Source organism: Mycobacterium sp. 852002-51057_SCH5723018, assembly GCF_001667035.1.
In the GTDB taxonomy this organism is placed as follows: Bacteria; Actinomycetota; Actinomycetes; order Mycobacteriales; family Mycobacteriaceae; genus Mycobacterium.
The window spans coordinates 1-46516 of record NZ_LZIR01000125.1 but is presented as its reverse complement, the minus strand read 5'-3'; the positions used below and the strand labels follow the sequence as shown (position 1 = coordinate 46516).

Genomic DNA, 46516 nt, shown 5'->3' with positions numbered 1-46516 from the left:
GCATGGGGGGGGCGCGGGCCGGTGCCCCGCCGGGCAGGGGGCCGCTCATCGCGCCAATCGCCCCGGACAGCGCCGCCACTGCTGGTCAGCCCGCGCAGCACCGCGTAGGCGTGATGCCCGTCGCGGGGCGCAATGGGGCAATTCAGCTGCGGCATGTGGCGGTGCCAGGCGTCGTTGGTGGCATCCCAGCCGAGCGCCGGATCGGGCGGCTGGTCGGGCAGTGCGCGCTCGGAGAACTCGAGCACCAGGTCGTGCTCCTGCCCCTCGTCGACGGTGATCTCGCAGCTGAGCACTTCTCTGCCGCCGTGTCCGGAGCGCACGGCGCGGGCGTCGCAGCCGCCCAGCCACCGCCAGCGCAACTTTCCCGACCGGCCGCTCCAGACCCCGTTATCGAGGGTCAGCCGCCCGGGGCCGTGGCGGCCGAACCCGGCGCTCGGTTGCAACAGCACGCGTAGCCGCGTCGCGCCGCGGCAGCCCACGATGCGCCGCAGCAGCACCGCCCGGTCGGGGTCGCCGGGAAAAGACAGCGCCTCGCGGCACTCCACGGTGCTGTCACGGGTGATCCACCGGTTGCGCCAGATCAGCGTTCCCGGCTCGTAATAGCCGCCCCACACATGCCGCACTTCGGTCGGGGTGATCGCGTACACCCCGTCGCCGCCGATCAGGTTGGAGAAGACGGCGTCGGAATCCCAGCGCGGCGCGCACAACCATGCCACGTCGCCCCGTGGGCCGATCAGCGCGCCGCGCTCCCCGTCGGCGAGCAGCGCGTACTCGCGCAGCACTCGCGGCGGGAAGGCCGCCTCGACGTCGATCGTCTCGTCAGCCACGCGCCCCCGCTTTCGAAGACCGCCGGGCGGCACCGCCCGCGTGGGTGCGGATCTTCCCGCTCGCCATCCGTTCGGCCAGCCGGGAGGCCAGCGCCATGATCGTCAGCGCCGGATTGGCCGAACCCTGGGTGGGACACACCGACCCGTCGGCCAGAAACAGGTTCGGCACGCCCCAGACGCGCTGATCGGAGTCGACCACCGAATTCTGCGGGCTGGTGCCCATCCGCGCGCCGCCGATCAGGTGGGCGAACCGCTGGATGGTCAGCACGTCCTGGGCATCAGCCGCGTGCAGGATTTCACCGATCACTTTGGTGGAGTAGGCCATATTGGCCTTGTCGTTATCGCACAGGGTGTAGTCGAAGCGGGCCACCGGGAGGCCGTACGGGTCCGTCTCGGCTGCGAGCGTGACCCGGTTGTCCGGCCGCGCCAACAGCTCGTTGAGCACGCCGATGGTCGCCCAGTGGTTGTAGTCGCGCATGTACTCGCGCAGGGCGCGGCCCCAGTGCCCGTCGGCCAGCACGTGTTCGGCCCAGCCGATGGGCAGCGGCGACACGGTCTGGATGGAAAAGCCGCGGGCGAAACCGCGCGACGGGTCGGTCTCGTAGAACTGTTCGGAGGACACCTCCGGCGGGGGAGCCTTGTACATCCGGACCTCGTCGGACCACCTGCCGGCCGACTGTGTGGCGCCCTGCACCATGACGTAGCGCCCGACCTGATCGTCGCTGTTGCCCAGCCCGTTTGGGAAGCGGGCGCTGACGGAGTTCAGCAGCAGGCGCGGGGTTTCGATCGAATACCCGGCGACCGCAACTGCTTTGGCGCGCTGTAGCCGTTCGGTGCCGCCGGATTCGTCGTAGTACACCACCCCTCGGGCGGCGCCGGTCTCGTCGAGTTCGACGCGGGCGGCCATGGAGTTGGCGCGGATCTCCACGCCGTGGGACAGCGCGTCAGGCAGGTGCGTGACGTACGGGCTGGCCTTGGCGTTGACCTTGCAGCCCTGCAGGCAGTAGCCGCGGTAGATGCAGTGCGGCCGGTTACCGAAGGTGCCGTTGACGATGCCGACGGGCCCGACGCGCATCTTGATGCCGAGCCGCAGCGCACCCTCCCACAGCCTGGCGGCCGCACCCGAAATCGGGTGCGGCGAAAAGGGATAACGGTGGGGGTAGCCCCACGGCCAGTTCTGGCCGGCCACCGGCAACTCGAGCTCGAGCTGCTCGTAGTGGGGTAGCAGGTCCTCGTAGCCGATGGGCCAGTCCGCGCCCACCCCGTCGAGGGTGTAGGTCTGCAGGTCGCTGGGGTGGAAGCGCGGCGTATATCCGGCGTAGTGCACCATCGAGCCGCCCACGCCGCGGCCGGAGTTGTTCTTACCCAGCTCGATCGGGTCCGAGCCGCCGATGATGCGCTTCTGCGTCCAGTACAGCGCGTGCGAGCCGGCCTCGTCGGAGACCCAGTCCTCGTCGGGGTGCCAGAACGGGCCGGCCTCGAGGATCACGATGCGCCAGCCCGCGCGGGCCAGCCGCTGCGCGAGCACCGAGCCGCCCGCCCCGGCCCCGACGACCACCAGGTCCACCGCGTCGTCGTCGCGGTAGCGGCGCATGGTCTTTTCGCCGGGCAGGTCACGCGAATGCACGTCGAGCAGGAACCGCGAATCGTTGTCCCTTGGCCCGACCGCCCCCTTCAGCAGGCCACGCAGTAGATCGCCCATCACACGTCACCGCTTTGCACGACGCGGACCGGGTCCTCCTCGGTGGCGCCGGGGGTTTCGTACGGCTCGCGTGCCGCGGCCGGGCCGGTGGCGCCGCCGAGACGCATGAACCCGCGCGGATATGCCGGGCCGCCGAAGCCGATCTCGTTCCAGGCCCACGGGTGCGAGTAGAAGCCCGACAGCACCATCCGCATGCATACCGACCACGCGCGTTTGACGTTGAGCCGGTCCCACGTTCCGCCCTCCAGCAGGCCCTGGGAGAACTGGTCGATGATGGCCTCACGGGTTTCGGCCTCGGCGTCGGCGAACGACGCCTTGCCGTAGCGGCGCGACGCGGTCTCGTCGAGCGCGCGCAGCACCAGCCGCCAGGTGTCGCGGTCGTCGGGCATGTCGGCGTACTGGTAGCCGTCGAGCTTCCCTTCGGCGAGCTTGTTGTCGACGGACTCGGCCACCGGCACCCGCGGCTCGGTGTCCTGCGCCAGCACCGTGTCACAGAACGCGCGTAGGCACGGCTCCTCGTCCTCGCTGAAAAAGCGCAGCGGCCCAGGCGGTTCCAGCCGGGCCAGCACCACCTTCCTGGTGGCTTCATCCCACGAGTCGGCGGTTTCCAGCACGTCGAAGTCGGGGTATCGCCCGATCATCTGCGGCGTGGTGCCGCGGCGTTGTTTCGGCAACCAGGACGGGTGCGGGGGCTTGCCGCCCTCGCGCAGGTTGGGCAGGTGGTCAGGGCGGGAGGTCATCGTGACGGTCCCTCAGCTATCGCCTGAACCGTTCGCGGCGCAGGGCCGAGGCCAGCAGCCCCATGCCGCCGACCATGCACATCAGTCCGGGTGCCGCGACGGGCGGGCCCATCGGGACGTTGTAGGACGCGTTCTTCCACCCGCCCGGCTTGCGCCCGACGCCGCGGATGTGCAGGTACTCGCCCAATAACCCGTTGGCGGTGTAGACGGCGGCGGTGATCGGCAGCCAAAGCTTGGCCCACCGCCGCGAGAACACCCCGCCGATTCCGGCGACAACCACCGGCGGGGTCACCACGATCGGGCTCCACATCCATTTGTTGCCGAAGCTGGCCTTGTAGTGCTCGAAATAGATTTCCGCCGTCGTGACGAGGGCCGCTACCGCGGTCAGACCGGACAGCGAGCGTTCGAAGCGACCGTGCGCGACGTCGTACAGCGCCCGCTCAGCCAGATGTTCGGCCTCGCGCCCGCCGCGCCGTCCGCCGTTGCCTAGCAACAACATTTCCCTTCCCTTTCCTGACGTCGGTCGGGCGTCACTGGCCCCGCCTGAATTCCTTGCTGAACCGTTGCGGGGCATCGACGCCCCGCGCCAAGAGCCGCTTGGGGAGAAAGTCCGCCGCCGTTTTGCCCATCGGGCCACCTCACTCCCGCAAGGAAACACGCTTGAGCAGCCACCCCGGACGACCCGGTCACATAAACGAGTCGAGATGCTGCCAGCGAACTGGCTATGCGCCCAGCTGCGTGTTTCAACCGAGGTGGTCCTGACGGCATGCAGGCATGCGCCGCGAACCATGCGCTTCGGTGAAGTACCCCCATCCAGGGGGGTTAACCATCGAATTCGCTGAGGTGCTGCTCGCGGTGCGTACTACCATGCGGTGCAACGCAAATCGGCACCATGGCGCGGGCGCCGACGCGCCGGTCGCGGCGCAGCCACCCCAGGCACCCGCCGGCGGACGGATCCGTCGCCGGCGACCGGTTTGCGCCGCGGGGATCGGGAGACGGCGGCTCGCCACCGCCGGCTCGCCCCAGGCGATCGGCTGATGGCTGCGTGGCTGCGCGAGATGGCGGAAATTGACGCGACGGACAGTACTGCCGGGCCGCCGCGGCGTCACCAGGCGGCCGCCCGGGCAAACGCCCTGACCAAAACCGCTCGGCTCGCTGATGTGCCATGATGTCGGAGCTGTCAAGAGTCAGGGAGCAGCGGTGGATCTCAATATTTCGATGGTCACACGACCGGTCGGGCGTCTGATCGCCACGGCACAGAACGGGCTGGAGGTCTTGCGGCTGGGGGGCTTGGAAACCGGTAGTGTCCCGTCGCCCTCCCAGATCGTCGAGAGCGTGCCGATGTACAAGCTTCGGCGGTACTTCCCCCCGGCCAACCGGCCCGGGCAACCGCCGGTGGGACCGCCCGTGCTGATGGTGCACCCGATGATGATGTCGGCCGACATGTGGGACGTCACCAGGGAAGACGGGGCGGTGGGCATCCTGCACGCCAATGGGCTGGACCCCTGGGTCATCGACTTCGGCTCGCCCGACAAGGTCGAAGGCGGCATGCGCCGCACCCTGGCCGACCACATCGTCGCGCTCAGTCAGGCCATCGACACGGTCAAGGACACCACCGGCAGCGACATCCATCTGGTCGGGTATTCGCAGGGTGGCATGTGGTGCTACCAGGTCGCCGCCTACCGGCGTTCGAAAAGCCTGGCCAGCATTGTCACTTTCGGCTCGCCAGTGGACACCCTGGCCGCCCTGCCGATGGGCATCCCGGCAAACTTCGCCGCGCCGGCCGCCAACTTCATGGCCGACCACGTCTTCAGCCGGCTGGCCATCCCAAGCTGGATGGCGCGCACCGGCTTTCAGATGCTCGACCCGCTCAAGACCGCCAAGGCGCGGGTGGACTTCGTGCGCCAATTGCACGACCGCGAGGCACTGCTGCCGCGCGAACAGCAGCGCCGGTTCCTCGAACGCGAGGGATGGATCGCGTGGTCGGGCCCGGCGATCTCCGAGCTGCTCAAGCAGTTCATCGCCCACAACCGCATGATGACCGGCGGTTTCGCCGTCAACGGGCAGATGGTCACGCTCACCGACATCACCTGCCCCGTCCTGGCGTTCGTCGGCGAGGTCGACGACATCGGGCAGCCCGCCTCGGTGCGCGGCATCCGCCGGGCGGCGCCGGACGCCGAGGTGTACGAAAGCCTCATTCGCACAGGTCATTTCGGGCTGGTCGTCGGATCAAAGGCGGCTCATCAGAGCTGGCCGACGGTGGCGAAGTGGGTGAAATGGCTTTCCACCGGGGGCGACAAACCGGAAGGCATCGACCTGATGGCCGACCAGCCCGAGGAGCACACCGACAGCGGTGTCGCGCTGAGCTCCCGGCTGGTGCACGGCATCGGGGAGGTCTCCGAGGCGGCGCTGGGCGCCGTGCGCGGCGCGGCCAACACCGTCGTCGCGGCTAACAAGTCGGTGCGCACCCTGGCGGTGGAGACGGCCCGGACGCTGCCGCGGCTGGTGCGGCTCGGTCAGATCAACGACCACACCCGCATCTCGCTGGGCCGCATCATCGAGGAGCAGGCCCACGACGCCCCGCAGGGCGAATTTCTGTTGTTCGACGGGCGCGTGCACACCTACGAGGCCGTGAACCGGCGCATCAACAACGTGGTTCGGGGCCTGATCGAAGTCGGGGTGCGCCAGGGCGACCGGGTGGGCGTCTTGATGGAGACCCGGCCCAGCGCGCTGGTGGCCATCGCCGCGTTGTCGCGGCTCGGCGCCACCGCGGTGGTGATGCGGCCCGACGCCGACCTGGCCGCGTCGGTCCGGCTCGGCGGCGTCAGCGAGATCCTCACCGACCCCACCAACCTGGACGCGGCGCGCCAGCTGCCGGGCCAGGTGCTGGTGCTCGGCGGCGGCGAGTCGCGCGATCTGCACCTGCCCGAGGACGCGGACGTCATCGACATGGAGAAGATCGACCCCGACGCCGTCAAGCTGCCGGCGTGGTACCGGCCCAACCCCGGACTAGCCCGCGACCTGGCGTTCATCGCGTTCAGCGCGGCCGGCGGCGAGCTGGTGGCCAAGCAGATCACCAACTACCGCTGGGCGGTGTCGGCCTTCGGGACCGCCTCGACCGCCGCGCTGGACCGCCGCGACACCGTCTATTGCCTGACTCCGCTGCACCACGAGTCCGCGCTGCTGGTCAGCCTGGGCGGCGCCGTCGTCGGGGGCACCCGCATCGCGCTGTCGCGCGGCCTGAACCCGGCCCGGTTCGTCCAGGAGGTGCGGCAGTACGGCGTCACGGTGGTGTCCTACACCTGGGCCCTGTTGCGCGACGTCGTTGACGATCCCGCGTTCGTGCTGCACGGCAATCACCCGGTGCGGCTGTTCATCGGTTCCGGCATGCCGACCGGCCTGTGGCAGCGGGTCCTCGACGCGTTCACGCCCGCCCACGTCGTCGAGTTCTTCGCCACCACGGATGGACAAGCGGTGCTGGCCAACGTGTCCGGCGCCAAGATCGGCAGCAAGGGCCGCCCGCTGCCCGGCGTCGGACGGGTCGAGCTCGCCGCCTACGACGCCGAGCACGACCTGATCCTGGAGGACGACCGCGGCTTCGTTCAGGTCGCCGAACCGCACCAGGTCGGTGTCCTGCTTGCCGCGTCCAAGGGGCCGATCGATCCGAGCGCGTCGGTCAAACGGGGTGTCTTCGCGCCGGCCGACACCTGGATCTCCACCGAGTACCTGTTCTACCGCGACAACGACGGGGATTACTGGCTGGCGGGCCGGCGCGGCTCGGTGGTCCACACGGCGCGCGGCCTGGTGTTCGTCGAGCCCGTCACCGACGCGCTGAGTTGCATCAACGGCGTCGACCTCGCGGTCACCTACAACGTGCCGGTCGGTGCGCACCAGCTGGCCGTGTCGGCGGTGACCTTGCTGCCGGGGGCCAGCATCACCGCCGCCGACCTGACCGAGGCCGTCGCGAATATCCCCATCGGGGTGGGACCCGACATCGTGCAGGTGTGCCCGGAGCTGACGCTGAGCGCCACCTACCGGCCCACCGTCAGCGCCCTGCGGGCGGCCGGGATTCCCAAGGCGGCTCGCCAGTCGTGGTATTTCGACGCCGGCAGCAACGAGTTTCGCCGGCTGACCCCCGGGGCGCGGTCCGAGCTGAGCGGCGCGAGCGATGATTGACGATGCGCTGCTGAGCATCCTGGTGTGCCCGGCCGACCGGGGCCCGCTGGAGCTCGTCTCCCAAGAAGACGGGGCCGAGTTGCTCTACAACCCGCGGCTGCGGCGCGCCTACCGGCTCGAGGACGGCATCCCGGTGTTGCTGATCGACGAGGCCCGCGACGTCGACGAGGACGAGCACGCGCGGCTCATGGCGCGAGCCCGTCCGGCAGATCCCCGGTGAGGTAGCGCTGCAGGGTCGGCGCGATCGTTTGCGCGATCCGCTCGGCCGGCAGGGTCGCGAACGGCTCCAGCTGCAGGATGTAGCGGGCCATCACCACGCCCACCAGCTGTGACGCGACGAACTGGACGCGGATGACCCCGCTCCCCGGCGGGTCGTCGACGCGAGTACCCACTTCGACCGCGATCACGTCCTGGATGAACGTGCGAAACAGGTTGACCTCCGAGCCGGCGAGGACCGACCGCAGCGTGGCGATGAACGCCGTGCCGATCTCTGAGTCCCACAGCGGCAACAACGTTGACGGCAGCCGGTAGCCGAGTTCCTCGACCGGCACCTCGCGCAGCGGGCCGATGACCTCCATCGGGTCGATCGGGATCTGGACGGCCGCGGCGAACAGCCGTTCCTTGGTGCCAAAGTAGTGATGCACCAGCGCCGAATCGACGCCGGCCGCCGCGGCCACCGCCCGTATCGACGTGTTGCGAATCCCGTTGCGGGCAAACAGTTCCCGCGCACCGGCCAGGATCCGCTCGCGGGTGTCGGAGTTGCCGGCCGGTCGTCCGGGCCGCCTGCGCCGGTCGTTGGTGGTCGTCACCAGGACTCTCCGTGGCGACCCGCTGCGCCCGGCTCCGCGGGGGTACCCCCAGCGCCCGGCTGCGGCGCGCTTGCGATCACCACTGGGACCCTCCTGCGCCCGGCTGCGCCGCGCTGGCGATCGCCACTAGGGCGTCCGCCGCCGCAGCGTCGCCGCGGCCAAACACAGCGCCGCTAGCGCGAAGCCGAGCACGACGACGATGTCGCGCACCGCGGTGTAGGTGAGCTCGGGGTGCGCGCCCACCTGCTGCAGCGCCTCCAGCGCGTAGCTGGCCGGCAACACGTTGCTGATCCATTGCAGCCAGTGTGGCATCAGCGCCCGGGGCACGATGATGCCGGCCAGCAGCAGCTGGGGGACCATCACCAGCGGGATGAACTGCACGGCCTGAAACTCGGTGCGCGCGAACGCACTACACAGCAGGCCCAGGCCGACGCCCAGGATGGCGTTGACGATCGCGATCACGAACACCCACATCGGGCTGCCGGCCGTGTCGAAGCCGAGCAACCAAAACGACACGATGCATGCCAGGATCGCTTGCGCCGCAGCGGCGATCGAGAACGCGGTGCCGTAGGCGATCAGCAGGTCGAGCCGGCGTAGGGGAGTGGTCAGGATGCGCTCCAGCGTTCCCGAGGCGCGTTCGCGCTGCATCGTGATCGACGTGATGATGAACATCACGAAGAGCGGGAAGAGGCCCAGCAGGATCAGGCAGGCGTTGTTGAACGGCGTCGGGCCGCCCGGTCGGTGCGGGGCGTTTTCGAACATGAAGTACATCAGCGTGATGACCAGGATGGGCACCACCAGGATCAGCGCGATGCTGCGGTGATCGGCGGCCAACTGGCGGAGGATCCGCGTCGTGGTGGCCGCATAGCCGCGCAGGCCTATCCGGCTTTGGGACCGGCCTTTTGCGTCGTGCTGCGCTTGATGATGGACAGAAACGCGTCCTCCAGTGACGTGCATCCGGTGTCCTCTCGTAGTTGGGTCGGGGTGGTGTGGGCGACCAGGTCGCCCTCGCGCATCAGCATCAGGTCGCCGCAGTGGTCGGCCTCGTCCATCACGTGGCTGGAGACCAGCAGTGTTGTCCCGCCGCGGGCCAGGTCGGTGAACTGCTCCCACAGGTCGACGCGCAGTACGGGGTCCAGACCCACCGTGGGTTCGTCGAGCACCAGCAGGTCGGGCTGGCAGACCAGGGCGCACGCCAGCGATGCCCGGGTGCGCTGGCCGCCGGAGAGGTTGCCGCAGTACGCGGTTCGGTGGTCGGTCAACCCGACCCGCTCGATGGCGGCGTCGGCTGCGCGGTTGTCGAAGCCATACAGCGAGGCGAAGTAGCGGACATTGTCGACGATCCGCAGGTCGTTGTAGATCGTCGGGTCCTGGGGCATGTAGCCCACGCGGTGGCGCAGCGCCGGGCTGCCGGCCGGCCGGCCCAGCACGGTCACGGTGCCGGAAGACACGATCTGGGTGCCGACGATGCAGCGCATCAGCGTGGTCTTGCCGCAACCCGACGGGCCGAGGATGCCGGTGATGGTGCCTTGCGCTATCTGCACCGAAAGATCATGCAGCACAGGGCGTTTGAAACGGGTGACGCGCAGGTGCTCGATGTCGACGGCCGGAGCGCGGCCCTGGGCCAGTAATTCATCGCTTGATGAACTCATCATGTGATGAATATCCGCCCTTGACGCGGGGTTGTCAAGAGTCCAGCCGCTACCGACAGCGCAGCGAGTGCGCGATTCGCGACGCGACACGCCGCTATGGCGTCGTGGATTTCACGCTGGGCCGGGGCGTACTGCCGGCGGGTTAGCTCAGCGCCCGTCGGATCCGGGGCGGCGTTGTGGCAGATGCCCGTGCACGCCTTCGGCGTAGGCGGTTTCGGCGTGCTGAGTCAGGTCGATGCCGGTGGTCTCGTCTTCCGCGCTGAGCCGGAAGCCCATGACGCGGTCGATCACCTTGGCGATGACGAGCGACACCGTGAACGCGTAGAGCGCGACGACGACGATCGCGAGCGCCTGCTTGCCCAGTTGGGTGAAGCCGCCGCCGTAGAACAGGCCCTGCGGACCCGACGTCATCACCGCCGTGGCGAGCAGCCCGATCAAGGACACGCCGACCACGCCGCCGACGAAGTGCACACCGACCACATCGAGCGAATCGTCGTAGTTGAAACGGAATTTCGCGCCCACCGCGAAGGAGCACACGATCCCCGCCGCGAGGCCGACGATCGCCGCGCCCAGCGTGTTGACGGTGCCGCACGACGGCGTGATGGCGACCAGGCCGGCCACCACACCGGAGGCGGCGCCGAACGTGGTCGGCTTGCCGTCGCGGACCTGTTCGACCGAGAGCCACCCGAGCATGCCCAGGCAGCCGGCGACGAGCGTGTTGAGGAAGATCGCCGCGGCGGCTCCGTTGGCCGCCAACGCTGACCCGGCGTTGAAGCCGAACCAGCCGAACCACAGCAGCCCAACGCCGAGCAGGACGAACGGCAGATTGTGCGGCCGCATGGCGTCCTTCTTGAAGCCGATGCGGGGCCCGAGCACCAGCGCCAGGGCCAGGGCCGAGGCGCCGGAGACGATCTCGACGACGAGGCCGCCCGCATAGTCGAGCACGCCCATCTTGGCCAGCCAGCCACCCGGCCCCCATACCCAGTGCGCGACAACCGAATACACCGCGATCGCCCACACCGGTACGAATACCATCCAGGCCGCGAACTTGGCGCGGTCAGCGATCGCGCCGCTGACCAGGGCGGCGGTGATGATCGCGAACATCAACTCGAACGTGGCAAACAGCAACTCGGGAACGGCGCCGCGACCGGTGTCGGGGCCGATGCCGAGCATCCCGATGTGGCCGAGATTCCCGACGAACCCGCGCGCCCCGTCTTGGGAGAACGCGATGGTGTAGCCGACCAGTAGCCACGCCACCGTGACCAGCGGAATGGAGATGAAGCTCATCATGATCATGTTGAGCACACCGGTGGTGCGGACCATGCCGCCGTAGAAGATGGCCAGACCTGGGGTCATCAGCAGAACCAACGCCGTGCTGGCCAGCAGCCATGCGGTGGCCGCGGGGTCGATCGCATGCATTGTTTGGGCTCCTTCGCCACGCGAGCAACCGGATCCTGCCATGCTCGCGGCCCCGGTAGGTTCGGTGGGTGGCTGCAGACGAGCTGGTGGTCGACCCGGTCGCGGCCGCCCATCGACTTCTCGGCGCCACCCTCACCGGGCGCGGCGTGCGCGCAGTCGTCGTCGAGGTCGAGGCGTACGGCGGCGTCCCGGACGGTCCGTGGCCGGACGCCGCGGCCCACTCGTATCGCGGCCTGTCCGGCCGCAACGCCGTGATGTTCGGGCCGCCCGGGCGGCTCTACACCTACCGCAGCCACGGCATCCACGTGTGCGCCAACGTCTCCTGCGGGCCCGACGGCACCGCCGCCGCGGTCTTGCTGCGCGCCGCGGCCATCGAGGAGGGCACCGACGCCGCGCGCGGCCGCCGCGGCGAGCTGGTCCGAACCGCGGCGCTGGCCCGCGGCCCCGGCAACCTGTGCTCCGCGCTGGGAATCACCATGGACGACAACGGAATCGACCTGTTCAATCGCCGCAGCCCGGTCAGCCTGGAGCTGCACGCGCCGCTGAGCGCCGTGTCGGGTCCGCGCGTCGGGGTCAGCCAGGCTGCCGACCGACCCTGGCGGTTGTGGCTGGCCGGTCGGCCGGAGGTCTCGGCATACCGGCGAAGTCCGCGGGCGCCCGCCCCCGGGACCAGCGACTAGCCGCGCCGAACGTCGAGTTGTCGGGCCAAACGCGCCCAATCCGCACAACAAGTCGACGCTCGTCGCCCCCCGGCGCCGTTCTGGAAGACTCCTACACCATGATCCTCGACGAGCTGGGCTGGCGCGGGCTGATCGCCCAGTCCACCGACCTCGACGCGCTGGCCGCCGAGGCGAAGCGCGGGCCGATGACGGTCTACGCCGGCTTCGACCCGACCGCGCCCAGCTTGCACGCCGGGCACTTGGTGCCGCTGCTGGCGCTGCGCCGCTTCCAGCGCGCCGGGCACCGCCCGATCGTGCTCGCCGGCGGCGCCACCGGGATGATCGGCGACCCGCGCGAGATCGGCGAGCGCAGCCTGCACGAGGCCGACACGGTCGCCGACTGGACCCAACGCATCCGCGGGCAGCTGGAGCGCTTCGTCGACTTCTCGGACGCGGGGACCTCACCGACCGGGGCCCTCGTCGTCAACAACCTGGACTGGACGGGCCCGATGTCGGCGATCGAGTTCCTGCGCGATGTCGGCAAGCACTTTTCGGTCAACGTGATGCTGGACCGCGACACCGTCCGGCGGCGCCTCGAGGGGGAGGGCATCTCCTACACCGAGTTCAGCTACATGCTGCTGCAGGCCAACGACTACGTCGAGCTGCACCAGCGCCACGGCTGCACGCTGCAGATCGGCGGCTCGGACCAGTGGGGCAACATCATCGCCGGCGTCCGGCTGGTCCGCCAGAAGCTCGGCGCGACGGTGCACGCGCTGACGGTCCCGCTGGTGACCGCCGCCGACGGCACCAAGTTCGGCAAATCCACCGGCGGCGGCAGCCTGTGGCTGGACCCCCAGATGACCAGTCCGTATGCCTGGTACCAGTACTTCGTCAACACCGCCGACGCCGACGTCATCCGCTACCTGCGCTGGTTCACCTTCCTGTCGGCCGACGAGCTGGCCGAGCTGGAACAGGCGACCGCCGAGCGGCCCCAGCAGCGCGCCGCGCAGCGCCGGCTGGCCCGCGAGCTGACCGTGCTGGTGCACGGCGAGGCGGCCACCGAGGCCGTCGAGCACGCCAGCCGCGCGCTCTTCGGGCAGGGCGAACTGGATCGCCTGGACGAGGCGACGCTGGCCGCCGCGCTGCGCGAGGCCTCGGTCGCCGAGCTGAAACCCGGCGCCCCGGACACGATCGTCGACCTCCTGGTGGCCAGCGGCCTGTCGGCCAGCAGGGGCGCCGCGCGGCGCACCATCGGCGAAGGCGGCGTCTCGGTCAACAACGCGCGCATCGACAGCGAGGCCTGGGCGCCGCAGCCCTCCGACTTTCTGCACGGCCGGTGGCTGGTGCTGCGCCGCGGCAAACGCAACATCGCCGGGATCGAAAAGGTGTAGGCCTAACCTTTATCGCGCCGTGTCGTCGACGTGACCGTGGCTGACCACTGTGGTCACGGTGGAATTCCCGACACGTGTACAGCAGACCGCCCTTCGGCTGGTGGCGGTGAGCGCCGGCCTGGCGGGCCTGGTCGCGCTGCCGACCGCGCCCGTGCACGCCGACCTGATGGGCAACGCGTTCCTGCGGGCCCTCACCAACGCCGGGGTTCCGGTGCCGGAGCCGGCCGGCGCGACGGCACTGGGCCAGTCGGTCTGCCCGATGCTGGTGGCGCCCGGCGGGTCGTTCGACTCGGTCTTGGCCGCGATGGCCGAGGGCAGCGGTATGTCCCGCGACGTGGCGGGCGTGTTCACGGTCATCGCGATCGCGACCTATTGCCCGGCGGTGATGGCGCCGCTGCTGTCTGACCGGGGCCCGGCCTAGCGCGGCCCGTATTCTTTCGAGAGTGGTCGACGACAGGCAGAGGCAAGGCGGGGGACGACGACCGCGTTCGGCGGCCAGCCCGTGGTCGGGACCCGGCCGGGCGCGCCCGTCGCAGCCGAGGACCCCCGACGGCGATCGCGCCCCGCAGGATGCGCCCCCGATACCGCCCGGGGTGGAGGCAAGGCAGCTGGCACCGGAGGTCCGGCGCGAACTGAGCACCCTGGACCGCGCGACGGCCGACGCGGTGGCCCGTCACCTGGTCGCCGCCGGTGAGCTGATCGACGAGGACCCGCAGGCCGCGCTGAGCCATGCCCGCGCGGCCCGGGCCCGCTCCAGCCGGATCGCCGCCGTCCGCGAAGCCGTCGGAATCGCCGCCTATCACTGCGGCGATTGGGCGCAGGCGCTGGCCGAATTGCGCGCCGCCCGCAGGATGGGCAGCAAGTCGTCGTTGCTCGCGCTGATCGCCGATTGCGAACGCGGGCTTGGCCGCCCGGAGCGGGCGATCGAGCTGGCGCGCGGACCCGAGGCGGCCGAGCTGTCCGGCGACGACGCCGACGAGTTGCGCATCGTGGCCGCCGGCGCGCGGGCCGATCTCGGGCAACTGGAACAGGCGCTGACCGTGCTTTCCACGCCGCAGCTCGACCCCGGCCGCGCGGGCAGCACGGCCGCGCGACTGTTCTACGCCTACGCCGACACGCTGCTGGCGCTCGGCCGCAACGACGAGGCGCTGCACTGGTTTCTGCGTTCGGCCGCCGCCGACGTCGACGGCGTCACCGACGCCGAAGACCGGGTCAGCGAGCTGGGCTGACGTGACGTGGAAGCCATGAAAACCATTGCGCAGGACTACGATTGCCTGCTGATCGACCTGGACGGCACGGTGTTCCGCGGCGCTTCGCCCACCGACGGCGCGGTGCAGTCGCTCGACGAGGTGCGCAGCCGCAAGCTGTTTGTCACCAACAATGCGTCCCGCAGCGCCGACCAAGTCGCCTCGCACCTGCGCGATCTCGGCTTCACCGCCACCGGAACCGACGTCGTCACCAGCGCCCAGAGTGCGGCGCGGCTGCTGGCCGACGAGCTGGAGCCGGAGTCGCGCGTCCTGATCGTCGGCACCGAGGCGCTGGCCAACGAGATCGCCGCCGTCGGGCTGCGCCCGGTGCGCCGCTACGACGACAATCCCGTCGCCGTCGTGCAGGGCCTGTCCACCACCATCGGCTGGCCCGACCTCGCCGAGGCCACCCTCGCCATCCGGGCCGGCGCGCTGTGGGTGGCCGCCAACATCGACCCCACCCTGCCTACCGAGCGTGGCCTGCTGCCCGGCAACGGATCGTTGGTGGCCGCGCTGCGGGCGGCCACCGGCGCCGAACCGCGGGTCGCCGGCAAACCGGCGCCGCGGCTGCTGCAGGACGCGGTGGCCCGCGGCGACTTCCGCGCGCCGCTGGTCGTCGGCGACCGGCTGGACACCGACATCGAGGGCGCCAACGCCGCCGAGCTGCCCAGCCTGATGGTGCTCACCGGCGTCAGCACCGCGCGCGAGGCGGTGTTCGCCGCGCCCGCCCTCCGGCCCACCTACATCGGCCACGACCTGCGGTCGCTACACCAGGGCGGCGAGCTGCTCGCGGTCGGGCCGCAGCCGGGCTGGCACGTCGACGCGGGGGACGACGCGGTGACCGTCAGCGCCAACGGCGCCGACGAGGGTGACGGGCTGTCGGTCGTGCGTGCCGTGGCCAGCGCGGTGTGGGGCGCGCGGACGGATGATCGGCCGTTACGCATCGAGGCCGGCGACGACCGGGCCCGCGACGCCCTGCGGCGCTGGTCTCTAATGCACGACGACTAATGCCTGTGGTGGGTGTGGCGGTCGTTGTAGTCGAGCCAGATGGCGAACATCCAGATCGCCACCACGCCCACAAACAGCACTACACCAATGTCCATGTCGAATCCTGATGCGCTCGTAGCTCGCCTTGCGCTTCGGCGGGCTCGACACACCCCCATTATCCACCCGTGCGGGTGACTCGCCGGGGGCTGCACAGTTCATAACGGCCAGCGGAGTGACTACCGTAGGAGCGCAATGACTATCGATCCGGATCAGATCCGCGCTGAAATCGACGCCCTGGTGGCCAAGTTGCCCGAGCCCGACGCCGAACACGACCTGTCGCTCGCCGAGCTCGAAGAGATCGCCCGCCGCCTTTCCGAGGCGCACGACGTGCTGCTGCAGGCGCTGGAGTCGGCGGAGAAGGGCTGAGTGCGGCGGTGGCACGACGTGCCCGCGTTGACGCCGAGCTGGTCCGCCGCGGGCTGGCGCGATCTCGCCAGCAGGCCGCGGAGTTGATCGGCGCCGGCAAGGTCAGCATCGACGGCATGCCGGCGCACAAGCCCGCCACCGCCGTCGACGTCACGGCGGCCCTGACCGTCGCCGACGACAGCGAACGTAGCTGGGTCTCGCGCGGCGCGCACAAGCTGATCGGGGCGCTGGACGCCTTCGGCATTGACGTCGCCGGTCGCCGCTGCCTGGACGCCGGCGCCTCGACGGGCGGGTTCACCGAGGTGTTGCTGGATCGCGGGGCCACCGAAGTGCTGGCCGCGGACGTGGGGTACGGCCAACTGGCGTGGGCGCTGCGCAGCGACCCGCGGGTGGTCGTCGTCGAGCGGACGAACGTTCGTGACCTGTCGCCGGAGGCTATCGGCGGGCCGGTCGATCTGGTGGTGGCCGACCTGTCATTCATCTCGCTGGCCACCGTGTTGCCCGCGCTGATTGGATGCGCCCGGCCGAGCGCGGATATCGTTCCCATGGTGAAGCCGCAGTTTGAGGTGGGCAAGGGCCAGGTCGGCGCCGGCGGAGTGGTGCACGAACCCGGCCTGCGCGCCGACGCGGTGCTGGCCGTAACGCGCCGCGCGGGGGAGCTGGGCTGGCACACGGTCGACGTCACCGCGAGCCCGCTGCCCGGCCCTTCAGGCAATGTCGAATACTTCCTCTGGCTGCGCGCCGAGGCCGAGCGGAGTCTGGCCGGCGAAGCTCTCGCCAATGCAGTGCACCGCGCCGTTGAAGAGGGCCCCCAATGACCGAGCACCGCACCGTTCTGCTGGTGGTCCACACCGGCCGCGACGAAGCCACCGAGACCGCGCGTCGCGTCCAGAAGGTGTTGAGCGGGAACGGAATAGCGCTTCGCGTGTTGTCCGCCGAGGCGGTCGACCGGGGATCGCTGCACCTGTCCCCGGACGACATGCGCGCCATGGGCGTCGAGATCGAGGTGGTCGACGCCGACCCGCAGGCCGCCGAGGGCTGCGAGCTGGTGCTGGTGCTCGGCGGCGACGGCACCTTCCTGCGGGCGGCCGAACTGGCCCGCAACGCCGGCATTCCGGTGCTCGGCGTCAACCTGGGCCGCATCGGCTTTTTGGCCGAGGCTGAGGCGGAGCACATCGACCAGGTGCTCGACCACGTCGTCGCCCGCGACTACCGCGTAGAGGACCGCCTGACGCTGGACATCGCGGTGCGCCACGGCGGCCGCGTCATCAATCATGGGTGGGCGCTCAACGAAGCCAGCCTGGAAAAGGGTCCGCGCTTGGGCGTGCTCGGGGTGGTCGTCGAGATCGACGGGCGGCCGGTGTCGACGTTCGGCTGCGACGGGGTGTTGGTGTCGACGCCGACCGGATCCACCGCCTATGCGTTCTCGGCCGGCGGCCCGGTGCTGTGGCCCGACCTCGAGGCAATCCTGGTGGTGCCCAACAACGCTCACGCGCTATTCGCGCGGCCGATGGTCATCAGCCCCGAAGCTACCGTCGCAATCGAGATCGAAGCCGACGGCCACGACGCCCTGGTGTTCTGCGACGGGCGCCGCGAAATGCTGATACCGGCGGGCGGGCGGCTGGAGGTGACCAGTTGCGACACACCGGTGAAATGGGCGCGGCTGGACAGCGCCCCGTTCACCGACCGCCTGGTGCGCAAGTTCCGGTTGCCGGTGACCGGCTGGCGCGGAAAGTAACGGCGCTGGCGTAGGTGCTGACCGAATGCTGACCGAAATACGCATCGAGTCGCTGGGCGCCATCAGTGCCGCGGTCGGGGAGTTCGACCGCGGCCTGACGGTGCTCACGGGTGAGACCGGCACCGGCAAGACCATGGTGGTCACCGGGCTGCACCTGCTGGGCGGTGCGCGCGCCGACGCCAACCGCGTGCGGTCGGGAGCCGAGCGTGCGGTCGTCGAAGGCCGTTTCACCACAACCGATCTCGATGACGAGACGGTGGCGCACCTGGACGAGATGCTGGAATCCGTGGGGGCGGAGCGCGACGAGGACGGCAGCGTCATCGCGTTGCGCTCGGTCAGCCGCGACGGACCGTCGCGCGCGTCTCTCGGCGGCCGCAGCGTGCCCGCCAAGTCGCTGGGCGACTTCACCACCGAGCTGCTGACCCTGCACGGGCAGAACGACCAGCTGCGGCTGATGCGGCCCGAGGAACAACGCGGCGCGCTGGACCGGTTCGCGGGCGCGGGCCCGGCGCTGGAGCGCTACCGCAAGCTGCGCGAGGCCTGGCTGTCGGCGCGCCGCGACATGATCGAACGCCGCGACCGTGCGCGGGAACTGGCCCAGGAGGCCGACCGATTGAAGTTCGCGCTCAACGAGATCGACACCGTCGACCCGCAGCCCGGGGAAGACGACGCGCTGGTCGCCGACATCCTGCGCCTCTCCGAGCTCGACACGCTGCGCGAGGCCGCCGCCAGCGCACGCGCGGTGCTGTCGGCCGACGACGCCGACGACCTCGGCCGCAGCGCCACCGACAACCTCGGGAAGGCAAGGGCGGCACTGGAATCCACCGACGATGCGACGCTGCGGTCGTTGGCCGGCCAGATCGGCGAGGCGCTGACGGTGGTCGCCGACGCGGCCCGCGAACTCGGCGCCTTCCTCGACGAGCTGCCGGTCGACGCCAGCGCGCTGGAATCCAAGCTGGCCCGCCAGGCCCAACTGCGAACGCTGACCCGCAAGTACGCCGCCGACATCGACGGCGTACTGCGCTGGGCACACGAATCCCGGGAGCGGTTGACCCAACTCGACGTCTCCGAAGAGGCGGTGACCGCGCTGCAACGACGGGTCGACGAGCTGGCCCGCGAATTGTCTGACGTGGCAACCGAACTCGGCAAACTCCGGCGCAAAGCCGCCAAACGGTTGGCCAAGGAGGTGACCGCGGAGCTGTCCGGGCTGGCGATGGCCGACGCCGTGTTCACCATCGACGTGACCACCGACGTCGCGGCCGGCCACGACGATCCCGCCGCGCTCACTGTTCCCTTAGGCCCCTCCGGGACCTTGGCCCGGGCCGGCGCCGACGGCATCGACCAGGTCGAGTTCGGCTTCGCCGCCCACCGCGGCATGACCGTGCTGCCGCTGGCCAAGAGCGCCTCCGGTGGCGAGCTGTCCCGGGTGATGCTGGCCCTAGAGGTCGTGCTGGCCGCTTCCGCGGCGGGCACCACCATGGTGTTCGACGAGGTGGATGCCGGCGTCGGCGGCCGGGCGGCGGTGCAGATCGGGCGTCGGCTGGCGCGACTGGCCCGCACCCACCAGGTCATCGTCGTCACGCACCTGGCGCAGGTCGCCGCCTACGCCGACGTGCACCTGGTGGTGCATAGCGCCGGCCCCAAGGGCACCAGCGTGGTGCGGCGGGCGAGCGGCGATGACCGCGTGGCCGAGCTGGCGCGGATGCTGGCCGGGTTGGGCGAATCCGACAGCGGCCGCGCCCACGCCCGCGAGCTCCTCGAGACCGCCCAAAGCGACAAGAACTAAGGCCTGTTCTCCGGCCGCGAGCGTGCGTGTCTGTACAGCGACACGCCGCAAAAGCTGTACAACTGCGCACCCTCGCGCGACCAACCCGTAATCGGCTTGTGACAGGTGTGACTGTAGATAACTTCTGAGGCTGATGTTACGGCGCGCCTACTCGCCTCACCCTGGCTTCACCGACAGAATCGCCCCCATGAAGATGTCAGGGCTGCTATCGCGTAACACCACCCGGCCGGGCCTGACCGGCACCGCTCGGGTGGACCGGAACATCGACCGCTTGCTGCGCAGGGTCTGCCCCGGCGACATCGTGGTGCTCGACGTCCTGGATCTGGACCGCATCACCGCGGACGCGCTGGTGGAAGCAGACATCGCCGCCGTCGTCAACGCATCGCCGTCGGTCTCGGGCCGCTACCCGAACCTTGGCCCCGAGGTGCTGGTCAACAACGGCGTGACGCTGATCGACGAGACCGGGCCCGACGTCTTCAAAAAGATCAAGGACGGCGCCAAGATTCGCCTGCATGAGGGCGGGGTGTACGCCGGAGACCGGCGGCTGGCCCGTGGCACCGAGCGCACCGACCACGACATCGCCGACCTGATGCGCGAGGCCAAGAGCGGGCTGGCCGCCCACCTGGAGGCGTTCGCGGGCAACACCATTGAGTTCATCAAGAGCGAAAGCCCGCTGTTGATCGACGGCATCGGCATCCCCGACATCGACATCGACCTGCGCCGCCGGCACGTGGTGATCGTCGCCGACGAGTCCAGCGCCGAAGACGAGCTGAAGTCCCTCAAGCCGTTCATCAAGGAGTACCAGCCGGTGCTCATCGGTGTCGGCACCGGCGCGGATGTGTTGCGCAAGGCGGGTTATCGGCCGCAGATCATCGTCGGTGACCCCGACAAGATCAGCACCGAGGCCCTCAAGTGCGGCGCCCACGTGGTGCTGCCCGCCGACGCCGACGGCCACGCGCCCGGCCTGGAAAGGATCCAGGACCTCGGCGTCGGGGCGATGACCTTCCCCGCCGCGGGCTCGGCCGTCGACCTGGCCCTGCTGCTCGCCGATCACCACGGTGCCGCGCTGCTCGTCACGGCCGGCCACACCGCCAACATCGAGACGTTCTTTGACCGGACGCGCACGCAAAGCAACCCCTCGACCTTCCTGACCCGGCTTCGGGTGGGGGAGAAGGTGGTGGACGCCAAGGCCGTTGCGACCTTATACCGCAACCACATTTCGGCCGGCGCCATCGCGCTGCTGGCGCTGACCATGCTGATCGCCGTCATCGTTGCCCTGTGGGTGTCGCGCACCGACGGCGTGGTGCTGCACTGGGTCGTCCAATACTGGGACCGCTTCTCCCTATGGGTGCAGCACTTGATCACCTAAATCTTCAGGACGGTGCGTTAAATGATCTCGTTACGCCAACATGCCCTATCGCTGGCCGCCGTCTTCCTGGCTTTGGCCGTGGGAGTCGTGCTGGGTTCGGGCTTCCTTTCCGACACCCTGCTGTCCAGCCTGCGTGACGAGAAGCGCGACCTGTACTCTCAAATCAACGGGCTCAACGACCAGAAGAATGTGCTGAACGAAAAGCTCGCCGCCACAAACAACTTCGACAACCAGCTCGCCGGCCGGATCGTGCACGACGCGCTGGGCGGCAAGTCGGTGGTCGTGTTTCGCACCCCGGACGCGAAAGACGACGACGTCGCAGCGGTCACCAAATTCATCGGCCAGGCCGGCGGCACGGTCAGCGGAACCGTCTCGCTGACGCAGGAGTTCGTCGACGCCAACTCCGCGGAGAAACTGCGGACCGTGGTCAACTCGTCGGTGCTGCCCGCCGGGCAGCAGCTGAGCACCAAGCTCGTCGACCAGGGCTCGCAGGCCGGCGATTTGTTGGGCATCGCCATGCTGATCAACACCAACCCCGCGGTGCCGCCCGTCGACGATGCCCAGCGCGACACGGTGCTGGCATCGCTACGCGACACCGGCTTCGTCACCTATCAGCCCGCCGACCACATCGGGGCGGCCAACGCCGCGCTGGTCGTCACCGGCGGCGGGCTGCCCCAAGACGCCGGCAACCAGGGCGTCAGCGTGGCTCGGTTCTCCGCCGCCATGGCGCCGCACGGCTCGGGCGTCCTGCTGGCCGGGCGCGACGGCTCGGCGACGGGCGGCGCCGCGGTCGCCGTGACCCGCGCCGATCCCGGCATGTCGTCGGCGATCAGCACCGTCGACGACCTCGACGCGGCGCCTGGGCGGATCACCGCGGTGCTGGGCCTGCACGATCTGATCAACGGCGGCCACATCGGGCAGTACGGCACCGGCCACGGGGCCACGTCGATCACCGTGCCGCAGTAGCGGGCGTGTTCCCCGCGACACGGCGTCGTGGATGTTAGGGTGGGTTTCCGTGGGTCGGCAGGCCCATCTAGTTCATCGCTAGAACAAAACTTTCAAGCCCTGCCCCACTTCACGGAGGTCGCCAGTGCGAAAGCACCCGCAAACCGCCACCAAGCACCTCTTCGTCAGCGGTGGCGTCGCCTCCTCGCTGGGCAAGGGGCTGACCGCCAGCAGCCTGGGGCAGCTACTGACCGCCCGCGGTCTGCACGTCACGATGCAAAAGCTCGACCCCTACCTCAACGTCGACCCGGGCACGATGAACCCGTTCCAGCACGGCGAGGTCTTCGTCACCGAGGACGGCGCCGAGACCGACCTCGACGTCGGCCACTACGAGCGGTTCCTGGATCGCGACCTGTCCGGCTCGGCGAATGTCACTACCGGGCAAGTGTATTCGACCGTCATCGCCAAGGAACGGCGCGGCGAATACCTCGGCGACACCGTGCAGGTGATCCCGCACATCACCGACGAGATCAAGCGGCGCATCCGGGCGATGGCCCAACCCGACGCCGACGGATACCGCCCGGACGTCGTCATCACCGAAATCGGCGGCACCGTGGGAGATATCGAGTCGCAGCCGTTCCTGGAGGCGGCGCGCCAAGTGCGCCACGACCTGGGCCGGGAAAACGTGTTCTTCCTGCACGTGTCGCTGGTTCCCTACCTGGCCCCCTCCGGTGAGCTCAAGACCAAGCCCACCCAGCACTCGGTGGCCGCGCTGCGCAGCATCGGTATCACGCCGGACGCGCTGATCCTGCGCAGCGACCGCAACGTCCCCGAGGCGCTGAAGAACAAGATCGCGCTGATGTGTGACGTCGACATCGACGGCGTCATCTCCACCCCCGACGCGCCATCGATCTACGACATTCCCAAGGTATTGCATCGCGAGGAACTCGACGCGTTCGTGGTGCGCCGGCTCAACCTGCCGTTCCGCGACGTGGACTGGACCGAATGGGACGACCTGTTGCGGCGGGTCCACGAACCGCACGAAACGGTGCGAGTCGCGTTGGTGGGCAAGTACGTTGAGCTATCCGACGCCTACTTGTCGGTCACCGAGGCGCTGCGCGCCGGCGGGTTCAAGCACCACGCCAAGGTCGAGATGGTCTGGGTGCCCTCCGACGACTGCTCCGACCCGGGCGACGCCGCGCACGCGCTGGGCGACGTGGACGGCGTGCTGATTCCCGGCGGGTTCGGCATCCGCGGGATCGAGGGCAAGATCGGCGCCATCCGCCACGCCCGTGCGCGCGGGCTGCCGGTGCTGGGGCTGTGCCTCGGCCTGCAGTGCATCGTTATCGAAGCCGCGCGGTCGGTCGGCCTCACCGAAGCCAACTCGGCCGAATTCGAGCCGGGCACACCGGATCCGGTGATCTCCACGATGGCCGATCAGGAACACATCGTCGCCGGCGAAGCCGATCTCGGCGGCACCATGCGGCTGGGCGCCTACCCCGCGGTGTTGGAGCCCGATTCCATTGTGGCCCAAGCCTATGGGGCCACCGAAGTGTCCGAGCGGCATCGACACCGCTACGAGGTCAACAACGCCTACCGCGAACGGATCTCCGAAAGCGGACTGCGTTTCTCCGGGACCTCGCCCGACGGTCACCTGGTGGAATTCGTCGAATACCCGCCGGACGTACACCCGTTCGTCGTCGGCACCCAGGCCCACCCCGAGCTGAAGAGCCGGCCCACCCGGCCGCACCCGCTGTTCGTGGCGTTCGTCAAGGCGGCCCTGGATTACCAGGCGGGCGAGCAGCTGCCGGTGGAAATTCCCGAGCAGTCATCCAACGGTAACCAACCCCGAGACAGCGTTCAGCGGCCGCTACCCGAGCCCGCGGCCCGTGGCTGAGCACAACTTCGAGACGGCGTCATCCGAAACGCTGCACACCGGAAAGATTTTCGCGCTGCGCCGCGATCGGGTCCGGATGCCCGGCGGCAAGCTCGTCGTCCGCGAGGTCGTCGAGCACTTCGGCGCCGTGGCCGTGGTGGCGATGGACGACGAGGGCAACATCCCGATGGTCTATCAGTACCGGCACGCGTTCGGCCGGCGGCTGTGGGAGCTGCCCGCCGGGCTGCTCGACGTCGGCGGCGAGCCGGCGCAGCTGACCGCTGCCCGGGAGCTCCAGGAGGAGGCCGGCCTGAAGGCCGACAGCTGGCGGGTGCTAGTCGACCTCGACTCCACGCCCGGTTTCAGCGACGAATCGGTGCGCGTCTACCTGGCCACCGGGCTCACCGAGGTGGACCGGCCCGAAGCGCACGACGAAGAGGCCGACATGACGCTCGAGTGGTATCCGCTCGCGGAGGCCACCCGCAAGGTGCTCAGCGGAGAAATCGTGAATGCCATTGCGGTGGCGGGGATTTTGGCCGCCCACGCGGTGACCGACGGGGTGGCGGAGACACGCCCGGTGGACAGCCCGTGGGTCGACAAGCCGACGGCGTTCGCCGCCCGAAAGGCTGCGCAGTGACGGCGGTGGCGCTGGAGAGCCAACTGCAGGGCTACCTCGACCACCTGACCATCGAGCGGGGCGTGGCCAAAAACACGCTGAGCTCCTATCGCCGCGACCTACGGCGTTACAGCAAGCACCTGTGCGACCGCGGGATTCACGACCTGGCCAAGGTCGGCGAGGACGACGTCAGCGAGTTCCTGGTGGCGCTCCGCCGCGGCGATCCCGATTCCGGGGCGACGGCGCTGTCGGCGGTGTCGGCGGCGCGGGCGCTGATCGCGGTGCGCGGGTTGCATCGGTTCGCCGCCGCCGAGGGCCTCGCCGAGCTGGACGTGGCGCGGGCCGTCAGGCCGCCGACGCCGGGGCGCCGCCTGCCCAAGAGCCTGACCATCGACCAGGTGCTGGCGCTGCTGGAAGGCGCCGGCGGCGACAGCCCCAGCGACGGCCCGCTGACGCTGCGCAACCGGGCGCTGCTGGAGCTGTTGTATTCCACCGGGTCTCGCATCTCCGAGGCCGTCGGCCTTGACGTCGACGACATCGACACCGAGGCCAGGTCCGTGCTGCTGCGTGGCAAGGGCGGCAAGCAGCGGCTGGTGCCGGTGGGGCGCCCCGCCGTGCAGGCGCTGGACGCCTACCTGGTGCGCGGCCGCCCCGACCTGGCGCGCCGCGGCCGCGGCACGCCGGCCATCTTCCTCAACGCACGCGGCGGGCGGTTGTCGCGGCAAAGCGCGTGGCAGGTGCTGCAGGACGCCGCCGAGCGCGCCGGCATCACCTCAGGGGTGTCGCCGCACATGCTGCGGCATTCCTTCGCTACCCACCTGCTCGAAGGCGGCGCCGACGTCCGCGTCGTGCAGGAGTTACTCGGCCACGCGTCGGTGACCACGACGCAGATCTACACGCTGGTCACCGTGCACGCGCTGCGTGAGGTGTGGGCCGGGGCCCATCCCCGGGCGCGGTAACCCCGCCCGACAACCCCTTCGCCCAACGTCGACTTGTTGCGCAAAAAGCGCGAATACCCACAACAAGTCGACGCTCGGCGCCAGGTTCAGCCCAAGTATTCGGACTCCAGGACCAAATCGGACACCAGCGACTGATATTCCAGATGAGCCTTGTGCTCGACGGTGTTCCACAGCTTGCCCTGCTGGCGGCGCATGTACTCGCGGTACTTCGGCGCTCCGGGCACCCTGACGTTGTCGGCGACCACGATCGTGCCCGGATGCAGCCAGCCCCCGTCCATGATGCTCTGCAGGTCGTCGAGGTAGGCGTCCTTGTCATGGTCGATGAATACGAAATCGACTGTGCCGTCGGCAAATCCGTACTCAGACGCCAGCCGGTCGAGGGTGCGGCCACCGTCGCCGACGGTTCCGACCACACACGTCACCCGGTCGGCCACACCGGCGTGCTCCCAAATCTGGCGGGCGTTGATGGCGTTGGCCTCAGCGAGTTCGACCGAGTACACCTTGGCGTTGGGAGCGGCGCGGGCGATCCGCAGCGCGCCGTAGCCGCAGTAGGTGCCCAGCTCGACCGCGACGGCAGGGTCGGCGCGGCGCACCGCGGCGTCGAGCAGTTGGCCCTTCTCGTCGCCGACGCTGATCAAAATCGACTTCTCGTAGGCGAACTTGTCGATGGTGGCCAGCACGTCGTCGACGTCGCCGGCCCGGGCGTTTTGGAGGACGTATTCGACGGCGGCGGCTTCGCGCCCGTCGCCGATCTGGCCCGTCGTGGTGATGTTGCGCGTCGCGACCGCCATCCGCCAGGCCGACCACCGCAGCATGGGCAGGCGTCGCTTGAGGTCCATAGCAGCCCACGATAGTCCCGGCCGCAGCACCGCTAGCTCATGCGAGAGCACTTTTGCGGTTCACTCGTGCCCCTGCCAATGGTGCTGGTGTGACTGAAGTTAACTCCTCGGGCGGCGCGGTGTCCTATCTGCGAGTTTTGCCCATATTGGCTGGTAAATTGCCTGCGGGTCGCCCGGCCCAGGCGCGCCAAGCCGTTAGACTTTCCAGCGATGTTCACCACCCGAACACGCCGGGCATGACCGAGCACCCGGACAGCGGCGTCGAGATCGGCTTGACGGGACGCCCCCCGCGGGCGATCCCCGAGCCGGAGCCGCGCACCTCCCACGGCCCGGCCAAGGTCGTGGCGATGTGCAACCAGAAGGGCGGCGTCGGGAAAACCACGTCGACGATCAACCTGGGCGCCGCGCTCGCCGAGTACGGCAGGCGGGTACTGCTGGTCGACATGGACCCGCAGGGCGCGCTGTCCGCCGGCCTGGGCGTTCCGCACTACGAGCTGGAGAAGACCATCCACAACGTGCTGGTCGAGCCGCGGGTGTCGATCGATGACGTGCTGATCTCCACCCGGATCAAGCACATGGACCTGGTGCCGAGCAACATCGACCTGTCGGCCGCCGAAATCCAGCTCGTCAACGAGGTGGGCCGCGAGCAGACGTTGGGCCGGGCGCTGCATCCGGTGCTGGACCGCTACGACTACGTGCTCATCGACTGCCAGCCGTCGCTGGGCCTGCTCACCGTCAACGGCCTGGCCTGCTCGGACGGCGTCGTCATCCCCACCGAGTGCGAGTTCTTCTCGCTGCGCGGCCTGGCGCTGCTCACCGACACCGTCGACAAGGTCCGCGACCGGCTCAATCCGAAGCTGGAAATCAGCGGCATCCTGCTCACCCGCTACGACCCGCGCACCGTCAACGCGCGCGAGGTGATGGCCCGCGTCGTGGGGCGATTCGGTGACCTTGTGTTCGACACCGTCATCACCCGGACGGTCCGATTCCCGGAGACCAGCGTGGCCGGCGAACCCATCACCACCTGGGCGCCCAGATCGCAGGGTGCCATCGCCTATCGCGCGTTGGCCCGCGAGTTCATCCACCGATTCGGCGCGTGACCGGCCTGCAGACTGGAGGGGTGAACGGTGAGGCGCCACCCAGGAACGGCTTTCAGGTCCGGCTCACCAACTTCGAGGGGCCGTTCGATCTGCTGCTGCAGCTGATCTTCGCCCACCGCCTCGATGTGACCGAGGTGGCGCTGCATCAGGTCACCGACGACTTCATCGCCTACACCCGCGAGATCGGTTCGCAGCTGGGCCTGGAGGAGACCACCGCGTTTCTGGTGATCGCCGCGACGCTGCTCGACCTCAAGGCCGCCCGGCTGCTGCCGGCCGGGCAGGTCGACGACGAGGAAGACCTGGCGCTGCTGGAGGTGCGCGACCTGCTGTTCGCCCGGCTGCTGCAGTACCGGGCGTTCAGGCACGTCGCCGAGATGTTCGCCGAACTGGAGGCCGCCGCGCTGCGCAGCTACCCGCGCGCGGTGTCGCTGGAGGAGCGGTTCACCGAGCTGCTGCCCGAGGTGATGCTCGGCGTGGACGCCGAGCGGTTCGCCGAGATCGCCGCGGTCGCGTTCACGCCGCGGCCGGTCCCGACGGTGGCCACTGGGCATTTGCATGACCTGATGGTTTCGGTTCCCGAGCAGGCCGGAAAGCTGATGGCGATCCTCGAGGCTCGGGGCAGCGGCCAGTGGGCCACCTTTTCCGAGCTGGTCGCTGACTGTGAGGCGCCGATGGAGGTGGTCGGGCGCTTCCTGGCGCTGCTCGAGCTGTATCGGACCCGGACGGTAGCATTCGACCAGTCGGAGCCGCTTGGCGTGCTCCAAATTTCGTGGACCGGGGAACGCCCGACCAGCGAAGCCTTGGTAGAAGTGCGGGACGAATGACAGCCGCCGGTGACGATGCAGAGCGCAGCGATGAAGAGGAGCGGCGCTTGACGGAAGAACTGCCCGAGATCGACCTGGGCTCAGGCATCCCGGACATCGCCGAGGCGACGCCGATGGACGCCGACGAGCTCGGCTCGGTGCTGGAGGCGCTGTTGCTGGTGGTCGACACCCCCGTCACTGTCGAGGCGCTGGCCGCGGTCACACAGCAGCCCGTCTACCGCGTCACCACCAAATTGCAGCAGATGGCTGACGAGCTCACCGAGCGCGACAGCGGCATCGACCTGCGGCAAACCAGCGAGGGCTGGCGGATGTACACCCGGGCCCGGTTCGCGCCCTACGTGGAGAAGCTGCTGCTGGACGGCGCGCGGTCCAAGCTGACTCGGGCCGCGCTGGAGACGCTGGCCGTGGTGGCCTACCGCCAGCCGGTCACGCGGGCGCGGGTGAGCGCGGTGCGCGGCGTCAACGTCGACGCCGTCATGCGCACCCTGCTGGCGCGCGGCCTGATCACCGAGGCCGGCGTCGACGAGGACACGGGCGCGACGACGTTCGCCACCACAGAGCTGTTCCTGGAACGCCTGGGCCTGACGTCGCTGGCCGACCTTCCCGACATCGCACCGCTGCTCCCCGACGTCGACACGATCGAGGACCTGAGCGAATCCCTGGACAGCGAGCCGCGTTTCATCAAGCTATCGGGCGGCGCGGCGCCCGAGCAGGCGCTGTCGTTCGACGTGGACCGGGATTGATGGTCGAAACTCAAGGGATCCGGCTGCAAAAGGTGTTGTCCCAGGCCGGAATTGCGTCGCGGCGGGCCGCCGAGAAGTTGATCATCGACGGCCGCGTCGAGGTGGACGGGCAGGTGGTGACCGAGCTGGGGACCCGGGTCGACCCGGACGCCTCGGTGATCCGCGTCGACGGCGCGAGGGTGGTCGTCGACGACTCGCTCGTCTACCTCGCCCTGAACAAGCCGCGCGGCATGCACTCCACCATGTCCGACGATCACGGCCGGCCTTGCATCGGCGACCTGATCGAGCGCCGGGTGCGCGGCAACAAGAACCTCTTTCACGTCGGGCGCCTGGACGCCGACACCGAGGGGCTGATCCTGCTGACCAACGACGGCGAGCTGGCGCACCGGTTGATGCACCCCTCGCACGAGGTGCCCAAGACGTATCTGGCGACCGTGGCCGGGTCGGTGCCGCGCGGGCTGGGCAAGAAGCTCCGCGCCGGAATCGAGCTGGACGACGGGCCGGCCCGGATCGACGACTTCGCCGTGGTCGACGCCATTCCGGGGAAGACGTTGGTGCGCTTGACATTACACGAGGGACGCAACCGCATCGTGCGCCGGCTGCTGGCGTCCGCCGGCTACCCGGTGGAGGCGCTGGTGCGCACCGACATCGGTGCGGTGTCGTTGGGCGAGCAGCGCCCGGGCAGCATCCGGGCCTTGAGCCGTGGCGAGATCGGCCAACTCTACAAAGCGGTGGGCCTGTGAACTCGGGTGTCGTGGTCGCCATCGACGGCCCGGCCGGTACCGGAAAGTCCTCGGTGTCACGGGGATTGGCGCGCGCCCTGGGGGCCCGCTACCTGGACACCGGGGCGATGTACCGGATCGTGACGCTGGCCGTCCTGCGCGCCGGGGTGGACCCGGGCGATGCCGATGCCGTCGGGCAGATCGCGTCGAAGGTGCAAATGTCGGTGAGCTACGAGCCCGACGACGAGCGGGGTTACCTTGAAGGAGAGGACGTTTCGACAGAGATCCGCGGCGACGAGGTCACCCGGGCCGTTTCGGCGGTGTCCTCGGTTCCCGACGTGCGCACCCGGCTGGTCGGGCTGCAACGCGCCATGGCCGGCGGCCCGGGCAGCGTCGTCGTCGAGGGCAGGGACATCGGAACGGTGGTCTTGCCCGACGCGCCGGTGAAGATCTTCCTGACCGCGTCGGCCGAGACCCGGGCCCGCCGCCGCAACGACCAGAACGTCGCGTCGGGTCTGGCCGACGACTATGACGGCGTGCTGGCCGACGTGCGCCGCCGCGACCACCTCGATTCCACCCGGCCGGTGTCGCCGCTGCGCGCGGCCGACGACGCGGTCGTCGTCGACACCAGCGACATGACCGAGGCGCAGGTGATCGCCCACCTGCTGGAGTTGGTCGAGCAGCGAAGCGGGGCGGTGCGGTGACTCAGGACGGCACCTGGGCCGACGAAAGCGACTGGGATCTCGCCGATTCCGGCCTGCAGGACGCCGCCGAGGCGGGACCGGCGCCGGTGGTCGCGGTGGTGGGCCGCCCAAACGTCGGCAAGTCGACGCTGGTCAATCGCATCCTGGGCCGGCGCGAAGCGGTGGTGCAGGACGTTCCCGGCGTGACACGGGACCGGGTGTCCTACGACGCGCTGTGGACCGGACGCCGGTTCGTCGTGCAGGACACCGGGGGATGGGAGCCCGACGCCAAGGGTCTGCAGCAGCTGGTGGCCGAGCAGGCGTCGGTGGCCATGCGCACCGCCGACGCGGTGATCCTCGTCGTCGACGCCACCGTCGGCGCCACCGCCGCCGTCGAGGCCGCCGCCCGCATCCTGCTCCGCTCCGGAAAGCCAGTCTTCCTGGCCGCCAACAAGGTTGACAGCGACAAGGGCGAGGCCGACGCGGCCGAGCTGTGGTCGCTGGGGCTCGGGGAGCCGCACGCGATCAGCGCGATGCACGGCCGCGGCGTCGCCGACCTGCTCGACGAGGTGCTGACCGTGCTGCCCAAGGTGTCCGAAGCGGCACCGGCGCCCGGCGGCCCCCGGCGGGTGGCGCTGGTCGGCAAGCCGAACGTGGGCAAGAGTTCGCTGCTGAACAAGCTTGCGGGAGACCAACGTTCGGTGGTGCACGAGGTCGCCGGGACCACGGTGGATCCCGTCGACTCGCTCATCGAGCTGGGCGGCAAGGTGTGGCGGTTCGTCGACACCGCGGGGTTGCGGCGCAAGGTCGGGCAGGCCAGCGGCCACGAGTTCTACGCCTCGGTGCGTACGCATTCGGCCATCGACGCGGCCGAGGTGGTGATCGTGCTGATCGACGCGTCGCAGCAGCTGACCGAACAGGACCAGCGGGTGCTGTCGATGGTGATCGAGGCCGGCCGGGCGCTGGTGCTGGCCTTTAACAAGTGGGACCTGGTCGACGAGGACCGGCGCGAGCTGCTCGAGCGTGAAATCGACCGCGAGCTGGCGCAGCTGCGCTGGGCGCAGCGGGTCAACATCGCCGCCAAGACCGGCCGCGCGGTGCAGAAGCTGGTGCCCGCGATGGAGACCGCGCTCGCGTCGTGGGACGCGCGGATCGCGACCGGCCCGCTGAACACCTGGATCAAGGAAATCGTGGCGGCCACGCCGCCCCCGGTGCGCGGGGGCAAGCAGCCGCGGATCCTGTTCGCCACCCAGGCCACCGCCCGGCCGCCGACGTTCGTGCTGTTCACCACCGGTTTCCTGGAGGCCGGTTACCGGCGCTTCCTAGAACGCCGGCTGCGCGAAACGTTCGGCTTCGAGGGCAGCCCGATCCGGATCAACGTCCGGGTGCGCGAAAAGCGCGGGGCCAAGCGCCGCTGAGCGTGTGCACTCAAGCATTCGCGTGGGAACTCACGGCGGGAATCCGGCGATTTTGCCGCCCTCCGTACACGCGCAAAGCCACGAGCACACACTCCAACGCTCCGCGACGCCGTGACGGGGTGAGCGGTTGTCTGCGGTAGGCTGTCGACCTGCTGCCGGTGATCCCGGCGGCATCCGGGCTGTGGCGCAGTTTGGTAGCGCACTTGACTGGGGGTCAAGTGGTCGCAGGTTCAAATCCTGTCAGCCCGACGCGATGAATTGCCTGGTCAAATGCCCTTTTTAACGGTTTCGGGTCACCTGCCCGTGCGATCTCCGTGTGATCTTCTGTAGCGCCTGCCAGCACCAGCCAGCCCCTTCGTGGTCAGCCCAGGGCTCCTACCACCTGACGCAGATCGGCGTCGGCGCGCCGACAGGTAACGGGTCAACGCCGCTGACGAGGCGAGGCTGACATGGCGCCTGACCGCCCTGTTGTCTACCGAATCGCAGTGCGCTCGGCTTCTTGTGCCAGTGCTGCCGCTAACCGCGCATAGCTTCGTTCGAGCGTTTGATCGAGGTTCCGTAGGCCTCGGATTCGAGACGTGCAGGACACCGTCCATACGATGAGAGACCCATTTGGTTTGTCTTCGATACGAATGTCGCCTCGGTAGTGCTTGAGGGGCACGTACCACGGGAACGCTGCGACGTATGCATGGTGGTGCGGTCTCGTTCCCTCGACGATGTGATCGCGGGTCACGCCCACGGGCTGGGAGGCGAGGCGCATCCTTCGGATGCCACCTACTCCAGTGTCTGGTGCTCCTTGCACTTCCCATGAAGCTGCTCGTACGCCTGGTAGAAACTCCGGCCAGCGATCGAGGTCCATTAGGGCGTCGTAAACCGATGAGGGTGTCGCCGTCGACGGCTGTTCAACCCTGATTGACACCGAGGCGGGCATAACGCAAGAAACTACTTTAGGCAGTCCGCGTTACACCGCGAATTTTGATGAAAAGTTGCATCGAGAACATAGTTCCCCCTAGCTGCTGGGGCCTAGACTGCTGCCGTGTTCTCGGAGACGCGCTATGCGATGAACGGGGACTTGCGCGTCGCCTATCGCGCGTCGCGTGAAGGCCTGCGCGACATCGTGGTCGTCGCGAACTGGTTCACCTGCTGCGAGCATTTTCCGGAGCTACCGTCCCTTCAAGGGTGGGTCGAAGCGATGACGTCGCTGGGTCGGCTGATCTTCTTCGACCAACCGGGCACAGGAGCGTCCGATCCGGTCATAGCGGGCGCACTGCCGACCTTGGAGCAATGGGCCGACAGCATCACCGCCGTGTTGGACGATCTCGGGAGTCGCGAAGCGGTCCTCCTCGCGAGCACCGGCGCGTTCGCGACAGGAGCGCTATTCGCGGCAACACATCCGTCTCGCACCACCGCGCTCGTGGCGCTGGAGGGCTACGCCAATCCGATCGCTGAACGCAGTGATGGCGTCAATTCCGAGGAACTCCTCGCCGCCGTGGTCGCCGCGTGGGGCACGGGAGAGATGAACCATGTGGTCAATCCGGACATGCCGTGGAACGAGGAGATACGCGCAACCTGGGCCCGACATGATCGCATGGCGGCGAGCCCAGCGACCGTTGCCCTCATGCAGGCTCTGGTGGCCGAAATGGACGTGCAGGCGCTGCTTCCGAGTATCCGGGTGCCCACTCTCGTCGTCCACCACACCGACGACCCGATCATCCCCCCTGCGCAGGGCAAACAGATCGCGGACGACATACCCGATGCGAAGTACGTCGAGCTGCCAGGGCGCAACCTGCTCCACTGCGTGGAACCTTGGCGCCCGTCGTTCCAAGAGATCGCGGAGTTCCTCACCGGCCAGCAGGCCGATGTGGCCGACGATCGAGTGCTGGCGACGGTGCTGTTCACCGACATCGTGGATTCGACGCGTCGGGCGGCGGAGATGGGTGACCGCGACTGGCATGCCTTGCTTGATGCGCACGACGCCGTCGTCCGCGTACAACTCAATCGCTTTCGGGGCCGCGAGGTGAACTCGTCGGGGGACGGTTTTCTCGCGATGTTTGACGGTCCTCAGCGAGCGATCCGCTGCGCGATGGCAATTCGCGACGCCGTGCATACGCTTGGCATCGAGGTGCGTGCCGGGTTGCACACCGGCGAATGCGAGATCCGCGGCGACGACATCGGAGGGATTGCCGTACACATTGGCGCACGTGTGAGTTCATTGGCCGGACCAAACGACGTCCTGGTGTCCAGCACATTGCGCGACCTCGTGATCGGGTCAGGCCTTGAGTTCGAGGATCGCGGCACTCATCAACTCAAAGGCGTACCAGGCGAGTGGCATATCTTCGCCGTCATCGCTTCGTGAACGATGTTGGCCCAGAGGGGCTTTTTCATGCAGTCCCTTATAGTCACCATCCCGCGACACTGCACCATCCCAAGCTGACCACCATCCCGCATGGTCAAAGGGACTGTCCCGCAGCCACTCCCGACTGACCACGATCCCGACACGCAATCCCCCAGTACGACAGGCACTCCCGCACGACCATCCGATCAGCGCACCATGCCACCATCCAGGCACCCGGCACAACCCCGTCCCTGGGGATCTCAGCGCCACGTGGCCGAAACAGGCGATTCTGATCGGCACGCAGCCCGAAAACGGTAGGGCCTGGGCCAGCGCCGCTACTGCGAAGGGCCGCAAGGGGTTACGATAGGCCGTATGAGCGGGTCAAAGGCTAGTCCTGGCAGGCAGTTTCGGGCGCGGATGGATCGTGAATTGCGCCGTGTCGGTGAGGTTCTAGGGCACGAGGTGGCATGGTCGCCTGGCGAGGTGGAGATCCTCGACACCATCGACCGCGACACCCACCGCCGCGCCGCCTTGGAAGTCGCCCTGGGCGACTGCGAGGATGTCGGGTCGTCGCGTGCGTTGAAGCTGGCGCAGGAGATCCGGCTCATTGAGGCCCAGACCAGCAGACTGGTCCGGCAGTTGCAGCGCGAGTTGCACAAGCTGCTGGCGCAGGCGCAGAAGCCCGAGGAGCCGCAGCAGCCGAGGTCGGTGGTATCACTGAAAGCCAAGAGAGCAGCCGATACTCGCTGGCATCGGCACCGATTGCAGCAGGCCGCGAATCAGCAGGAGTTCCGCCAGCCGGAGGAGACAGGCTAGTGCCCGACATCGTCACGTCGAACCCACGCACCCGGCTCTCAAGCGAGTGCTAGGCCCCTTGTCCGCCATCGAAGAGATCGTGATGGCCAGGTTCTGCGACGGAGCACGCACCTGGGCTGATGCCGCCACCATGTGCGGCCGCCCCACCCGGGAGGGTGAAACCGTACGCCGCAAGTTCCTCAAACTCAAAAACGCTGAGCTGCAACGCCGCTCGGCGTAATACGCTTCGCACTCCGCAGCTCTACCACCAGAGTGTCCCGGTCCCGCACAGTGCGGATCACCCGGGCTATGAAGTAACCCTTCAACACATAAAGTAGAACACCCACCATGGCCAGAAGCCGAAGCGCAATCACAGGGCGGTACGTCCGCCGATCCACCGCGGTGCGCAACCCGCGAACCACCGTCACCGAAAGTGGCAGCGGCCGCAACCGTAGCTCCGGTACCCACTACCGCAGCGCGGTCACCGGGCGCTACGTGGCACCCGCCACCGCCGCGCGCCACGCCCGCGCCACCGTCACCGAACGCGGTTAATGCCAGCACGGACACGCCGGGACATCCTCTGTCTCGGCGTGTTCGGCGTGCCGACCACCAAGACGCTACGGCCAGCAGACGGGCCTTCATGCCAAATCGACACTCGCACCGTTTTTCAAACGAAACTGTTCGACCGGTACGACAAAACGCCGGTCACGATGCCCAGCGTCCATGCTGGTTCAGGCATCCTGTTGCGCCTCTTCATGATTGGTGAGATATCGATAGGCGGTTGCCCGGCTGATCCCAAAAGCGGCGGCAAGCTCGGCAACCGGCTCACCTGTAGCTGCCAGACGCCGAAGTTGGCCCTGCCTTTCGCGACCGAGCTTGGAGGGCTTTGTAGCTGGCAGTTGGCGATCGCGGCGCGACGCGCGTGATGCGGCGCGGCGTTCTCGGCCGAGTTCGAATTCGAGTTCAGCCAGAGTGGCCATGATTCCCGCCACCGCGCGCCCAGTCGGGGTGGCGGTGTCGATCCCTTCCCGCAAGGCGCGCAGCAAGATTCGGCGATTATCGAGGTCGGCGATGGTACGGGTGATTTCGGCCGCCGACCGTCCTAGGCGGTCGATCGCGGCCACCACGACGGTGTCGCCGGCCCGGGCGTAGTGGAGTAGCGCGGCCAGACCGGGCCGCTGCGTCCCGACGGCGCCAGAGAGTTCATCGGTAAACAGCCGATCGGGGTCGACGCCGGCGACGGCCAGCGTGTCACGCTGGGCGCTGAGGTCTTGGCCGGTAGTGCTGACGCGGGCATACCCCAGAATCGCGGTCATACCCTGACTGTCCCACTCACTACCGACAATCGAGATCTGAGACACGCAGTGTGAGACAAGATATGAGACAGCCCGACCTGGGATTAAGCGATCGGGGAGCACGCCCATCGGGTCTGTCTCATATCTCTAGATCTGAGACGTCGAGCTGATTGAAGTGTTGGTGGTCATGCGTTCTCCTCGTTGCTGTTGTGCAGATCCTTAACGGTGCCGATGAACACGTCGGTGATCTCGGGTAGCCGGGATACCAAGTCCCACAGCGGCTTATCGGTCGCGTACCGCGCGGCGGCGTTCTCCTGGTCCCACTGCTGCTTCCAGGCTGTATAACCAGGCAGGCTATCGGGATCGGAGCTGTAGTCCAGCGGATCAAGCCCATCGGGATGCTTCGGCCGGATCATGTAAAAGCGTGCTAGTCGTCCGGTGTGGCGGTGGTACGCCACCACGTTGATCTTGAGCTCGCTTGGCATGTCGCTGCGCATCTGTACGCGGCCCAGAAGCTGCCACTCGTCCAGGTCTGGCACCTGCAGGCAGGTGCCCTCGGTCAGTGTGACGGCCATCCGTCCATCGGAGTGCACGTGCGCGATCACCTGGTCGGGGCTGCTGGGGCCGTAGCCGGGGCGCAGTGGCGGGGTGGGCGTGATGCTCATGCGTGATCTCCTTCGGCTCGACTCAAGGACGTTGCTAACGCCTGAGCCCGCTGTCTCGTTTCATTACAAACGAGACAGCAACCCCGCGAGGAGCTATCGGGCAGTCTGCAGTGCGGTGGTCAGTCGGCCAGCAAGTTGAGATCAGGTGCCGCCGAGCGTTCGGGGCGTTGGGCGTGCAGATGGACCCGAACTGGCGATCACCGATAGGTATCCCGAGCCGCCTCCCAGCGCGGCGACGCCGGGCGGCCGTCGTAACCCGGCGGGTGCGAAAGAAAGTCAGCGACGACATCCGCTGCGGCCACCTGCTCACACAGCTTTACCAGGTGGACAGCGACGTCGTAGCAGTATGCGAGTGCATCTATCCCCACGTCGGGTCTCAACGGCACCCGCTTCTTGTTCTCGGGGCTTTCGAGCAACATCACCGACGCGCCCCAACGTCGGTCGTAGCGACGCAACCAGCACGTCTCGCCCTCTGACAGCGCACCGGTATGGGCGACATAGTTCCGATAGTCCGCGAGCTTGACCCCGTGAGCGTTCCAGCTCTCCACTACCAGATCGCCGACCTGCGCCGGCACCTTCGAGTTGCCCGACCCAATAGCTTTAGCGGCCGAGCGCATTGAGTCCCAGCGACTCCTCTCGCGCGGGTGGTAGTGCTTCCACAGCACCTTCGAGATCGCCTCGTACACGCGACGCGCGGCGCCGAAATAAGCGTCGATCTCGAACAAAACTCGAGAGTCACCGGTATTGCCGCTCTGCGGGCCCTCAAGGTAACCGTGGTGCTCATTGAAAATTCGGCAGGCCCAGACGTACATGTCGATCACACTGTTGAGGTGGTACAGCGACTCACGGAGGAAGAACCTGACATCACTCTCCTCGTGGTAGTCGACGACAGCGTGCGGCCCCAACACTTCGAGCGCGTGAACCGCTCGCTGGTTGAGGGATGTTCCGTCGCGGTCGATGAGCGTGAGCGAGTAGGAGTTGTAGATCGGCTGGCGGGTCGTTGCGATGATTGACAGACCGGAGGGCGGGCGCTCGCCGTCGGACACGACGATGCCGTGCTCAAAGACGTCGATGTTCTCGGCGTAGGTCACACATCGAGCATTGCAGTGGGCGGCGCGGCCCGCACCCTTACGGCGTCCCTTGCGCCAGCAGGGCGATGCACCATTTCTCTAAAACCGAGAATGCGGCCGACGCCGATATGGTGCAGGCGCCCGTTGACGCGCAAGGTGACAGATCCGGCTTGGTTGACGCGGTCGGTGCATACTCGGTTGTGGGTGTCGATGCGGGTTGTGGGGTCGGCTTTGGGCCGGCTGGTGTAGCTGGTGGCTGGGGTGGCTTGGTGGGGTAGGGCGCGGTGGGGTCGGCGGTGGTTGTATTCGTCGACGAAGGCGTCGAGTTGGGTTTGCAGTTGAGCCAGGGTTGTGGGGCGGGGTTGGCCGGTGAGCCAGCGTTTGAGGGTTTGGTGGAATCTTTCGACTTTGCCGCAGGTGGTGGGGTGGTTGGGGGTGGAGTTGATTTGGCGTACGCCGAGGCGGTGAAGTTCGGCTTCGTATTGGTTGCGTCCGCCTTTGCCGCCGGCGAATCGGGTGGTGAAGACCATGCCGTTGTCGGTCAAGGTTGAGTATGGGATGCCGTGTTTGGCAACGGTTTTGGTGAATTCGTTGACAACGACGGGTCCGGTGATGCGGCGGTGGGCGGTGACGGACAGCGCGTAGCGGGAGTGATCGTCGATCCAGCACAGAATTTCGGTGTGGGTGCCCTGGGCAAGGGACCAGTGGGTGAAGTCGGCTTGCCAGCGTTCGTTGGGTTGTTCGGCGGCAAAACGGATGTAGGACGATTTCGGGCGTTTGTGGGGACTGGGTGTGATGAGCCCGGCCGCGGTGAGGTGGCGGCTGATGGAGGCCGGCGAAACTTGCAGTTGGTGGTGGTGTTCGAGGTGCCAGGCGATGGTGTGGGGTCCGGCGTCGAGTCCTTTGCCGGTCAGCGTTCGGCGCATGTCGAGGATCAGCTCGATGGTGGTCTGCGGTAGTCGCGTCGGGCTGGTGTGGGGCCGTCGTGTCCGGGGCTCGAACGCGGCCTCGCCTTCGAGTGTGTAGCGCTTGAGCAGCCGCGATACCCATCCTTGGGAGACCCCGTAGTCGCGGGCGACCTGCGACTGCGAACGGCCCTCGATGAGGACGGCGGTGATGACCAGACGAGCCTTCGACACCAGCTGAAACTGGCCGACACACCTATTCCGATGTCTTGAGACACCCTATTCGCATGTCCTGAAACACCACACTGTCAGCCCGACCATGTCACGTCTCGGGACAACGTTGACAGGGTGTCCCGAGACGTTTAGAGGCGCGACTTTATTCGGGATTGGGACCACCAATCCCGGCACCACGCTTTCTCACCGGGGCCTACAGCTTGTAGGCCGGGTGGCAGCGAGGCCGGCGCATGCTGCCAATTTTGCTGGGGCGTTCGAGTCTTTGCGCCGCCGTGCGGTAACCGTTCAATGCACGGTCATGCGTTCAGTCCCCGTGACGCGCAGCACTTCGAGTGCTGAGGCCTCGCGCGTGCCGGCGGCGGCGGAGTAGACGATCATGGATTGGTCGGTGTCGGGCAGCAGTAGCGTGTCGCAGTCCAGGACCAAGGGCCCGAAGTCGGGGTGGTCGATCGTCTTCTGCATCGATCGGAACACCGTGGAGCGTCCGTCCTCCCACATCCTGCGGAATCGCTGGCTCCCGGTGATGAGCTCCTCGATCAGCGCACGTAGGTCCGGGTCGGACGGGTGGCGCGAGAGCGCGGTGCGTAGCAGCCCGACCGACTGCTGAGCCGATGCCTCGTCCTGCTCCGGATTAAGCGCCACGCGGGCTTCGCCGGCGCCCAGGAACCGCTGCCAGATGATGTTGCGTTGGCCCTCGGGCCAGCGACCCAAGTCACCGAGCAGCGCGCAGGCCATCGGGTTCTGCGCCAGCACGTCGCCCTTGGCCGAAAGCACCAGCACGGGCAGGTCGGTCAGCCGTTGGAGCAGTCGCAGCACGCTGGGCCGGATCGACATCTCAACCTGTCCGGGCAGCGGCGCTGCGCTGCCGGCGAGGCGGAAGACCTGGTCGCGTTCGTCGCGCTCGAGCCGAAGCGCCCGAGTCAGCGCCGTGATCACCTGGGTGGACGGCCGCGGTCCGCGGCCCTGCTCGAGGCGGGTCACGTAGTCGACGCTGAGCCCGGCGAGTTGAGCCACCTCCTCGCGGCGCAGGCCCACGACACGCCTCCTAGGACCAGCCAGCATCCCGACCTCCTCGGGCATGATGCGTGCCCGAGCGGCTTTAAGTACACGGGCGAGCTCAAGACGATCCACACGTCCAGTCTCCTCCCGTCGGCACCGGACATCCTGGTACCGCCCGTCCCAGCCTCAGAGGTCTCTGGATAGGTTTTCCGCGGCGCGGCACCGTCGAGGCATGAGCGAACCACGCGACATCTCAAGCACCACCACTGTTCTGATCACCGGCGCGAACAAGGGCCTGGGCTACGAGACGGCCCGCCGTCTTGGTGAGCTCGGCTGGCGCGTCTTCCTGGGCGCACGTGAGGAAGTACGCGGCCGCCAGGCCGCCGAGCGGCTCGCCGCTGGCGGTGCGGACGTGATGTTCGTGCCACTGGACGTCACCTCCGACGAGTCGGTCGCTGCGGCCGTCGAAATTGTCCGCGAAAACACCGACCATCTCGACGTGCTGGTCAACAACGCCGGGATCACCGGCGAGGTCATCGGCCCCGAGCAGACGCTGCCCCAGCACCTGATCCCTGTCTTCGCCGTCAACGTCATCGGCCCGGTCCGGGTCACGCAGGCGTTCCTGTCCCTGCTGCGCGCCGGACGCGATCCACGAGTCGTGATGGTCTCCAGCGGCTCGGGGTCGATGACGATCGTGCAAGACCCCAGCCGGGGCGAGGGGTCCTTCGCCCACCTGATGTACCCGCCGTCGAAGGCGGCCCTGAACATGGTCACCATCCAGTACGCCAAAGGCATCCCGGATGTCCGCTTCAACGCGGCTGACCCCGGCTTCACCGCCACCGACCTCAACGGCCATCGGGGCACCCAGACGGTCACTGAGGGCACCGACGCCATCGTCGAACTCGCCACCACCTCTCCCGGGCAGACCGGCCAGTACCGCCACCGCAACGGCGCCGTCCCCTGGTGATGACGGGACCCGGCCCACACCAATGGCTTTGCGCCATCGCATACCGAAATCGCCTCTGCGGTCATCGAACCGCGGAGAACAGCAGTGAGGAGAAGGACATGGGTCGGGTAGCAGTGCCGACATTCTCGATGGCCGAGCGTGACCGCCGATGGGACCTGGCGCGCGCCTTCATGAAACACGAAGGCATCGACGCGCTGCTCGTCTTCGGCGAGCACGAGGACGCCGGCCCGGCACCGTTCGCCTACGACACCTGGTTCACCAACAGCAGGGCCGGCACCACAGTTGTCTTTCCCCGTGACGGCGACCCGGTCTCGCTGTTTCCGATGGAGATGTTCGCAAGGGACCAGATCGAATCCGCGCGTAGAGGCGACATCATCTGGGTTGGGCCACAAAACATTCGAGCGTCTCGCGACTCGCGTGCCATCGCTGACACGCTCACCGAACTGGGGCTGGCAAAGGCAACGATCGGCGTCATCGGCCTGGAGGCCTACCCGCCGTGGCACCCCGAGGGCATCGTGCCGTACCGGCTCTGGAGCAACATCCTCAAGCAGTTCCCCGACGTGGAGTTCACGCCGGTTGCCATGGCACTGTCTCGGTCCATCATGGCGCTGAGCCAAGAAGAGATCGCGGTTGTCCGCCACGCGGCGAGCATCGGCGACGCCATGGTGGAGGCCATGGTGGACACCGCCGCTGCCGGTGTTTCGGAGAGCCAGGTGTACGCGGCGGGAATGGCTGCGGGATATGCGCGCGGGACAACTCCTGCGGCCATGCATTTCTATTCGGGCCCCGACCCACTGGCCAGAGGCTTGCCGCCGTGGAGCTACCGCCCACAAGCCCCCCGCACCCTATACGACGGTGACGTCATATCAGCCGAGGTGTTCTGCCACCTCGCAGGGCGCCACACCCAGCACCAGGTCACGATCACTATCGGCGATCCTCACGCCGACCTGCAGCGCGCGGCCGCCGTCGCTCGCCAGGCCTACGACGCGGCCCTGCTAGCGATGCGCGCCGGCGCCACGTTCGGCGATGTCGTCAACGCAATGCGCACACCGCTGGAGGCGGCCGACGGTTGGGAGTTCGGGCCCTCGCTACACGCGCTCAATCCCGCGATCGCGCTCAGCGGCTTCCCCGCACAGGCGCTGCGGCGAATTGCCGGCGCCCACGCCTACCCTGCCGAGGCCGATCACCCCACCATCTCTGCCGACCTGGAACTCCAGTCCGGGATGACCTTTGCCCTAGAGCCCAACTACGTCTTCGGTCGACACCTGGCCTACATCGGCGGCACCGTGATCGTCGATGACGAAGGCCCGATTGAACTCAACCCGTCGACAGCGCAGATCCTGCGGGCAGCAGGGACGACCACGCCATCCCGGATGTAGTCCCCTGGCGGACAGCCCGCCCGCCGACGTCCGCAAGTTGTGCCGAGTGGGATGTACCGGAAATTTGGACAACGCCGGCGGAATCATTCGGCGCCGGACTGCGCTGTCGAGTTGGGCCCCATCTTCACGCTCACCGACGACGACTACACCCAGATCATCACCGTCATCACCGGAACGGCCTATGCCGCCGTGCGATTGGTACGCCCAACATGATCATCGACGACGAATGCAAGGAGCAACCGTGACCACCACCCGTTGGGGAAAGCCGGCATTCGGCCGGTTCGGCGTATGGACCGTCGATGACGTTCAGCCGCACGAGGCCGCCGAGATCGAGAAGCTCGGCTACGGCGCCCTTTGGGTCGGAGGGTCGCCGTCGGGGGACTTGACAACGGTCGAGGCCATCCTCGCCGCAACCACAACGCTGAACGTGGCCACCGGTGTGGTCAATATGTGGACCACACCGCCCGAGCAGATCGCCGAGTCCTTCCATCGCCTCGAAAAGGCCTACCCAGGTCGGTTCTTACTCGGGGTGGGTATCGGGCACCCCGAATTCGCGACGACCTACCGCACGCCTTACGAAGTGCTGGTGGACTATCTCGGCGTCTTGGACCGCGCTGAGGTCCCGGTCGAGCGGCGGGTATTGGCTGCGCTCGGGCCCAAAGTGCTCAAATTGGCCGCTGTTCGCAGCGCCGGGGCGCACCCGTTCCTGGTCACCCCCGAACACACACGGCAAGCCCGCGCCGTGATGGGTGATTCGGCGTTCCTCGCCCCAGAGCACAAGGTGATCGTGACCACCGATGCCACATATGCGCGTGCCCTAGGCCGCGAAACCTTCGACATCAACATCGGACTGCGCAATTACCAAAACAATCTGAAGCGGCTGGGCTTCAGCGACGACGACATCGCCAAACCTGGCAGCGACCGGCTCGCCGACGCAGTCATCGCCTACGGCACACCCGAAGCGGCCGCCGCGCGTCTGACCGCGCACCTCGACGCCGGCGCCGACCACGTCGCACTGCATGTCCTGGGCGGCTGGACCAACGCAATGCCCACCCTCACCGCGCTAACCGAACCGTTGGGCCTGACCCCGCCCCGCTAGGCGCCCTGCTGAACCGCTCAGCGATCGATGATCTTGTCGAGGCTTCCTGCCCACAGCGTGGGCCGCCAGACTCTCATACCCCTCGGTTTAACCGATCGGGGTCAGGCCAGTCCGCGAGATTGCCTCCAGCATCGGCCGCGCACCGTCGACAACCTCGCATGAGCTTCGACGCAACACCGCCGAGGCGATCAGGACGTAGAGGCGATCGCGGATCATTGATGAACGCGTAGCTTGCAAGTGAACTATCCGGCGACGCCCTCATAGCCGAAGGAGAACGACCGTATGGATGCTGAACTGAATCGCTGGCTGGCCTCGGGACACTCCTTCGACTACCTGGGTTTCGACATCTTCTACCGTGTCGAGGGCAGCGGGCCTCCGCTGCTGCTGATCCACGGTTATCCGTTCAATTCCTTCGACTGGAAGCCGATCTGGCCAAAACTGTCGCAACGGTTCACCGTCATCACACCGGACATGATGGGCATGGGATTCTCCGCAAAGCCCGTAGCCTACGAATACTCGGTGGCAGACCACGCCGACATGCACGAAGCGCTGCTGGCGCATCTGAATATCGACAACGCGCACATTTTGGCCCACGACATCGGCGATTCCGTGGGCCAGGAACTGTTGGCCCGTCACGAGTTCGGTCAGCAAGCCTACGGCGCGCTGCGCATCGACTCGATCACCTGGCTCAACGGAGGCATGTTCATCGAGGCCTACACCCCCAGGGCGGTGCAGAAGCTGATGTCGGGCACCCCATTGGGCGAGATCTTCAGTCATGTGCAGGGCAGTCCTTTGTCCCGTCGGCTGCTGGAACCGACGCTGCGCGAGATGTTCGGCCCGAACACCAAGCCGACCCGGCACATGATGGACGTGTTCAACCAGATCGTGGACTACAACGATGGTCGCCGGGTGCTGCACAAGGTCGGGCGGTTCATCAACGATCGCTACAGGAGCCGCAACCGGTGGGTGCGCGCCATGCGGCAGACCGCGGTTCCGATGCGGTTGATCGACGGGCCGGTCGACCCCAATTCCGGTGCGCACATGGCGCGCCGCTATGCCGAGGTGATACCGGAACCCGATGTGGTGATGCTCGCCGACGACATCGGGCATTGGCCGCAACTCGAGGCGCCCGACGCGGTATTGACGCACTTCCTCGCCCACATCGACCGAATCGCCCGACTGAACGAATAGGTCCCCCTGTCGGGCTTTCCCTCCCATCCCATCGCTGACAAAGAACGCGTTGCCGTCGAGCTTCGAGACACGGTGCAAGACAGCGGGATTCAATTAGCGCCCGGACGAAGACCCGGCAATAGCTGTGCCGCAGGACCGAAAGGGCGCCAGCGCTCATTGGGCGCCGAAGGCAAAAACCGTTGTCGAATCGTAGGTTTGGCCCGGGTTGAGCGTGGTGGTTGGGAAATTCGGGTGATTCGGCGAGTCCGGGTAATGCTGCGTCTCGATGGTGAATCCCGCGCCCTGCCGGTAGCTATGCCCGCTGGTGCCCGTGAAGGACCCGTCAATGAAGTTGGACGTGTAGAACTGCACCCCGGGCTCGGTTGTGGAGACGGTCAGGGTGCGCCCCGTCTGCGGGCTCTCGGCCCTGGCCGCCTCCACCAGCCCGGTGTTGTTGCCGCGGTTGATCACCCAGTTGTGGTCGTAACCCCGGGCCAGCAACAGCTGCGGGTCATTCGCGGTGATATGCGCGCCGATCGCGGTCGGTGATTTGAAATCGAACGGCGTGTCCTTCACGGGGGCGATCTGCCCCGTCGGGATCTGTGTGGGGTCGGTTGGCGTGTAGTTGTCGGCATCGATGGTGATTTTCTGGTCGTAGACGTCGAGCGCGTCCTCACCTGCCAGGTTGAAGTAGCTGTGATTGGTCAGGTTGACGACGGTCGGCGCATCGGTGGTCGCGTGGTAGTTGATGCGCAGTTCGTTCTTCGGGTCCAGGGTGTAGGTGACAGTGGTCGTCAGCGTCCCGGGATAGCCCATATCACCTGCGGGACTGACATATTGGAGCTTCAGGCTCACGCTGGCGCTACCGTTCTGCTGACTGGCCTGCCACGCCTTCGTATCGAAGCCCGCAGTGCCGCCATGCAGGCTGTTGCCGTTATTGTTGATCGGCAAGTGATATTCCGTGCCGTCCAACGAGAAAGCTCCCCCCGCGATCCGGTTGCCAAAGCGGCCGATGATCGCGCCGAAATAGGTCTTGGCGGGCCCGGAGTTGTTCAGGTAGTCGACCAGTGTTGGAAAGCCCAGCACCACATCGTCGACATGTCCGGTGCGGTCGGGGACCTCGATCGACTGAATGATCCCGCCGTAGGTCAGGATTCGAACGCGCATGCCGTGCCCGGAGGTGAGCGTGTAGCGGCTCACGGGGGTCCCACCCACCTGACCGAACGGCTCGCTGGTGATCGAGGGCGGCCCCGCGGGTATCGATGCAATGCCACTGTCCGTAGCGGAGTTAGTCGTCGTGCTGCTACATGCCGTCAAGGCCGCTACACCGGCGATGGCGATCAGCTGAAGTAATAGTTTGCCGCCCATGGGCGCTCCTCGCACTCGTACCGAACCCACCCGTGCGAAAGTATTACCGCTCTTGATCGGCTCGACCGCTGTCAGCCCGACCACAGAAATGGTGTCTGCCCTGCTGTGACGTCTTGGGTGGTGGATCAGACGCTCGGCTACCGAAGCCGCCAGGCAGCGCAGCGGGCGCGGCCGCTGTCGCTCGCCCCCGCTGGCACCGGGGAGTTAGGCGTCGGCCAGAAAGCCGGTCACGCGGTCAACCCGTCGATCCCGTTTGCGTCCAACAGAACCCCGGGTGCGCCGCCCGTTCCAGGGGTGCCCCCGGTGCCGGCCGTCGGTCCAAGCCCGCCGTTGCCGCCGTTGCCCCCGTCGCCGATCAGTATGCCGTTGCCGCCGTCGCCGCCGGCACCACCTGTCGGCGCTCCGCCGCCGCCCTCGCCGCCCGCACCTCCGTCTCCCTGCAGCGCGCCGGCCCTACCGCCGGACCCGCCAGCTCCGCCAGTGCCGTTGCCGTATCCGCCGGCCCCGCCGACCCCGACACCTCGCTGGTCGGCACCCTGTCGCTGTGGCAGGGCGTCGACGTGCCCGGGCCGTCGCTGTCGC

At 68.0% G+C, this 46516-nt stretch carries 46 protein-coding genes, 1 tRNA gene and 2 pseudogenes; 33 read left to right on the top strand and 16 right to left on the bottom strand.

What is annotated here, in order from left to right; all coding sequences use genetic code 11:
* From A5764_RS29915 to A5764_RS25530, 4 genes are all read right to left on the bottom strand, one after another.
* A partial coding sequence (locus A5764_RS29915) for a trehalase-like domain-containing protein (protein ID WP_304441345.1) occupies positions 1 to 827 on the bottom strand: 827 nt, incomplete at its 3' end.
* The gene (locus A5764_RS25540; RefSeq protein ID WP_067119148.1) at positions 820 to 2529 is read right to left on the bottom strand and encodes a GMC family oxidoreductase; all 1710 of its coding nucleotides are present in this window, start codon (positions 2527 to 2529) and stop codon (positions 820 to 822) included. The genes A5764_RS25540 and A5764_RS29915, both read right to left, overlap by 8 nt.
* The gene (locus tag A5764_RS25535; RefSeq protein WP_067119145.1) at positions 2529 to 3269 is read right to left on the bottom strand and encodes a gluconate 2-dehydrogenase subunit 3 family protein; all 741 of its coding nucleotides are present in this window, start codon (positions 3267 to 3269) and stop codon (positions 2529 to 2531) included. The genes A5764_RS25540 and A5764_RS25535 overlap by 1 nt, the downstream gene beginning before the upstream one ends.
* Before the next feature lie 16 nt (positions 3270 to 3285).
* Positions 3286 to 3768, bottom strand: coding sequence for a hypothetical protein (locus A5764_RS25530; protein ID WP_067119142.1), 483 nt, complete (start codon positions 3766 to 3768; stop codon positions 3286 to 3288).
* 659 nt (positions 3769 to 4427) lie between these two features.
* On the opposite strand from A5764_RS25530, the gene A5764_RS25525 reads away from it, so the two are divergent.
* Both A5764_RS25525 and A5764_RS25520 read left to right on the top strand, forming a co-directional pair.
* Complete coding sequence (locus tag A5764_RS25525) at positions 4428 to 7445, top strand: acyl-CoA synthetase (RefSeq protein WP_156664884.1); 3018 nt, start codon at positions 4428 to 4430, stop codon at positions 7443 to 7445.
* Entirely contained in the window at positions 7438 to 7665 is a 228-nt protein-coding gene (locus tag A5764_RS25520; protein ID WP_067119134.1) for a Trm112 family protein, read from the top strand. Before A5764_RS25525 ends, A5764_RS25520 begins: the two co-directional genes overlap by 8 nt.
* On the opposite strand, the gene A5764_RS25515 is transcribed toward A5764_RS25520, so the two are convergent.
* From A5764_RS25515 to A5764_RS25500, 4 genes are all read right to left on the bottom strand, one after another.
* Positions 7631 to 8254 carry a TetR/AcrR family transcriptional regulator gene (locus tag A5764_RS25515; protein WP_067119131.1) on the bottom strand — a complete coding sequence of 208 codons (624 nt, stop codon included), beginning with the start codon at positions 8252 to 8254 and terminating at the stop codon, positions 7631 to 7633. The genes A5764_RS25520 and A5764_RS25515 overlap by 35 nt on opposite strands.
* A gap of 126 nt (positions 8255 to 8380) precedes the next feature.
* Positions 8381 to 9130, bottom strand: a complete 750-nt coding sequence (locus tag A5764_RS25510; protein ID WP_231989822.1) for an ABC transporter permease — start codon at positions 9128 to 9130, stop codon at positions 8381 to 8383.
* Between the two features lie 2 nt (positions 9131 to 9132).
* Positions 9133 to 9909, bottom strand: coding sequence for an ABC transporter ATP-binding protein (locus A5764_RS25505; protein WP_067119129.1), 777 nt, complete (start codon positions 9907 to 9909; stop codon positions 9133 to 9135).
* 144 nt (positions 9910 to 10053) lie between these two features.
* Entirely contained in the window at positions 10054 to 11325 is a 1272-nt protein-coding gene (locus tag A5764_RS25500) for an ammonium transporter (RefSeq protein ID WP_067119126.1), read from the bottom strand.
* Between the two features lie 68 nt (positions 11326 to 11393).
* Here A5764_RS25500 and A5764_RS25495 point away from each other — a divergent pair, with 68 nt between their 5' ends.
* The 14 genes from A5764_RS25495 to xerD all read left to right on the top strand — a co-directional run bounded on the left by A5764_RS25495 (position 11394) and on the right by xerD (position 25324).
* Positions 11394 to 12005 (top strand): DNA-3-methyladenine glycosylase, encoded by a 612-nt coding sequence (locus tag A5764_RS25495; RefSeq protein ID WP_067119123.1) that lies wholly within the window; start codon positions 11394 to 11396, stop codon positions 12003 to 12005.
* 98 nt (positions 12006 to 12103) lie between these two features.
* Positions 12104 to 13375 (top strand): tyrosine--tRNA ligase, encoded by a 1272-nt coding sequence (gene tyrS, locus A5764_RS25490; protein WP_067119120.1) that lies wholly within the window; start codon positions 12104 to 12106, stop codon positions 13373 to 13375.
* 49 nt (positions 13376 to 13424) lie between these two features.
* On the top strand, positions 13425 to 13796 hold the full coding sequence (locus A5764_RS25485) for a DUF732 domain-containing protein (protein WP_067119117.1): 372 nt from the start codon (positions 13425 to 13427) through the stop codon (positions 13794 to 13796).
* A gap of 22 nt (positions 13797 to 13818) precedes the next feature.
* A complete protein-coding gene (locus A5764_RS25480; RefSeq protein WP_156664882.1) occupies positions 13819 to 14604 on the top strand; it encodes a tetratricopeptide repeat protein in 786 nt (261 codons plus the stop codon).
* Positions 14605 to 14619: 15 nt separating this feature from the next.
* Positions 14620 to 15630, top strand: coding sequence for an HAD-IIA family hydrolase (locus A5764_RS25475; protein ID WP_067119156.1), 1011 nt, complete (start codon positions 14620 to 14622; stop codon positions 15628 to 15630).
* 231 nt (positions 15631 to 15861) lie between these two features.
* A complete protein-coding gene (locus A5764_RS28620) occupies positions 15862 to 16035 on the top strand; it encodes a hypothetical protein (RefSeq protein WP_156664881.1) in 174 nt (57 codons plus the stop codon).
* An 8-nt stretch (positions 16036 to 16043) separates the two neighbouring features.
* Positions 16044 to 16853: a TlyA family RNA methyltransferase gene (locus tag A5764_RS25470; protein ID WP_067119111.1), complete on the top strand. Its 810-nt coding sequence runs from the start codon at positions 16044 to 16046 to the stop codon at positions 16851 to 16853.
* The gene (locus A5764_RS25465; RefSeq protein ID WP_067119108.1) at positions 16850 to 17773 is read left to right on the top strand and encodes an NAD kinase; all 924 of its coding nucleotides are present in this window, start codon (positions 16850 to 16852) and stop codon (positions 17771 to 17773) included. Before A5764_RS25470 ends, A5764_RS25465 begins: the two co-directional genes overlap by 4 nt.
* 25 nt (positions 17774 to 17798) lie before the next feature.
* Entirely contained in the window at positions 17799 to 19559 is a 1761-nt protein-coding gene (recN, locus tag A5764_RS25460) for a DNA repair protein RecN (protein ID WP_067119106.1), read from the top strand.
* A gap of 187 nt (positions 19560 to 19746) precedes the next feature.
* On the top strand, positions 19747 to 20928 hold the full coding sequence (gene steA, locus A5764_RS25455) for a putative cytokinetic ring protein SteA (RefSeq protein WP_067119103.1): 1182 nt from the start codon (positions 19747 to 19749) through the stop codon (positions 20926 to 20928).
* A 21-nt stretch (positions 20929 to 20949) separates the two neighbouring features.
* The gene (locus A5764_RS25450; RefSeq protein ID WP_067119100.1) at positions 20950 to 21894 is read left to right on the top strand and encodes a copper transporter; all 945 of its coding nucleotides are present in this window, start codon (positions 20950 to 20952) and stop codon (positions 21892 to 21894) included.
* Positions 21895 to 22018: 124 nt separating this feature from the next.
* Positions 22019 to 23770, top strand: coding sequence for a CTP synthase (locus A5764_RS25445; RefSeq protein WP_067119097.1), 1752 nt, complete (start codon positions 22019 to 22021; stop codon positions 23768 to 23770).
* Positions 23763 to 24386 (top strand): NUDIX hydrolase, encoded by a 624-nt coding sequence (locus A5764_RS25440; protein WP_067119094.1) that lies wholly within the window; start codon positions 23763 to 23765, stop codon positions 24384 to 24386. The genes A5764_RS25445 and A5764_RS25440 overlap by 8 nt, the downstream gene beginning before the upstream one ends.
* Positions 24383 to 25324, top strand: coding sequence for a site-specific tyrosine recombinase XerD (xerD, locus tag A5764_RS25435; protein ID WP_067119091.1), 942 nt, complete (start codon positions 24383 to 24385; stop codon positions 25322 to 25324). The genes A5764_RS25440 and xerD overlap by 4 nt, the downstream gene beginning before the upstream one ends.
* An 86-nt stretch (positions 25325 to 25410) precedes the next feature.
* Here the strand turns inward: xerD and A5764_RS25430 are convergent, their stop codons facing one another.
* Positions 25411 to 26163: an O-methyltransferase gene (locus A5764_RS25430; RefSeq protein WP_067119088.1), complete on the bottom strand. Its 753-nt coding sequence runs from the start codon at positions 26161 to 26163 to the stop codon at positions 25411 to 25413.
* Positions 26164 to 26399: 236 nt separating this feature from the next.
* On the opposite strand from A5764_RS25430, the gene A5764_RS25425 reads away from it, so the two are divergent.
* The 7 genes and pseudogenes from A5764_RS25425 (at position 26400) to A5764_RS25395 (ending at position 31902) form a co-directional block, all read left to right on the top strand.
* Complete coding sequence (locus A5764_RS25425; RefSeq protein WP_067119085.1) at positions 26400 to 27263, top strand: ParA family protein; 864 nt, start codon at positions 26400 to 26402, stop codon at positions 27261 to 27263.
* Positions 27260 to 28137: pseudogene (locus A5764_RS25420) on the top strand (segregation/condensation protein A); the annotation flags it as partial. The gene A5764_RS25425 and the pseudogene A5764_RS25420, both read left to right, overlap by 4 nt.
* Complete coding sequence (gene scpB, locus A5764_RS25415; protein ID WP_067119153.1) at positions 28135 to 28830, top strand: SMC-Scp complex subunit ScpB; 696 nt, start codon at positions 28135 to 28137, stop codon at positions 28828 to 28830. The pseudogene A5764_RS25420 and the gene scpB, both read left to right, overlap by 3 nt.
* Complete coding sequence (locus A5764_RS25410; RefSeq protein ID WP_067119079.1) at positions 28830 to 29573, top strand: pseudouridine synthase; 744 nt, start codon at positions 28830 to 28832, stop codon at positions 29571 to 29573. The genes scpB and A5764_RS25410 overlap by 1 nt, the downstream gene beginning before the upstream one ends.
* Entirely contained in the window at positions 29570 to 30256 is a 687-nt protein-coding gene (gene cmk / locus A5764_RS25405) for a (d)CMP kinase (RefSeq protein ID WP_067119076.1), read from the top strand. Before A5764_RS25410 ends, cmk begins: the two co-directional genes overlap by 4 nt.
* On the top strand, positions 30253 to 31653 hold the full coding sequence (gene der / locus A5764_RS25400; RefSeq protein ID WP_067119073.1) for a ribosome biogenesis GTPase Der: 1401 nt from the start codon (positions 30253 to 30255) through the stop codon (positions 31651 to 31653). The genes cmk and der overlap by 4 nt, the downstream gene beginning before the upstream one ends.
* Before the next feature lie 175 nt (positions 31654 to 31828).
* Positions 31829 to 31902 (top strand) — tRNA-Pro (locus A5764_RS25395).
* A 223-nt stretch (positions 31903 to 32125) separates the two neighbouring features.
* Here the strand turns inward: A5764_RS25395 and A5764_RS30200 are convergent.
* A complete protein-coding gene (locus tag A5764_RS30200; protein WP_082951912.1) occupies positions 32126 to 32584 on the bottom strand; it encodes an SRPBCC family protein in 459 nt (152 codons plus the stop codon).
* A gap of 105 nt (positions 32585 to 32689) precedes the next feature.
* Here A5764_RS30200 and A5764_RS25390 point away from each other — a divergent pair, with 105 nt between their 5' ends.
* The 4 genes from A5764_RS25390 (at position 32690) to A5764_RS25380 (ending at position 35335) form a co-directional block, all read left to right on the top strand.
* Complete coding sequence (locus tag A5764_RS25390; protein ID WP_067119069.1) at positions 32690 to 34009, top strand: adenylate/guanylate cyclase domain-containing protein; 1320 nt, start codon at positions 32690 to 32692, stop codon at positions 34007 to 34009.
* 462 nt (positions 34010 to 34471) lie between these two features.
* Positions 34472 to 34804 (top strand): hypothetical protein, encoded by a 333-nt coding sequence (locus A5764_RS25385; protein WP_156664880.1) that lies wholly within the window; start codon positions 34472 to 34474, stop codon positions 34802 to 34804.
* Between the two features lie 58 nt (positions 34805 to 34862).
* On the top strand, positions 34863 to 35024 hold the full coding sequence (locus A5764_RS27895) for a hypothetical protein (RefSeq protein WP_231989819.1): 162 nt from the start codon (positions 34863 to 34865) through the stop codon (positions 35022 to 35024).
* A gap of 107 nt (positions 35025 to 35131) precedes the next feature.
* The gene (locus tag A5764_RS25380; RefSeq protein ID WP_067119062.1) at positions 35132 to 35335 is read left to right on the top strand and encodes a hypothetical protein; all 204 of its coding nucleotides are present in this window, start codon (positions 35132 to 35134) and stop codon (positions 35333 to 35335) included.
* 179 nt (positions 35336 to 35514) lie between these two features.
* Here the strand turns inward: A5764_RS25380 and A5764_RS25375 are convergent, their stop codons facing one another.
* From A5764_RS25375 to A5764_RS25355, 5 genes are all read right to left on the bottom strand, one after another.
* Positions 35515 to 36099, bottom strand: coding sequence for a recombinase family protein (locus tag A5764_RS25375; RefSeq protein WP_067119059.1), 585 nt, complete (start codon positions 36097 to 36099; stop codon positions 35515 to 35517).
* Between the two features lie 164 nt (positions 36100 to 36263).
* Positions 36264 to 36743: a hypothetical protein gene (locus A5764_RS25370; RefSeq protein WP_067119057.1), complete on the bottom strand. Its 480-nt coding sequence runs from the start codon at positions 36741 to 36743 to the stop codon at positions 36264 to 36266.
* Positions 36744 to 36940: 197 nt separating this feature from the next.
* On the bottom strand, positions 36941 to 37834 hold the full coding sequence (locus A5764_RS25365; RefSeq protein WP_067119054.1) for a hypothetical protein: 894 nt from the start codon (positions 37832 to 37834) through the stop codon (positions 36941 to 36943).
* On the bottom strand, positions 37831 to 38952 hold the full coding sequence (locus A5764_RS25360) for an IS481 family transposase (RefSeq protein WP_067119051.1): 1122 nt from the start codon (positions 38950 to 38952) through the stop codon (positions 37831 to 37833). Before A5764_RS25360 ends, A5764_RS25365 begins: the two co-directional genes overlap by 4 nt.
* A 285-nt stretch (positions 38953 to 39237) precedes the next feature.
* Entirely contained in the window at positions 39238 to 40083 is an 846-nt protein-coding gene (locus tag A5764_RS25355; protein WP_067119048.1) for a helix-turn-helix transcriptional regulator, read from the bottom strand.
* 100 nt (positions 40084 to 40183) lie between these two features.
* On the opposite strand from A5764_RS25355, the gene A5764_RS25350 reads away from it, so the two are divergent.
* From A5764_RS25350 to A5764_RS25335, 5 genes are all read left to right on the top strand, one after another.
* Positions 40184 to 40918 (top strand): SDR family NAD(P)-dependent oxidoreductase, encoded by a 735-nt coding sequence (locus A5764_RS25350; protein ID WP_197501727.1) that lies wholly within the window; start codon positions 40184 to 40186, stop codon positions 40916 to 40918.
* Positions 40919 to 41016: 98 nt separating this feature from the next.
* Complete coding sequence (locus tag A5764_RS25345) at positions 41017 to 42297, top strand: aminopeptidase P family protein (RefSeq protein ID WP_067119045.1); 1281 nt, start codon at positions 41017 to 41019, stop codon at positions 42295 to 42297.
* Between the two features lie 241 nt (positions 42298 to 42538).
* A complete protein-coding gene (locus A5764_RS25340; RefSeq protein ID WP_231989818.1) occupies positions 42539 to 43396 on the top strand; it encodes an LLM class F420-dependent oxidoreductase in 858 nt (285 codons plus the stop codon).
* A gap of 94 nt (positions 43397 to 43490) precedes the next feature.
* The gene (locus A5764_RS30195) at positions 43491 to 43595 is read left to right on the top strand and encodes a helix-turn-helix domain-containing protein (RefSeq protein WP_156664885.1); all 105 of its coding nucleotides are present in this window, start codon (positions 43491 to 43493) and stop codon (positions 43593 to 43595) included.
* Between the two features lie 83 nt (positions 43596 to 43678).
* Positions 43679 to 44587 carry an alpha/beta fold hydrolase gene (locus A5764_RS25335; protein ID WP_067119041.1) on the top strand — a complete coding sequence of 303 codons (909 nt, stop codon included), beginning with the start codon at positions 43679 to 43681 and terminating at the stop codon, positions 44585 to 44587.
* A 153-nt stretch (positions 44588 to 44740) separates the two neighbouring features.
* Here A5764_RS25335 and A5764_RS25330 read toward each other — a convergent pair whose 3' ends face one another.
* Positions 44741 to 45934: an aldose epimerase family protein gene (locus tag A5764_RS25330; protein ID WP_067119038.1), complete on the bottom strand. Its 1194-nt coding sequence runs from the start codon at positions 45932 to 45934 to the stop codon at positions 44741 to 44743.
* Between the two features lie 506 nt (positions 45935 to 46440).
* Here A5764_RS25330 and A5764_RS30190 point away from each other — a divergent pair.
* Positions 46441 to 46516: pseudogene (locus A5764_RS30190) on the top strand (hypothetical protein); the annotation flags it as partial.

Excerpts from the sequence above, each read along its gene's own strand:
- A5764_RS25540 (WP_067119148.1), bottom strand. The coding sequence starts at position 2,529 with ATGGGCGATCTACTGCGTGGCCTGCTGAAGGGGGCGGTCGGGCCAAGG.
- A5764_RS25535 (WP_067119145.1), bottom strand. The coding sequence starts at position 3,269 with ATGACCTCCCGCCCTGACCACCTGCCCAACCTGCGCGAGGGCGGCAAG.
- A5764_RS25530 (WP_067119142.1), bottom strand. The coding sequence starts at position 3,768 with ATGTTGTTGCTAGGCAACGGCGGACGGCGCGGCGGGCGCGAGGCCGAA.
- A5764_RS25525 (WP_156664884.1), top strand. The coding sequence starts at position 4,428 with ATGTGCCATGATGTCGGAGCTGTCAAGAGTCAGGGAGCAGCGGTGGAT.
- A5764_RS25520 (WP_067119134.1), top strand. The coding sequence starts at position 7,438 with ATGATTGACGATGCGCTGCTGAGCATCCTGGTGTGCCCGGCCGACCGG.
- A5764_RS25505 (WP_067119129.1), bottom strand. The coding sequence starts at position 9,909 with ATGATGAGTTCATCAAGCGATGAATTACTGGCCCAGGGCCGCGCTCCG.
- A5764_RS25500 (WP_067119126.1), bottom strand. The coding sequence starts at position 11,325 with ATGCATGCGATCGACCCCGCGGCCACCGCATGGCTGCTGGCCAGCACG.
- tyrS (WP_067119120.1), top strand. The coding sequence starts at position 12,104 with ATGATCCTCGACGAGCTGGGCTGGCGCGGGCTGATCGCCCAGTCCACC.
- A5764_RS25475 (WP_067119156.1), top strand. The coding sequence starts at position 14,620 with ATGAAAACCATTGCGCAGGACTACGATTGCCTGCTGATCGACCTGGAC.
- A5764_RS28620 (WP_156664881.1), top strand. The coding sequence starts at position 15,862 with ATGACTATCGATCCGGATCAGATCCGCGCTGAAATCGACGCCCTGGTG.
- A5764_RS25465 (WP_067119108.1), top strand. The coding sequence starts at position 16,850 with ATGACCGAGCACCGCACCGTTCTGCTGGTGGTCCACACCGGCCGCGAC.
- recN (WP_067119106.1), top strand. The coding sequence starts at position 17,799 with ATGCTGACCGAAATACGCATCGAGTCGCTGGGCGCCATCAGTGCCGCG.
- steA (WP_067119103.1), top strand. The coding sequence starts at position 19,747 with ATGAAGATGTCAGGGCTGCTATCGCGTAACACCACCCGGCCGGGCCTG.
- A5764_RS25450 (WP_067119100.1), top strand. The coding sequence starts at position 20,950 with ATGATCTCGTTACGCCAACATGCCCTATCGCTGGCCGCCGTCTTCCTG.
- A5764_RS25430 (WP_067119088.1), bottom strand. The coding sequence starts at position 26,163 with ATGGACCTCAAGCGACGCCTGCCCATGCTGCGGTGGTCGGCCTGGCGG.
- A5764_RS25425 (WP_067119085.1), top strand. The coding sequence starts at position 26,400 with ATGACCGAGCACCCGGACAGCGGCGTCGAGATCGGCTTGACGGGACGC.
- A5764_RS25410 (WP_067119079.1), top strand. The coding sequence starts at position 28,830 with ATGGTCGAAACTCAAGGGATCCGGCTGCAAAAGGTGTTGTCCCAGGCC.
- A5764_RS30200 (WP_082951912.1), bottom strand. The coding sequence starts at position 32,584 with ATGCCCGCCTCGGTGTCAATCAGGGTTGAACAGCCGTCGACGGCGACA.
- A5764_RS25380 (WP_067119062.1), top strand. The coding sequence starts at position 35,132 with ATGGCCAGAAGCCGAAGCGCAATCACAGGGCGGTACGTCCGCCGATCC.
- A5764_RS25375 (WP_067119059.1), bottom strand. The coding sequence starts at position 36,099 with ATGACCGCGATTCTGGGGTATGCCCGCGTCAGCACTACCGGCCAAGAC.
- A5764_RS25370 (WP_067119057.1), bottom strand. The coding sequence starts at position 36,743 with ATGAGCATCACGCCCACCCCGCCACTGCGCCCCGGCTACGGCCCCAGC.
- A5764_RS25350 (WP_197501727.1), top strand. The coding sequence starts at position 40,184 with ATGAGCGAACCACGCGACATCTCAAGCACCACCACTGTTCTGATCACC.
- A5764_RS25345 (WP_067119045.1), top strand. The coding sequence starts at position 41,017 with ATGGGTCGGGTAGCAGTGCCGACATTCTCGATGGCCGAGCGTGACCGC.
- A5764_RS25335 (WP_067119041.1), top strand. The coding sequence starts at position 43,679 with ATGGATGCTGAACTGAATCGCTGGCTGGCCTCGGGACACTCCTTCGAC.
- A5764_RS25330 (WP_067119038.1), bottom strand. The coding sequence starts at position 45,934 with ATGGGCGGCAAACTATTACTTCAGCTGATCGCCATCGCCGGTGTAGCG.